Annotated in this window: 49 protein-coding genes and 1 tRNA gene (1 of these 50 running past the window's edge); 26 read left to right on the forward strand and 24 right to left on the reverse strand. The window is 45.3% G+C overall.

The features are described 5' to 3' along the window. The first annotated feature begins 25 nt into the window (after window positions 1–25). Window positions 26–1969: an ATP-binding protein gene (locus H6F44_RS07365; RefSeq protein ID WP_190350312.1), complete on the forward strand. Its 1944-nt coding sequence runs from the start codon at window positions 26–28 to the stop codon at window positions 1967–1969. On the opposite strand, the gene H6F44_RS07370 is transcribed toward H6F44_RS07365, so the two are convergent. Then, window positions 1934–3580 (reverse strand): Hsp70 family protein, encoded by a 1647-nt coding sequence (locus H6F44_RS07370; protein ID WP_190350313.1) that lies wholly within the window; start codon window positions 3578–3580, stop codon window positions 1934–1936. The genes H6F44_RS07365 and H6F44_RS07370 overlap by 36 nt on opposite strands. Window positions 3581–3789: 209 nt before the next feature. On the opposite strand from H6F44_RS07370, the gene H6F44_RS07375 reads away from it, so the two are divergent. Then, window positions 3790–5367: a hypothetical protein gene (locus H6F44_RS07375; protein WP_190350314.1), complete on the forward strand. Its 1578-nt coding sequence runs from the start codon at window positions 3790–3792 to the stop codon at window positions 5365–5367. 112 nt (window positions 5368–5479) lie between these two features. Here the strand turns inward: H6F44_RS07375 and H6F44_RS07380 are convergent, their stop codons facing one another. Then, window positions 5480–6157, reverse strand: a complete 678-nt coding sequence (locus H6F44_RS07380) for a response regulator transcription factor (RefSeq protein WP_190350315.1) — start codon at window positions 6155–6157, stop codon at window positions 5480–5482. Between the two features lie 482 nt (window positions 6158–6639). Between H6F44_RS07380 and hemL the strand changes: the two genes are divergently transcribed. Continuing rightward, a complete protein-coding gene (gene hemL, locus H6F44_RS07385; RefSeq protein WP_190350316.1) occupies window positions 6640–7950 on the forward strand; it encodes a glutamate-1-semialdehyde 2,1-aminomutase in 1311 nt (436 codons plus the stop codon). Between the two features lie 250 nt (window positions 7951–8200). Beyond that, window positions 8201–8818 carry an ATP synthase subunit B family protein gene (locus H6F44_RS07390; RefSeq protein ID WP_190350317.1) on the forward strand — a complete coding sequence of 206 codons (618 nt, stop codon included), beginning with the start codon at window positions 8201–8203 and terminating at the stop codon, window positions 8816–8818. Here H6F44_RS07390 and H6F44_RS07395 read toward each other — a convergent pair. The 5 genes from H6F44_RS07395 to H6F44_RS23515 form a co-directional block, all read right to left on the reverse strand. After that, window positions 8815–11502: an ATP-binding protein gene (locus tag H6F44_RS07395; protein WP_190350318.1), complete on the reverse strand. Its 2688-nt coding sequence runs from the start codon at window positions 11500–11502 to the stop codon at window positions 8815–8817. The genes H6F44_RS07390 and H6F44_RS07395 overlap by 4 nt on opposite strands. 6 nt (window positions 11503–11508) lie before the next feature. Then, entirely contained in the window at window positions 11509–12063 is a 555-nt protein-coding gene (locus H6F44_RS07400) for a Rab family GTPase (protein WP_190350319.1), read from the reverse strand. A gap of 8 nt (window positions 12064–12071) precedes the next feature. Beyond that, on the reverse strand, window positions 12072–14651 hold the full coding sequence (locus tag H6F44_RS07405) for an OmpA family protein (protein ID WP_190350320.1): 2580 nt from the start codon (window positions 14649–14651) through the stop codon (window positions 12072–12074). Window positions 14652–14928: 277 nt separating this feature from the next. Beyond that, window positions 14929–15612 (reverse strand): hypothetical protein, encoded by a 684-nt coding sequence (locus H6F44_RS07410; RefSeq protein ID WP_190350321.1) that lies wholly within the window; start codon window positions 15610–15612, stop codon window positions 14929–14931. Window positions 15613–15622: 10 nt separating this feature from the next. Then, the gene (locus H6F44_RS23515; RefSeq protein ID WP_277874112.1) at window positions 15623–15748 is read right to left on the reverse strand and encodes a hypothetical protein; all 126 of its coding nucleotides are present in this window, start codon (window positions 15746–15748) and stop codon (window positions 15623–15625) included. Between the two features lie 128 nt (window positions 15749–15876). Between H6F44_RS23515 and H6F44_RS07415 the strand changes: the two genes are divergently transcribed. After that, window positions 15877–17568, forward strand: coding sequence for an ABC1 kinase family protein (locus H6F44_RS07415; RefSeq protein WP_190350322.1), 1692 nt, complete (start codon window positions 15877–15879; stop codon window positions 17566–17568). Window positions 17569–17623: 55 nt separating this feature from the next. Here the strand turns inward: H6F44_RS07415 and H6F44_RS07420 are convergent. The 5 genes from H6F44_RS07420 to rpsP all read right to left on the reverse strand — a co-directional run bounded on the left by H6F44_RS07420 (window position 17624) and on the right by rpsP (window position 20043). Further along, window positions 17624–17695 (reverse strand) — tRNA-Gln (locus H6F44_RS07420). A gap of 156 nt (window positions 17696–17851) precedes the next feature. Further along, window positions 17852–17995 carry a hypothetical protein gene (locus H6F44_RS07425; RefSeq protein WP_190350323.1) on the reverse strand — a complete coding sequence of 48 codons (144 nt, stop codon included), beginning with the start codon at window positions 17993–17995 and terminating at the stop codon, window positions 17852–17854. A gap of 33 nt (window positions 17996–18028) precedes the next feature. Beyond that, entirely contained in the window at window positions 18029–19288 is a 1260-nt protein-coding gene (locus tag H6F44_RS07430) for a competence/damage-inducible protein A (protein WP_190350361.1), read from the reverse strand. Between the two features lie 155 nt (window positions 19289–19443). Beyond that, window positions 19444–19791: a KH domain-containing protein gene (locus H6F44_RS07435; protein WP_190350324.1), complete on the reverse strand. Its 348-nt coding sequence runs from the start codon at window positions 19789–19791 to the stop codon at window positions 19444–19446. A gap of 3 nt (window positions 19792–19794) precedes the next feature. Next, window positions 19795–20043 carry a 30S ribosomal protein S16 gene (gene rpsP / locus H6F44_RS07440; protein WP_190350325.1) on the reverse strand — a complete coding sequence of 83 codons (249 nt, stop codon included), beginning with the start codon at window positions 20041–20043 and terminating at the stop codon, window positions 19795–19797. A 119-nt stretch (window positions 20044–20162) separates the two neighbouring features. Here rpsP and H6F44_RS07445 point away from each other — a divergent pair, with 119 nt between their 5' ends. The 5 genes from H6F44_RS07445 (at window position 20163) to murJ (ending at window position 24123) form a co-directional block, all read left to right on the forward strand. Next, window positions 20163–20480: a hypothetical protein gene (locus tag H6F44_RS07445; RefSeq protein WP_190350326.1), complete on the forward strand. Its 318-nt coding sequence runs from the start codon at window positions 20163–20165 to the stop codon at window positions 20478–20480. Next, window positions 20440–20706: a hypothetical protein gene (locus H6F44_RS07450; RefSeq protein WP_190350327.1), complete on the forward strand. Its 267-nt coding sequence runs from the start codon at window positions 20440–20442 to the stop codon at window positions 20704–20706. Before H6F44_RS07445 ends, H6F44_RS07450 begins: the two co-directional genes overlap by 41 nt. A 536-nt stretch (window positions 20707–21242) precedes the next feature. Further along, on the forward strand, window positions 21243–21545 hold the full coding sequence (locus H6F44_RS07455; protein ID WP_190350328.1) for a 2Fe-2S iron-sulfur cluster-binding protein: 303 nt from the start codon (window positions 21243–21245) through the stop codon (window positions 21543–21545). A gap of 299 nt (window positions 21546–21844) precedes the next feature. Beyond that, window positions 21845–22144: a ferredoxin gene (locus tag H6F44_RS07460; protein WP_190350329.1), complete on the forward strand. Its 300-nt coding sequence runs from the start codon at window positions 21845–21847 to the stop codon at window positions 22142–22144. A gap of 269 nt (window positions 22145–22413) precedes the next feature. Continuing rightward, window positions 22414–24123, forward strand: a complete 1710-nt coding sequence (gene murJ / locus H6F44_RS07465; RefSeq protein ID WP_190350330.1) for a murein biosynthesis integral membrane protein MurJ — start codon at window positions 22414–22416, stop codon at window positions 24121–24123. Between the two features lie 118 nt (window positions 24124–24241). Here the strand turns inward: murJ and H6F44_RS07470 are convergent, their stop codons facing one another. Both H6F44_RS07470 and H6F44_RS07475 read right to left on the reverse strand, forming a co-directional pair. Continuing rightward, a complete protein-coding gene (locus H6F44_RS07470; protein WP_190350331.1) occupies window positions 24242–24529 on the reverse strand; it encodes a P-II family nitrogen regulator in 288 nt (95 codons plus the stop codon). Window positions 24530–24602: 73 nt separating this feature from the next. Further along, entirely contained in the window at window positions 24603–25589 is a 987-nt protein-coding gene (locus H6F44_RS07475) for a sodium-dependent bicarbonate transport family permease (protein ID WP_190350332.1), read from the reverse strand. 27 nt (window positions 25590–25616) lie between these two features. Between H6F44_RS07475 and H6F44_RS07480 the strand changes: the two genes are divergently transcribed. The 4 genes from H6F44_RS07480 (at window position 25617) to H6F44_RS07495 (ending at window position 29294) form a co-directional block, all read left to right on the forward strand. After that, window positions 25617–26033, forward strand: a complete 417-nt coding sequence (locus tag H6F44_RS07480) for an NUDIX domain-containing protein (protein ID WP_190350333.1) — start codon at window positions 25617–25619, stop codon at window positions 26031–26033. 106 nt (window positions 26034–26139) lie between these two features. Then, the gene (locus H6F44_RS07485; protein ID WP_190350334.1) at window positions 26140–26673 is read left to right on the forward strand and encodes a Uma2 family endonuclease; all 534 of its coding nucleotides are present in this window, start codon (window positions 26140–26142) and stop codon (window positions 26671–26673) included. 181 nt (window positions 26674–26854) lie between these two features. Then, on the forward strand, window positions 26855–27475 hold the full coding sequence (locus H6F44_RS07490; RefSeq protein ID WP_190350335.1) for a CPP1-like family protein: 621 nt from the start codon (window positions 26855–26857) through the stop codon (window positions 27473–27475). 52 nt (window positions 27476–27527) lie between these two features. Then, window positions 27528–29294, forward strand: coding sequence for an NAD+ synthase (locus tag H6F44_RS07495; RefSeq protein ID WP_190350336.1), 1767 nt, complete (start codon window positions 27528–27530; stop codon window positions 29292–29294). A gap of 108 nt (window positions 29295–29402) precedes the next feature. Here the strand turns inward: H6F44_RS07495 and H6F44_RS07500 are convergent, their stop codons facing one another. The 5 genes from H6F44_RS07500 to ftsH all read right to left on the reverse strand — a co-directional run bounded on the left by H6F44_RS07500 (window position 29403) and on the right by ftsH (window position 34560). Continuing rightward, window positions 29403–30689: a hypothetical protein gene (locus tag H6F44_RS07500; RefSeq protein WP_190350337.1), complete on the reverse strand. Its 1287-nt coding sequence runs from the start codon at window positions 30687–30689 to the stop codon at window positions 29403–29405. A gap of 93 nt (window positions 30690–30782) precedes the next feature. Further along, complete coding sequence (gene pheA / locus H6F44_RS07505) at window positions 30783–31619, reverse strand: prephenate dehydratase (RefSeq protein WP_190350338.1); 837 nt, start codon at window positions 31617–31619, stop codon at window positions 30783–30785. Beyond that, window positions 31616–31777, reverse strand: a complete 162-nt coding sequence (locus H6F44_RS07510; protein ID WP_190350339.1) for a hypothetical protein — start codon at window positions 31775–31777, stop codon at window positions 31616–31618. The genes pheA and H6F44_RS07510 overlap by 4 nt, the downstream gene beginning before the upstream one ends. Window positions 31778–31834: 57 nt before the next feature. Beyond that, on the reverse strand, window positions 31835–32596 hold the full coding sequence (locus H6F44_RS07515; RefSeq protein ID WP_190350340.1) for a Uma2 family endonuclease: 762 nt from the start codon (window positions 32594–32596) through the stop codon (window positions 31835–31837). A 74-nt stretch (window positions 32597–32670) separates the two neighbouring features. Then, window positions 32671–34560 carry an ATP-dependent zinc metalloprotease FtsH gene (gene ftsH, locus H6F44_RS07520; RefSeq protein ID WP_190350341.1) on the reverse strand — a complete coding sequence of 630 codons (1890 nt, stop codon included), beginning with the start codon at window positions 34558–34560 and terminating at the stop codon, window positions 32671–32673. A 158-nt stretch (window positions 34561–34718) separates the two neighbouring features. Here ftsH and H6F44_RS07525 point away from each other — a divergent pair, with 158 nt between their 5' ends. The 3 genes from H6F44_RS07525 (at window position 34719) to purB (ending at window position 37807) form a co-directional block, all read left to right on the forward strand. After that, the gene (locus H6F44_RS07525; RefSeq protein WP_190350342.1) at window positions 34719–35609 is read left to right on the forward strand and encodes a S1 RNA-binding domain-containing protein; all 891 of its coding nucleotides are present in this window, start codon (window positions 34719–34721) and stop codon (window positions 35607–35609) included. 116 nt (window positions 35610–35725) lie between these two features. Continuing rightward, window positions 35726–35845 (forward strand): photosystem II reaction center protein PsbM, encoded by a 120-nt coding sequence (gene psbM / locus H6F44_RS07530; RefSeq protein ID WP_190350343.1) that lies wholly within the window; start codon window positions 35726–35728, stop codon window positions 35843–35845. Between the two features lie 666 nt (window positions 35846–36511). After that, window positions 36512–37807: an adenylosuccinate lyase gene (purB, locus tag H6F44_RS07535; protein WP_190350344.1), complete on the forward strand. Its 1296-nt coding sequence runs from the start codon at window positions 36512–36514 to the stop codon at window positions 37805–37807. A gap of 50 nt (window positions 37808–37857) precedes the next feature. Here purB and yidD read toward each other — a convergent pair whose 3' ends face one another. Beyond that, window positions 37858–38592: a membrane protein insertion efficiency factor YidD gene (gene yidD / locus H6F44_RS07540; RefSeq protein ID WP_190350345.1), complete on the reverse strand. Its 735-nt coding sequence runs from the start codon at window positions 38590–38592 to the stop codon at window positions 37858–37860. A gap of 4 nt (window positions 38593–38596) precedes the next feature. Next, a complete protein-coding gene (locus H6F44_RS23745; RefSeq protein ID WP_190350346.1) occupies window positions 38597–43711 on the reverse strand; it encodes a WD40 domain-containing protein in 5115 nt (1704 codons plus the stop codon). A 134-nt stretch (window positions 43712–43845) separates the two neighbouring features. On the opposite strand from H6F44_RS23745, the gene argS reads away from it, so the two are divergent. Continuing rightward, window positions 43846–45606 carry an arginine--tRNA ligase gene (argS, locus tag H6F44_RS07550; protein ID WP_190350347.1) on the forward strand — a complete coding sequence of 587 codons (1761 nt, stop codon included), beginning with the start codon at window positions 43846–43848 and terminating at the stop codon, window positions 45604–45606. Between the two features lie 21 nt (window positions 45607–45627). Here the strand turns inward: argS and H6F44_RS07555 are convergent, their stop codons facing one another. Next, window positions 45628–46407, reverse strand: a complete 780-nt coding sequence (locus tag H6F44_RS07555) for an ABC transporter ATP-binding protein (RefSeq protein WP_190350348.1) — start codon at window positions 46405–46407, stop codon at window positions 45628–45630. Between the two features lie 103 nt (window positions 46408–46510). On the opposite strand from H6F44_RS07555, the gene H6F44_RS07560 reads away from it, so the two are divergent. The 5 genes from H6F44_RS07560 to H6F44_RS07580 all read left to right on the forward strand — a co-directional run bounded on the left by H6F44_RS07560 (window position 46511) and on the right by H6F44_RS07580 (window position 49871). Beyond that, on the forward strand, window positions 46511–47233 hold the full coding sequence (locus tag H6F44_RS07560; protein ID WP_190350349.1) for an aldehyde oxygenase (deformylating): 723 nt from the start codon (window positions 46511–46513) through the stop codon (window positions 47231–47233). Between the two features lie 297 nt (window positions 47234–47530). Further along, window positions 47531–48550: a long-chain acyl-[acyl-carrier-protein] reductase gene (locus tag H6F44_RS07565; protein WP_190350350.1), complete on the forward strand. Its 1020-nt coding sequence runs from the start codon at window positions 47531–47533 to the stop codon at window positions 48548–48550. Window positions 48551–48563: 13 nt separating this feature from the next. Further along, a complete protein-coding gene (locus tag H6F44_RS07570; protein ID WP_190350351.1) occupies window positions 48564–48719 on the forward strand; it encodes a hypothetical protein in 156 nt (51 codons plus the stop codon). After that, entirely contained in the window at window positions 48710–49489 is a 780-nt protein-coding gene (locus H6F44_RS07575; protein WP_190350352.1) for an MBL fold metallo-hydrolase, read from the forward strand. The genes H6F44_RS07570 and H6F44_RS07575 overlap by 10 nt, the downstream gene beginning before the upstream one ends. 16 nt (window positions 49490–49505) lie before the next feature. Beyond that, entirely contained in the window at window positions 49506–49871 is a 366-nt protein-coding gene (locus H6F44_RS07580; RefSeq protein ID WP_190350353.1) for a hypothetical protein, read from the forward strand. A gap of 73 nt (window positions 49872–49944) precedes the next feature. Here H6F44_RS07580 and H6F44_RS07585 read toward each other — a convergent pair whose 3' ends face one another. Both H6F44_RS07585 and H6F44_RS07590 read right to left on the reverse strand, forming a co-directional pair. Then, a complete protein-coding gene (locus tag H6F44_RS07585) occupies window positions 49945–52995 on the reverse strand; it encodes a transporter substrate-binding protein (RefSeq protein WP_190350354.1) in 3051 nt (1016 codons plus the stop codon). Between the two features lie 157 nt (window positions 52996–53152). Then, complete coding sequence (locus tag H6F44_RS07590; RefSeq protein ID WP_190350355.1) at window positions 53153–55540, reverse strand: ATP-binding response regulator; 2388 nt, start codon at window positions 55538–55540, stop codon at window positions 53153–53155. 162 nt (window positions 55541–55702) lie between these two features. Between H6F44_RS07590 and H6F44_RS07595 the strand changes: the two genes are divergently transcribed. The 3 genes from H6F44_RS07595 to kaiC form a co-directional block, all read left to right on the forward strand. Beyond that, window positions 55703–56575 carry a circadian clock protein KaiA gene (locus H6F44_RS07595; protein ID WP_190350356.1) on the forward strand — a complete coding sequence of 291 codons (873 nt, stop codon included), beginning with the start codon at window positions 55703–55705 and terminating at the stop codon, window positions 56573–56575. 61 nt (window positions 56576–56636) lie between these two features. Further along, the gene (kaiB, locus tag H6F44_RS07600) at window positions 56637–56936 is read left to right on the forward strand and encodes a circadian clock protein KaiB (RefSeq protein ID WP_009626105.1); all 300 of its coding nucleotides are present in this window, start codon (window positions 56637–56639) and stop codon (window positions 56934–56936) included. Next, window positions 56929–57671, forward strand: partial view of a circadian clock protein KaiC gene (kaiC, locus tag H6F44_RS07605; protein ID WP_190350357.1) — the 5' portion only. The gene runs 829 nt beyond the window's last position; 743 of the gene's 1572 nt are visible here — the first part of the coding sequence; the start codon lies at window positions 56929–56931; its stop codon lies off the right edge, out of view. Before kaiB ends, kaiC begins: the two co-directional genes overlap by 8 nt.

A 57671-nucleotide genomic window follows, 5' to 3' on the forward strand; every position in this document is an offset into this window, starting at 1 on the left:
CTAGATAGGTCATACTTACTATGACTTGACCTATCTTTTTTATCTTAAATCCTCAAATCCCCATCTACTCATACTTCCCATATCTTTTGTCGCCCCGTCAGGTTTAGAATATCGGTACTTACGCGAGAATAAAGGCGATTTAAAGTTACTGAGTACTCCAGATTTAGAGGTTTTGCCTCCGCAATTTGAGGCAATTATTTTTGTATCTGCAAAAGAAAGTAATCTATTGCCCACAGGCATTACCGCCAAGCTCAAACGCCAGGTTAGTTTGCTCGATATATTCCAAGCGATCGCGACCACCCTTGATGCACCAGCCATTACCCAAGCGATTAATCCTGATGAACAGTTTCAGAAAGTGAGAGAAGCTTTGAGCGCCCAATCTACACTTTTGATCATTGACAACCTAGAGACTATTGAAGACAAAGAGAAGATTATTAGCTTTCTCAATGACTTGCCAAATACAACCAAAGCAGTGATCACTAGTCGCGAACTGCAAGTTATTTATGCGCCATTACGTTTGGGGGCATTATCAGAAATGGATAGTTTGGAACTAATTGTCCAACAAGCTGATGAAAAGGGACTCGATCTTAGTGATGCCGAAATATTGCAACTTTATCAACGTTTTGGTGGTGTACCTGTGGCATTGATTTATGCGATCGGGCAGTTGGCTAATGGTTTCCCCCTTGCTAATCTGATTGATCCAGCCATCCAATTATTTGCCGATATTGGTAGATTTTGTTTTGAAAATTCTATTCAATCTATTTCCCATAGACCTGCCTATCAGTTGCTATTGGCGATCGCGTTATTTCATCAAAGTCCCAGACGTGAGGCATTAATTTCTGTGGCAGGGCTAGAAGCAAATGATGTCATCGCCAGCGAAAGTTTAACAAAATTGGAGAGGCTTTCTTTGGTCTTTCAAGAAGGAGAGCGCTATGGAATGTCCGCGCTGACCCGTGAATATGCGCTTCAAGAATTGCAAAGGCAAAGTGAAAAGGAAGCAGAAATGCGCGATCGCTGGATAAATTGGCATTTGGAATTCTCTCAGAAATATGGTGGCAAGGATTGGGGCGACTGGCATTCACAGTACGACTATCTTGAAGCCGAATGGGAAAATCTGGCTTCAGTTCTCGATTGGTGCGCGATCCGAGATCGCTATATCGATGGGCGCGACATTGGCGTTAGCCTTGCCTATTACCTCTATCTATATGGACACTGGGATCGCGGCATGGCAATTTTAGGCTGGGTGATCGAGGCGGGTGAACGTCGTGAAGATTGGCTGACGGTTGTCCAGTTAAAGTCGATGGGTGGTTGGATTATGCTAATGATGGGACAACTTGACTATGCTGAACATCATTTGTCCTATGGATGGCAACTTAGCAATGACTATGGCTCAATGTTTACGCGCTGTGAGATTGCCGATAATCTGGCAATTCTGTATATTCGCAAAGGCGATTACCCAACAGCACGTCAATGGAGTGAAACCTGCGATCGCCTCACCTTAGAACTTGAAGATCCTGATCGCACACGTTTCCAGATTTATGGACTATGTACCGCAGCCGATCTATTCTATCAAGAGCAAAATTATGTCAAAGCAAAGGAACTCTATCAAGCGGCTCTAGATTTAGCTCTAAAAATTCAATGGCAGCGCTACACTAATTACACTAGAGGCTGGCTCGCCGATATTGCCATCATTGAAGGTGATTTCCCGAAAGCCGAAAAATTGTTAATGACAGGCTTTATCGCCGCCGAACGCAATCATGATCGCCAGAGAATCGCCTTTTTTGAGCGGTGTTATGCCAGACTCGAATTTGCTAAAGGTAATTTTGAGCGATCACAGGAATGGGGAATTAAGGCAAAAGAAAGTTTCTATCGATTAGGCATGAAATCAGAAATGGCACAAATGGAAGAATTTAATGCGTTACAATTTAATGCGTTAAATAAGCTGAACTACGGGCATATCCTCCAATAGATTTTGCTTAGTTAGCAAGTCCAAAACAGTGATGATTAATTGCCGATCGCGATCTACTTGAAAGAATACCATTATGCGATCACTGCCAATTTCTCCTAAAGGGTCAAGCTTGGCAATTACTCGACCTTGATCGCTATCATTGAGAACCTGCACTGCTACTTGCTTTTTATCTAAAAGCCGCGTAATCAAGCGATCGTCCTCAAAATAGACTTCCACATCCGTTTCGCCCAACTCACCAATCACCAATTCGATGCTTGGTTGCTTTGCCACCGAAGCGCCCAGAGTCAATTCCACAGGCTTTTCTAAGGGATAGGTTTGCCCAGCTTTGATGATCGGATGCCAATTTTGGCGTTTATAGCGCTTATCCCAATAGCGAATGCCGTAACTATGGTATAGCAGATCTTGCAGTTGCCAATTTTGCACAATCGCACCATGGGCGATCGCCTCAAAGGGTTTATCGAACTTCAGTTTTGATGATGCAAAACGTCCTAAAGCCCAATCTTGCACAGCGCTAATTTGTGATGTGCCGCCCACAAACAGCACCGCATCAATAGATTCCCAATCAAAATTCTGACGCATTGCCTGTTGTTGAATTTGCGATAATGCCTTATCCAAACTGACAAAAAATTTATGCTGTTCAAGAATTTCGCGTAACTGCGATCGCGTTAAGGTTAACTCATAGGATGCAAAATTTTGATCATCAAAATATACTTCTGTAAATGATTCCCCATTCGACAAAGCAATTTTAATACGTTCCACTAATCTCATTACTAAGGAATTTTTGAATATATCTTTGGGCAATCCTAGCGATCGCTGAAAGTAATCAAAAATCCAATTGTCAATATCAATACCCCCCAGATTCTGACCCGTTTTGGCAATCACCCTTGCCACTGAAGAATTGATTGCATTGCTTGATGAGTTCGCTGCATCGTTACTTTGATTGAACAATCGATCGCCCCATTTTAAAAGAACTCCCAAAGGCGATCGGCGCTGAGATGTCGATTCAGACTGCATCTGCCCCTGTCCAAATGTCAACTGCACCAAAGATAAATCTAAAGTGCCGCCGCCGAAGTCCACCACCAAAACCCGCTCATCACCACCACTAATTCCATAGCCCAAAGCTGCCGCCGTTGGCTCATCGATCATGCGTACTTGAGCAATTTGCAGTTCTGCACATACATTTCCTAGCCATTGGCGATAGGGTTCAAAACTATCTACAGGAACCGTAAAGATCAGAGAATCCACATCAGGCAATTGCTGGATCAATTTCCGTAAAAACCATTTCCCCACCAACTCAAAGCCCACCTCACAGCCATCTAGCTCAGGCACAAACGCCACTTGAGCGCCAATGCCTCTTTTAAAAGCTTTAAAAAATCTTGGCTCCTGTATTTGTCGACCAGTCTGTCTGTCCAAACCGCGATCGCTTACCTGCTGACCAATCAACACATCCTCAGTTACCGCATTCTGCACATAGACGTAGCTCGGTATCAAAGGCGGATTATTTGCCACCAAATCACTATAGCCATCAAGACTCACCGTCTCAACTACGCCTTGTTCATTGATCCGTGCCACCACCGTGTTACTTGTACCAAAATCGATCGCATATTGCATAGACAGTTATTACCATCACCAGAAAACTAATTTTGACAGCACTCAGCCTCAAGGCGTGATCATCCCTGATACAGTGAGACAACAGTGATGGGAGTCGCCACCTTGGTATAGTCAGATTTGCCTAGAAATTCATATACACCCAATTTATAGTAAAGCGCTCCTCCTTTCTTGTATATTTGCTTGTGTAATGTGAGTTGAGCATAGTTTTTATGAGCGCGATCGCAAACTCTAACCATCCCGAAGACAAAAACAAAATTCCAAGAACACAAACTGTTTGGCGTAACCTCTCTTGGCAAAAGTTAACCAGTGTTATGGTGGCGATCGCCCTGTGCTTTACACTCACAGCCTGCGGTGGCTCCAACAAATCTACAGCGAAGAATGAGGTCGTTAGCAAACAGCCCGAAATTGTTAAATTTACAGAAGTTTCGCCACCAAGTGAAATTCAACGCTTAAGCCGCCTACTAGATCGTTACACACCACAAATCAGTATTCTTAGCCCAGCCCCCAATCAGGTGCTTACTGAAACTGAGGTTGCCGTCAAGTTTGACGTTAAAGACCTGCCAATTTTCAAAAATGCTGAATTTGGGCTAGGACCACATATCCATGTCACTTTGGACAATCAAGAATATAAGGCAGTCTACGATTTGAGCCAAGCTGCAACATTTACCAACCTTAGCCCTGGTACACACACAATCCGCGCCTTTGCCTCCCGCCCTTGGCACGAAAGCTTCAAAAATCAGGGGGCTTACGCACAGGTATCTTTTAATGTCTTGACTAAGACCGATGAGAATAATCCCGATCCCAAAACCCCCTTACTTACCTACAGCCGCCCTGTGGGAACCTATGGCGCTGAGCCAATTATGCTGGACTTTTATATCCAGAATGCTCCTTTACACTTGTTAGCCCAAGAAGATCCTGAGATCGATGATTGGCAAATTCGCGCCACCATTGATGGTCAGAGCTTTACCTTAGACCGTTGGGAGCCAATTTATCTTAAGGGCTTCAAAAACGGCAAAAACTGGGTCAAGCTGGAGTTGATCGAAGAGGATGGTGATGCGATCGCCAATGTATTCAACAGCACGGCGCACCTGATTAATTACCAACCCAATGGCACAGATACATTATCGCGCCTAGTCAGTGGTGAAAAGATTGCCAATATTGATGCGATCGTTGATCCTAACTATGTCCCCCCTGCCCCCGTGGAAACCCCTGCCCCAGCGATCGATATTCCCGAATCTGCTCCTGCGGTCACTGCAACTCCAGAAGCCGTAAAAGCATCTGCCCCTGAAGTCATAAAAGAATCTGCTCCTGAAGTCGCCAAAGAAGCTAAACCAGAAATCATTAAGGACACCCCTAAACCTGAGGCAGCGATCGCCAAGCCCCAAACCACCACAGCCCCCTCCGCTATACCCGCCGTACCGACAAAGCCTCTAGATCAGCCCAAAGTCATCAGCCCACCTCCAATCAAAATCGCGCCCGTAAGCCCTGCGGCAATTAAAACAGCCCCTGAGCCTGTGGTTAAACCAGCAACTGCCCCAGCCAACCCACCAATCACGACCAAGGCTGTGGAGAAGTCTCCTGAGAAAGCTTTAGAAAAAATGCCAACCCCTTCTCAGAATATAGCTCTGCCGCAAAGTAAACCCAAAGCCCAAACTGAAACCCAAATTAAGGGAGATGGTAATGGCGAAGTCAAAGTCGATGCAAAAACAAGCCCCACCGAAACCATTGCCCCACTCACAGATTTGTCAGCATCAACAACCACACCCGTCAAGATCATCGCTAAGTAACAAGCAACAAGGGAATATGCCATTCCTTTGACACAACAAAGACAAGAGGCAGTGCTAAGCACCGCCTCTTGTCTTCGTTTTATGCCCTAGCAGGGCTAGCAACAGCTATAACCTATGAAAGTTGGCTCAAGCGATAACCAACACCATGAATGGTCTCAATCAAATTATGAGGAGCGCCAGCGCCCTTCAGCTTATTGCGTAAGCTCTTGATTGTGGCATTGATAGTATCTTCCCTAGGTGGATCATTCAGTGACCAAACATGTTCCACGATCGTGATCCGTTTTAGCACTTGGCGACCATGGTGGAGTAACAACTCTAAAATGTTGTATTCCTTAGGAGTTAAATGCACTGATTGACCAGTGTAAGAAACTTCATGCATCCCTGGGTCTAATTGCAGTTCGCCCCATCGCAGGACAGTGGGTTCTGCAACCTTCGCACGGCGAGACAATGCACGGATACGAGCCATCAGCTCAGGCGGATCAATGGGCTTAACGAGATAATCGTCAGCCCCTGCATCCAAGCCCTGAACCTTGTCAGAGCTCATATCCAGAGCCGTCACCATCAAAATAGGGATATTGTTGCTATGCGCCCTTAGACGACGGCATAAATTAATGCCATCGAGTTTAGGTAGCATCACATCTAGCAAGATCAGGTTGTAATCATCAGATTGAGATTTTTCCCAACCCTCTTCCCCGTCTCGCGCAATATCCACAACGCAATGCTGACCAGTTAGCACTTCTGCTAATGTGTCAGCCAAATTGGCATCATCTTCTACAAGTAGAATTCTCATTGTCGTCGAGCAAAATCTTAGTTTGTTATGCTGCAATAGGTTTTTGATCATAAGTTAGCTGGTAATAAGCCACTGGTTTATTCAGAGTATAAACTTTATAAACTTTATAAACTATAAACTTCGCTAACAGAATCGTAACCTACACCATTGCATCATATCCGAGATCTATAAGATTTTTTCACGTATGCAAAAATTTAAGTATTATTGCGAAATTGTAACATTTCTTAGTATATCAAAAGTCAAAAACAAGATTCGCTGAAAAGCTCTCTGTGAGAGCATCTTGGCGATCTAGGATCAAATTGGCTATTTGAGTTAATGGTGTTTCTAGGATTTTTGATCGTAGGGGCGCTGAAAACCTCAAAAATGATTCGATAATGAGAATTAAGGCACAACTGATATGCCAAGCAGCGATTACCCCTGTTGAAGCCGCTATAAAAGCTAAATTACAACCTCAATTAAAAAATTATTAACATTTATTAACAATGATTGCGAACTTATCTGCTTTTAAAACCACCGCATCCCAAGACATTTTTGCCAAGGCTAAGCATTTGATGCCTGGTGGGGTGAGTTCACCAGTCCGCGCCTTTAAGTCTGTTGGTGGTGAGCCGATTGTGTTCGATCGCGTCAATGGTGCTTATGCTTGGGACATCGATGGCAATAAATATATTGATTACATCGGCTCATGGGGACCAGCGATCGTGGGGCATTCCCATCCTGAAGTCATCGAAGCATTACACAAAGCCCTCGAAAAAGGGACTAGCTTTGGTGCGCCTTGTGTACTCGAGAACCAACTAGCAGAAATGGTGATCGAAGCAGTACCTAGTGTGGAGATGGTGCGCTTTGTTAACTCAGGTACAGAGGCTTGTATGTCCGTATTACGGCTGATGCGAGCTTTTACAGGTCGAGACAAGATCATCAAGTTTGAGGGCTGCTATCACGGTCATGCGGATATGTTTCTCGTTAAGGCAGGCTCTGGGGTGGCCACCCTTGGGCTGCCCGACTCTCCTGGTGTACCTAAATCGACAACTGCCAATACCCTCACTGCGCCCTATAACGATCTTGATGCGGTCAAAGCCTTATTTGCCGAAAATCCTGATCAAATTTCGGGCGTAATTATTGAGCCAGTGGTGGGTAATGCGGGTTGCATTGTGCCTAAGGAAGGATTTTTGCAAGGGCTTAAGGATCTCTGCCATCAGTATGGTGCTTTGCTAGTATTTGATGAAGTCATGACAGGATTCCGTCTGTCCTATGGTGGCGCACAGGCGAGATTTGGGATCACACCTGACCTAACGACCATGGGCAAGGTGATCGGTGGCGGCTTGCCCGTAGGAGCCTATGGTGGGCGCAAGGACATCATGGCAATGGTTGCCCCCGCAGGTCCCATGTATCAGGCAGGTACTTTGTCGGGCAATCCCTTGGCGATGACCGCAGGGATTAAGACCCTAGAAATTCTCAAGCGTGCGGGTTCCTATGAATATCTAGAGCAAATTACCAAGAAGTTAGCTGATGGGATGCTGGCGATCGCCCATGAGACAGGACATAAGGCTACAGGCAATTTGATTGGTGCCATGTTTGGAATGTTTTTTACCGAGCAGCAGGTTTATGACTACGAAGATGCAAAAACCAGTGACACCAGCAAATTTGCCAAATTTCATCGTGGAATGCTAGAGCATGGGGTTTATCTTGCCCCATCACAGTTTGAAGCAGGATTTACCTCTCTTGCCCATACTGATGCCGATGTTGCCGCCACCCTAGAGGCAGCAAGAGCCGTTCTAGCTCAAATCCCCGCCTAGGCTTAGATGAGAGAAGGGCTTAACTCTTCTCTCTCCTAGAGGTGAGTACAGCAAAAAGCACCACTACTCACCTCTAGCTTTGTCAATTGATGACAGATGCAAATTAACAGATGCAAATTTGAATAAATTTAGTTAAAGTTGTTTAATATTATTTCAGGTGTTACTTGGATGGCTTTTTCAGTCATATTCCAAGTCTGGCAAAACAGCACCCAAATCCCCAAGCATTGAAATTTCTTATACACAAACCCTGATGCTGACAGAAAACTCAACTGCTGGTAATAAATTTAATGGTAGTCAAAATGGCGCTCCCTTGACTCGTGCTGACTATTATATGAGTCTGCACAGAGAGCTAGACCAACTAGAGGAAATGGTGCTGGAGAGTGGTCCAAGGGTTATGGGGCATACTGTTGTTGACGAGGAAAAGCTTTGTCAACAAATTGATCGGGTGCGGCTGTCAGTGCCTGAGTCGATCGCTAAGGCTGAAGAAATCTTGATGTATAAGCAAGAGTTGCTAGATGATGCACAACAATATGCAGACAAGCTGATGAAGTCCGCAGAATTGAGAGCGGGGCAACTGCTAGAAGAGTCCGTAATTATCCGTCAGGCTGAGCAAGAGGCAAGCCAAATTCGCCGTCAGTTGCAAGAAGAGTGCGAGCAGATGCGATCGCAAGCTCTCAATGAGGTCAACCAAATGCGCCGCCAAGCGCAAAAGGATCTCGATCTACTACATCAACGTGTCACGGGTGAGGTGCAGGATATGCAGCGCGGGGCTGATGAATATAGCGATCGCGTCCTAGGTAATCTCGAATCTCAATTGCTTGACATGATCAAAATTGTTCAAAATGGGCGTAAAGAGCTAAGGCTTTAGATCTCTAACTTTTTCCTTTGTGCCATCCAATACTCAAGGGTTTCCTGCAATTGCTTTTTACGAATGGGCTTACTCAGATAGTCATTCATACCCGACTCCAAACAGCGATCGCGGTCTTCCTTAAAAGCATTAGCAGTCATTGCAATAATCATGATGCGGTTGCCACTTGACGACTGTGCTTCAGCCTGACGAATGGCACGGGTGGTGGCATAGCCATCTAATAGCGGCATCTGACAATCCATCAAGATGATGTCGTAATTTTTAGTTGGCAATAGCTGTAATACCTGTTCTCCATTTTCGGCAAGGTCGGCTTGGCATCCTATTTGGGAGAGATAAGACAGGGTAATTTTTTGATTAACTACATTGTCTTCGGCTAGTAAGACCTGTAGATTTTTCAGCTCGTCATTTTGGGTGCTACTCAAACTGTGGATATTTGACGATGATTCACGCACTGGCACATGAATTGGCTTGCAAAATGCTGTATGAGTTAATTCATGGGTTGCTTTGTTGGAGCTTTTACTGGCATCTAAGGCAGTTAATATTGCTTTTAAAATTCGCTGCCCCTTCAAAGGCTTGACAATATGGGCTTTAAAGCCAGATGCGATCGCCTGATGGGCTAATTGCTGATGGTCAGATCGCAAAACGATGACAAAGGGTAATGTTGCAAACCTCACTTGCTGGCGAATTTGCGATACTAAATTTTTATGTGAGTCATTTTTATGCGAGTCAATGGATGACTTGTGGTTCAGATCGCCAAAACTAGTTAGTTGCCAATCGATCAACACCAGATTGATGGGATGCCCATCACTATTGCAACTATCTAGACAAGTGATCGCCTCTAGATAGTTGCTAGCCCTATAGACCGTGGCATTAAACTTAGACAAATAATATTGCATCGCCAAATGACTATTAGTATTAGTATCTATTACTAAAATATGTTTATCTGTTAATAATTTTGTTGGCTCAACTTGTTTAGCAGAACTGTTAACTAGATAATTAGTTGAATATTGCTGACTTTGATGGTCATTTTGATGATCACTTTGATGCTTATGCTCAGGATTAGGAAAACTATTAAGATTAGAATCAACTGTAAATGGTAATTGAAACCAGAAATTAGTACCTTTACCATCATCGGTTATAGGACTAGATACCCCAATTTCGCCATCCATTAGCTGCACCAGTTGTTTACTAATGGCTAATCCTAGACCAGTGCCACCAAAACGGCGGTTGGTAGAAGCCTCTACCTGCGAGAAGGGCTGAAATAGCTTGGGTTGATCCTCAATAGGAATGCCGATACCCGTATCAATCACAGAAAACTTGAGATGGATTGGAGAATCTTGGGTAAATGTGCGATCGCGTTCAACGAGGACTAATATTTCACCACTATTAGTAAACTTAATGGCATTGCCCACCAAATTAATCAATATTTGCTTTAGTCTTACCACGTCACCAATCAGAAAACTCGGTAAATCCTCAGCGAAAATTACATTTATTTCTAAATCCTTACTATGAGCTTGTAAAGCAAAAAGTTCTGTAATGATCTCCATGCATTCTTCCAAGTTAAAACTAGTTAATTCCAACTCTAACTTTTGCTGTTCTAACTTTGATAGATCAAGAATACGATTAATTAAGCTTAGTAGGAGGTTGCCACTCAGTTGAATATTCTCAGCATATTCTGTTTGAATTTGATCAAGATTTGTACCTAAAAGCAATTCTGTCATACCTAGCACGCCATTCATAGGAGTGCGGATTTCATGGCTCATATTAGCCAAGAAATAACTTTTTGCCTGAGCCGATTTTTCAGCCTCTTGCTTCGCCTTTATTAATGCCTGTTCTTTAAGCTTGATTTCCGTGATATTTCGACCTATATAGACAAAACTATATTCCTTATCAAATATATTATCTAATTCACTGTGATAGTCAAAGATGGTTGCACAGGAAAAAGAAACTAGAATTTCCTCTGATTTCTTAGAAACGCAAAGGATTTCAATATTATTAAAATCTGGTTGATTATCTCTATTTTTATAGGAATAAGTTACTTGATTATGCAAGCTCATTCCTAAGCATTTGCAATGGACTATTTCCATTTGTACAGTATCTTTAAATAGTATTTCAATAGATTTATTAATTAATTCATGATGTTTATAACCAAACAAATTTAAAGCTGCTTTATTAACAGTTTTGATGATGCCTTGATGATTTGTAACTATTAAAGCATCTGCCATCGCTGATATTATCTTATCTATATATTCCTTAGATTGGAGGAGTGCATTGGATAAAAGCTCAGCTTCATTTGCCCTCTGCAATAAAGTTTGAGACATCATCATTATTTCGGTGGTATCTTCAATACAAATAATGATTTCTTTGTCAGCCTCATTTATTTCATTGGTTGCAATAATATAAAAGTCAAAATATAAACTGCCATAATTGTCGTTGTCTCGACAAACTCCCTTAATCTCAAAGCTAGTAAGTTGATGATCCCAAATCTTTTGAAATATATCTTCTAATCCAATTGTTTCTGGGAAAGCTTCGCGTATATCTCTATCGATAATTTTGGCATCGGGATATACCGAAAAGTTTTCTACACCAATAGAGCTATCAGTAATTGTAAGGTTACGGTTAATTATAATAAATGAGCGATCGGATGCTGTAAGTAGTTTTTTGAGAATGTGTGATTGTTTCATATGGTACTAACCTATACTCAATATTTGTTGGGTTAAGTTATAGAAAATCTCGTCTACACCTTCCCCAGTCTTTGCCGAAGTTAATTTAATAGTGTCCTTGGTAACGGATAGTTTTAGGCAAAGATAATTTAATAATTTTTCTTGTTCAGATGGTTTGATGAGGTCAACTTTATTTAAAGCAATTACTAAGACTGACTTAGGATTAACTGAATGAATTAGATGAATATGTGATTCTAGGTTTTGGATAGTCGACTGTCTAGTGACATCACCAACGATGACAGCACCCTTAGCGCCTTGTAGATAGTTGGGGGCAATACTCTTGAATTTTGTATGTCCTTCGATGTCCCATACGATTAACTGTAATTGCAGATTGTCCTCAGAGGAGAGATTGGCTTGGTTTGATAGAGATACTAGCTTACGAGAAATTTTCACGCCGACGGTTGACAAGTATTGATCGCTAAATTGTTGATCGACAAACTGACGGATTAAGCTAGTTTTACCAACACTAAAGTCACCCACAAGACATATTTTCTGAGCGATTACTTTGGAAGTGCTGTGCATTTATTTAGCTACTGATGGGGCGATCTGGGTTTTATGGCTGTCTGAAACTCTATCCATCTTGCTAACGGCTCAAAAGACTGTTGAGGAGACATACTCGGCATACTTATTATTCCAGAAATATGTAAGCGTTGAGCAGCAATACCTTTTTGGATGAGGGCATCTTTGACTGTTTGAGCGCGTTGCAAGCTGAGACGCTCGTTGATTTGCTGATCGCCAATGTTGTCACTTTTAGCCCAAATATTGACGTGGTATTCGGGATAGCGATCTAAAAATGCCTTAACCTCTACTATTTTACCTAATTCTTGCGGTGATATTGTGGTGCTAAGAAATTCAAAGTAAATGCGGGTGGTTAAGGGGGCTAACTGAATGGCGATCGCATTGCTAACGATGTTGATCCCTGCGATTTTACTAAAGGCTTGGGTGATTTTGGGGATTTGTTGGGGTTGTTCGACCTGTCCTAAAATTGTCACAGTACCAGATTGCAGTTGTGTTTGGATTTGGATGCCTTCTGTAGAGTTAAGGTTTTGGGTGAGTCGTTGGACGGCTTGGGCAACTAAGGCTGGATCGGGCGGGACATTGACGACATGGATCTTATTGTTGACGGTTAATGTAGCAGCACGCTCTCTCTTGGCGGCATTGGTGGTAACTTGCAGGGCTTGGTCGCGGAGGTATGGGCTAGGCAGTTTGCCTGATAGGGTGAGGCGATCGCCCTCGACTTGGGCATAGAGGCGATATACGCCTAATTCGGGCGTGCTGACTAGGGCTTCTATCACATGATTTTCTAGTTGGCGATCGCGGTAAGCAAAATATTGATAAAACCCGATGGGAATTGCTAACAGTCCCACCAATAGCAACCCGCCCCATAGCAAAAGGTTTAGGGATGATTTTTGATTAGTTCTTGATTTTGGACTCGCGATGAGGGGCTGTAGCCATGTCTGCACCTCTAGGGGAATCGTGGCTGTGTCTCCGTCAAAATCCTTGAAGAGATCGCCGTAAGCCTGCACAGTTTTACCAAACAGATGCCGCACCTTATCTATAAAAGCTGCATCGGGTTCGCCTTGGACAATCACGGCAAGATAGCAATAGCCTGCCACTTCGATGATGATTTTCGAGCCGCTATAGTTAATAGCATCCAGTTCCGAGTTGTCTTGGTTTTTTGAGATACATTCACTGGCAAAACTGCGGATGGCAGTGAGCATTCCCGCTAACATATCGGCATCTATTGGCTCCGTTTTTGTATCGAAATCACTTTGCTGGATGTCGATCATGATCAACCCTGACAGGTTATGGATCAAAAAAACTGCCTGTACTTCATAAGGAACTGATTCTTTAAGGATTAGTTCGGCTTCAGAAACGCCTTGCAGCTTTGCCCGCAGTTTACGTTGTATGCCTTCAGGGCTGAATGTATTTTCAATTTTTGAGTTAATTGAACGAATGGCTTCTGCAAAATATTTGGAGATCGTATTACCAATCACTGGATATAGAGCATCAACCATTGAGTCGCGCTCTAGTTCGATCTGCCGTTTGATGGCTGAACCCATCTCTGGGGCGAGGGCATTGATGATGGCATGGCGGTCAAGGCGAATTTGCTCACGGATGGCTGAACCCATTTCTGGGGCGATCGCTTTGGCAATATCATCAGGGCTGTTAATGATTTGGCTGCTGATGGCGCTGGGCAGTAAGTCGGCGATGGCGCGACTCATGGCAACGTGATCTAATTGCGATCGCTCAAAAATTACTTCCGCAATAATTGGCATAATCGCTTGACACATCTCATCCCTTGACTGACTAGCTTTTAAGCTTAATATCTCAGCTATAATCGGCAGCAGAAGCTGGACTAATGCTTGGGGATCTTGAAGTTGTTGCTCTAGCTCTGCTATGCGATCGCGTACCTTTGCTATTTCTTCAGGAATCGTATTTTGGATATTGCCTAGCTTCAGCAACTTTGAGTCAAGCTCACTAAAGCCACTGGCGGCATCAGCAATGATGTTTTCTAAGTCCTTAATTTTGTTAAACATTTCAGGGCTATTAACCTGACTCTCCACAATCCCCAACTTCTGCTCAACCGCAACTTTAAAATTGCGTAAATCCGCTAGCTCTGGAACTACCAATATCCCTTGCAGTGCGTGAATTGCATCATCATCCCCCGAATCTCCTTGCGTAGGCATCTCCATCGGTAGCTCAGCCGAACCGATCGCCAATTCTTGAATTAGATTAATTGTGCTTGTTTCAACGGTCGCCCCTTCAGCTAGCAATGCCCCTACAGGAGATGTTGTTGGCTCTGCTTTGGGTGCGATCGCTGGCGGAATGTTTTTTAGAAAGGGCAGTTCATCTATGAGATCGGGGAAATCATAAAAACTTGATGATCGGACTAAATCTGGCTCAGGTTCACTGACTAATTCCTGTTCTTGATTGGCTTGGCGATCGTCTGTAAACAGATTATCTGAGTTAGCCTCTAGGCCACCAATCTTACCTAAAGTTTGCGCCCCTTTAGCATTTGACCCAAGGCTCAAATTAGAGAGCAAACTCAGCAAGTTCTCAATATCAATGAGGTCATTATCTTGAAGATTGTCTCGGCGCTCTGACATATGACATAGCTAGGCAAAAGGTTCAGATATTGCAGTTTTCAGTCATGCTTAAGCCCCTTGTTTGTGACTTACTGTGCTTTGCGCTCAAACCTAAGCCAAGAAAAAATTTGAAAACTTTGCTTTGCAGCACCACCCAAATTTTCCCTTGATTTACTGATTGACTGACAAATACCCCTTAAAAGTGGGCAGTATGCCTGCTTTTAAGGGATTTTAAATTTGTAGGTCAGACATCTTGTCTGACAGGTGATTTTGGTTTGGGCGCTAAGTGCTGTATGACCTAGACGCGCTTGGTTCTCGCCTTGGTGGTTGTGGTCGTTGTTTCGGTGGCGGCTGTCGCACGGGTAGGTTTTACCTCAGGCTCTGGGGCAATTAATACCTGTTCATACTTTTCTTCAACCTTCTCCTCCACAACTTGGCGCAATTCAGGTACAAACTCCGAACCCTTAAGGCGCATTCCTAATTCAAAAAGCAACTCTGCCATATCGTCTTTGGAGAGTTTATCGTCACGCAAAATCGAAAAATGGCGATCTAGCTCTTCTAGTACTAGCGATCGCAATTCACGACTATCATTTTGCAAGCTATCGCGGGTTTGGGATAGCTCATCACGCAGTGCCACCCTTTGAGTCTCGATCGCTTCATCAAGGATCTCAAAGTTATTAGTAAATTTGCGACTAATGCGGTCAAACTGTTGACGTAAGTCGGCAGTTTCTTCTTGTGCTGCACTGGCAATATTACGGAGGCGTTTATCAATTGACTCTACGGCTGTGCGTAGTTCAAGGGTAAATGTGCTTTTTATGTCGGTGAGGCGATCGCGGACATCTTGCTGCATTGCGGCAATATCAGCCTCAGCCTTGTCCAAGCGACTGTTGTACTCGCGTAAATGTGCGCCGAAAATGATGTCGCGAATTTGGTCAATATTACCTAATCTCTCGCGAATCTCGTCTTTGGTGATTTCACCCATTAGATTACCTCTAGAAATAGTTAAAGCCTACTAAACCGTGACCTTGGCGACAATTACGATGCATTTGCACCGTGAATGACAATTGCGTGCCATGCGGAACTACTTGGCGCAGCGATCGCCAAACATAGATAACCATAGCAAAGTCTTGACATCAAAGCACCTATAGCGACAGTACTTTGCGCTGAATTGTTTATGTATGATTGGAATACTGTAGTAGCATTTAACAAGTGACAAGGCTAATTTACTCTTGCCATCGGTGTAAGTATGTCTGCGATCGATCAATTACCACCAAAAAAGCTACGCTGGCAACGTCTTAAAAAATCATCCCTTGCCCGCCAGCGCGAAGTATTTACCACCGCATTTATTTTTATCTTCCAACTTTGGTGGGATCGCTTTTGGCAGGACAATACATCGCGTACCCGCAACCATAGAGCCGACTGGCTAGTTCGCAATCTCCTAGAACTCGGTCCCACCTTCATCAAAATTGGGCAATCGCTCTCCACCCGTGTTGATCTACTGCCCTCCGAATATATCAGTAACCTTTCTCAACTTCAGGACAAAGTACCTGCCTTCAGTGGCAAAGAAGCGAGGGAAATTATTGAGGTAGAGTTAGGCAAATCGATCTATACCATCTATCGCGATTTTGATGAGATTCCCCTTGCGGCGGCGAGTTTAGGACAGGTGCATCGGGCAACACTGCACACGGGCGAAGAGGTGGTAGTAAAGGTGCAGCGCCCAGGACTCAAGGGATTATTCGATCTAGATTTACAGGCCGTTGGCAAATTGTTGAAATTTAGCGATCGCTTTTTGACATGGACGCGCAAATACAATCTGCAAGGGATTTATCAAGAGTTTTTCACTGTTCTTTATCAAGAAATTGACTATGCGATCGAAGGGGGCAACGCCGATCGCTTCCGTAAGAATTTTCAGGGCTATCCCCGCATTATTGTCCCCAAGGTTTATTGGGAATATTCCACATCAATGGTTTTGACCCTAGAGTATGTCCCTGGCATTAAGGTGGACGATCGCCAAGCCCTTGAAGCCTGCGGACTCGATCCTAAAGAAATCAATCAATTGGGCATTTGCTGCTATTTAAAACAACTCTTACAAGATGGCTTCTTTCACGCCGATCCCCACCCTGGTAATTTAGCCGTCAGCCCCACGGGTAGCCTTATTTTTTATGACTATGGCATGATGGCTGAAGTCAAAACCATGGCAAAGGATCAAATGGTCAAGACCTTTTTTGCAGTCCTTCGTAAGGATACCAACGAAGTCGTAGACTCTTTGATGAATATGGGCTTTATTGAACCGATCGCCGATATGAGTCCCGTCAAGCGAATGCTCAAGTTTGTACTAGATCGCTTTACTGAGCGACCTGTGAATATCTATGAATTTGAACAAATTAAGGGGGAAGTCGTTGCCATTTTTGAAAAGCAGCCCTTTCGTTTGCCACCACAAATGACCTATTTACTAAAATCTCTCACCACCCTTGATGGCATCGCCCGCATCCTTGACCCTGATTACAATTTCACCACCGCCGCCCAACCCTTTGTCAAAAGTATTGTTTTGACTAAGGGGCGCGGTAATACTTTGGGCGCGATCGCCCAACAGGCCAAAGACTTTTTGGTATATCAATTGAATAAACCTAGTCACATGGAGATTTTGCTAGAACGTTTAGAAGAACGCATCGAGCGCGGTGAATTAATGATTCAGGTCAAGTCTTCCGAAAGCGATCGCACCCTCAAACGCATTAATATTGCGGTCAAAGCCTTAATCTATGCTTGTTTGACAGGCTTCTTATTTTTAACAGGAGCCGTAATCATGATCGGTGCAACCGCCTATGCCAATTGGGCGATCGCCATTTTTATATGTGCCGCTTTGACGGGACTATCACTAGTCCGTAGTCTCATACAACTATCCATTCGCGAAAAAATTGATAATATCGCTGAAACATAGACAAAAAATAGAGGGCAGCACGTAGTGCTGCCCTCTATTTTCAATTAACATAAGACTGGGGTGCAAGGATTCGAACCTCGGAATGGCTGGACCAAAACCAGCTGCCTTACCGCTTGGCGACACCCCATTGATGCGTCCATTGCGCGATAGCTAATATAGCAGATGTATATCGGGTTTTGTCAACAATCTTGCAAAAAAACTTTTGCTACTAACAAAAATCACCTTGGCTATGCTTGGATATCGCTATTAAGGTCGGAGACCCGCAGTTGCGAGTCTTTGAACCTTAATGGCGACGGGCGCGGCGAGAGTCGTTTCTTACGGGGATGGGGATCAACTCAGGTTGTGGTTGACTTTTCCCTAAAAGGGCTTCCAAAACGCGATTGAGCATTTCGCCGATCTCTCTTAGAGCTTTTTTGATCGCTTTCACTATATTTGGCTCCCTATCATCATCTAGGTTTATTTACCCAATCATAACAAATCTTTTTCTAAACAAATCTAAAGCTGAGCTTACAGTTGCCTTTCTGATCCAATTTCTACCTCTAGAGGGACTAAATTTTAGCTCGATTGCCGCCACCTTGCCCTCAGGATCGGCGATCGCCACATAGACTAACCCCACGGGTTTAGTGGTAGTACCGCCATCAGGACCTGCGATCCCCGTGATGCTGATGCCCCAGTCAGATTTTAGTTGCTCCTTCACCCCGATCGCCATCTGTTCTGCAACGATCGCACTGACTGCCCCATGCTGTTCTAGGGTTTGGCGATCGACATTTAGCATTGCCATCTTGACCTCATTGCTATAACTAATGATCCCGCCAAGAAAATAGCGTGAACTGCCTGCCACCTCAGTAAGGACTTCGCCCAGTCCGCCCCCTGTGCAGGACTCGGCAACAGCCAAGGTTTCGCCACGTTCCTTCAATATCTGCCCCACCACACTGCTAAGGCTGTCATCATCAGTACCGTAGCAAAATTCCCCTGTGATTTCACGGATTTCTGCCTCCACTGGTGCAATCAGGGCGATCACCTCCTCTTGGGTATTTGCCCTCGCCGTAATCCTTAACCTCGCCTGTCCATAGTTGGCATAGGGAGCCACGGTCGGATTTTGCAGATCAAATAAATGGTTAACCTTAGCCGCCAATGCTGATTCGGCAATGCCCCAATAGAGCAGTACCCTAGAGTGAAATGTCCCCTGTCCATATTTCGCTTGCAAAAACGGCGAGGCAACCTGATCCCACATTTCATAAAGCTCGCTCGGTACACCTGGGAATGTCAAAATCAACAAGTCAGGCTGCGGCTCCCAGATCATGCCTGGGGCAGTCCCCACTGGATTTGTAAGGATATCGGCTCCCTTGGGCAATAGAGCCTGTTTACGGTTATTAGGGGTGAGAGTCCGCCCTGTTTGGGCATACATCTGTTGAATGCGCTGCCAAATTTCGGGACGCTCCTCTAGGGGGGTGTCAAAAAAATTCGCGATCGCCTCGGTGGTGAGGTCATCGGGGGTGGGTCCCAGCCCTCCCGTGGTGATGATCAAATTAGAGCGACTTGCCGCAATTGTCAGAGCTTGATGGATGCGATCGGGGTTATCGCCAACCACGGTTTGATAAAAATGGGGAATACCAAGGATCGCTAATTGTTGAGCAATATATTGAGAGTTGCTATTAAGGATTTCACCTAGTAATAATTCTGTGCCAATGCAAAGAATTTCTGCCCCTAACTTTTTCATCTTATATTTTTCCTCTTGGTTTGCTCCCTTTAGCTTACATTCGGAAAGCCCCGTACTCTCGTTTATAGGATGAGTGACGCTGCGGGAAAGCTCAGTTTGGTTAGCTTTTTGTGCCAATAAAAAACCTCACTATGTGAGGCTTCTGATCGGATTTGCTATTGGATTACTCCACGGCGTTTCGGTTTTTCGACTTGAATGCGAGGGCGATCGCCAATTTCCGTTGGTGGGGCTTGATGTTCATCACGATCCACATTGGGCGTAGGATCAAAAACTTCAAATCTGACATTCTGCCCTGCTTCTTGGGCGGTCGCCATCACCACTGTGCGGATTGCCTGAACCGTTCGTCCCCCCTTGCCAAACACAATCCCGCGATCCTCTGGGGCAAAGGCAACCCTTACCCAGATGCGATCGCTTTTGCTAGATTCAAAGTCCACCCTCAAAGCATCGGGATGTCTGAGAAGAGGCTTTAGCAAAAAATTGATTAAAGCGTTGTAATCAGGCACGACTTAGGCGGTCACTAATTCAAATACTTTCGCTTTTTCAAGAATGCGGCGCACGGTATCGGTAGGCTGAGCGCCTTTTTTGATGCGATCGACGATCGCAGGTACATCAAGGGTAGTTTCTTTGGTGCGAGGATTGTAGAAACCAAGCTCAGCAAGTGGGCGACCATCACGGCGGCTAGTACTGTTTACAGCAACGATGCGATAGCTGGCTTCAAATTTCTTACCAAATCGCTTTAATCTCAACTTCATCATGGGTTTATAGCTTTCTTTTGCGTTACTTTTTAGGGGGAGAAGATCTATTCAATCTATTCAGTGAATAAATAATTTTAGCAGGCTTATAATTATAGCATTTAAAATAGCACTTTAAGTCTATGCGAAACTCGATTATTCCTAGTTTTTTACTATCTATAGTTGCCTTCGGCTCAACTTTAGTGGCTCCGCTCAATGGACTTGTCGCTAATTCTACCTTGGGCGATCGCCTCCAACCTTTAGTTACAGCAACGTCGGCAGCTTTCTCGACTACCACGTTTCCACCTACACAACTAGCCAGATCCGTTGCACCCAAGTCTGTCAACATCAATACCACCCACATCTTTCAGGGCGAAATTAACCGCCGTGGGGCAGCCGTTGGCTCTCATCACCGTGCCAATGGTGGTGATTTGTCAAGAACTGCTGGCAACGATCGCTGATATCGAAAAAGGCGATCGCGCTGCCATAGAAGGCGATCGCGCTGCCATAGAATCTGAAATGCAGGGGGTAGGCAATGGCTATGGTTTGGCGATTAGTGACGATAAAGTTACGATCTGGAGTGAATTTACTAATCCACAGGTGTCCCTAGAATTACCCTTAGCAGTTTTTAAGCGATCGCTGCAAACTTACTTGATTTTTTTAGAGCAAAGTTTTTTGGGTGGGTGATTGAATATTTGTATCAAAGGCAAGACTATGATTAAGTTTGCGGATAATATTAGTAAAAGTTATTGCTAACAGATTAAATTCAGCTTAATGCTGATTATTCTCAAGAGCTTTTTAAAGCGATGGGTCACAAAGCGCTGGCTGAAAGCCCATCAAGACTTTGACAGCAATTACCCAATCAAACAGATCGCAATAATGCTTTTAAAAGTCTTCTGTACTAACTAAAGCCGCGATAAATCGAGGACTTATGCAAAGTGGGCAAAAGTGTTGGTAATTCATGAATTGCCCCTACGCTAGAATCAGGTTTTCTCGTTCTTTTGTGTAAGCCCTAAGGCTGTAACTAGATCACCTCTAACCAATGGTAGAAATAGAAAACAAGTTTATACACAAGACTATCAAGAGCGATATGATGCGAATTAATGCCCCTAGGGTATCAAAATCAAAGTCAGCGCGAACTGGCTGAAAGCCTTTATCCTAGTGCAAATTCCAGACAGCGCTTGTTCACTTAGTTGCAATCTTTTAAGAGGTTTATTTCATTTATGGCTGCTATTTACAAAGTAAGACTGATTAATGAAGCTGAAGGGCTTGATCAAACTATTGAAGTTCCTGCGGATGAATATATTCTTGACATTGCTGAAGAGCGAGGGATTGATCTTCCTTACTCCTGCCGTGCTGGTGCTTGCTCATCTTGTGCAGGCAAAGTATTGTCTGGTGAAATCGATCAAGGTGACCAGTCATTCCTTGATGCTGACCAGATGGAAAACGGCTATGCCCTTCTCTGTGTGACTTATCCACAATCTGATTGTACAATTACTACCCATCAAGAAGCTGATCTCCTCTAGTCTGAACCCATTTATTAAAATTTTGGTGGCTCAGATCTGCCCCCTAACGCAAAACCCATAAAAGCCTTTGAGCTTAGGTGCAAAGCAGCCCTAATGCTCAAGGTTTTTATGGTCAAAACAATATTGGCATACGAATTTCTTAAATTCTATCTAGCATAACACTATTTAAGAATGTGCGATCGTCATACTATTTACCAACAACATCACCCCACTAGCCCAGCGTTATTTTTCTCTTGTTTCGTGTTCAGATATCACTTATGATTGGGGCTGAAATCTTGAACAGGTTAATTCTAAAAAATATGGCTACTTACAAAGTAACGCTCATTAATGAAGCTGAAGGCATCAACAAAACAATTGATGTAGCTGACAATGAGTTCATTCTTGACATTGCTGAAGAGCAAGGGCTTGATCTTCCTTACTCCTGCCGTGCTGGTGCTTGCTCCTCTTGTGCAGGTAAAATTGCCACAGGTACAGTTAATCAAGGCGATCAGTCATTCCTCGATGATGACCAAATTGAAGCTGGCTATGTGCTGACTTGTGTTGCTAAGCCAACCTCTGATGTCACCATTGAAACTCATAAGGAAGAAGAATTGTACTAAGGAATTTCATAATTTCTCCACAATTTCCCTACAATCTCTCTGTGATTTCCTTGTCATAATTAATAGAGGAGTGTTGCCATGCAATGCTCCTCTATTGATGTTTAGAAGAGGCATTATTTTTGATTTTTCCTATAAAACTTCAACAGGCTGGGAAACAAAATTGCTTGACGATGGCATTAATCTGATGAGTTTTATATTTTCGACAGAACTTACAGTGATGTTTTGATGCTACATTTCTCAAGACAACTTGTTATGAGGCATTACCAATTTTGTCGGGCAACGAAGAGGATATCGTCACAGACACGCAAAAAGAACAATCTCCTAAGCGATCGCTCCTAAATATCGCTACGATCGTGGCGGTGGCCACCTTGGTGAGCAAAATATTTGGACTACTGCGCCAAGTGGCGATCGCGGCTGCCTTTGGCAATGGCACGGCCTATGGCGCTTACAACTTTGCCTATGTGATCCCAGGCTTTTTATTGATATTGCTAGGGGGCATTAATGGTCCTTTTCACAGTGCGATCGTCAGTGTTTTGGCAAAACGCGATCGCCGCGAAGTTGCCGCGATCATCGATAGCATCACCACCATCGTCACAGGCATTTTGCTATTGGTGAGTATCGCCCTGATTATTTTTGCTGAACCTTTGATGCACCTCGTAGCCCCTGGGCTATTTGTGCCAGAGGCGCAGTTAATTTCTAAAGGAATCGATAGCGCTACCATCGCCAACCTAAAAATCACCAAAGATATCGCCATTCAACAGTTTCAGATCATGGCTCCGATGGCGGTTTTAGCGGGGCTAGTGGGGATCGGCTTTGGAGCGCTGAATGCGGCGGATGCTTATTGGCTGCCATCAGTAAGCCCCATTTTTTCGAGCTTGACCGTCCTAATTGGCATTGGCGGACTCTTTTGGACATTGGGTAATGGCATTTTATCGCCCGAAAATGCCGTGCTGGGCGGTGCGGTCTTGGCATGGGCAACCCTTGCGGGGGCAGTTTTGCAATGGTTGGTGCAGTTGCCTGTACAGATCAAGGCTGGCATGGGCGGATTTAAACTCAGGTTTGATTGGCAACGCCCTGAAGTTAAGGAAGTATTGCGGTTAATGATTCCCGCCACCTTTTCTTCGGGAATGTTGCAGATTAATGTTTGGACAGATTTATTTTTTGCCTCATTTATTCCCAATGCCGCCGCCGCCGTCTCGGCGATGGGCTATGCAGGGCTATTAGTGCAAACGCCTTTGGGAATTTTATCGAACGTGATCCTTGTGCCATTATTTCCCATGCTGTCTAAATTAACGGCTCCCGAAAACTGGGATGAACTCAAGTACAGAATTAGGCAAGGCTTGATGCTGACAGCATTAACGATGTTGCCCCTAAGTGGGTTGATGGTGGCTTTAGCATTACCCATTTCGCAGGTGGTCTATGAGCGCTATGCCTTTGATGCGGAGGCTTCGCAGCTAACGGCGATGGTGTTAATGGCTTATTCGGTGGGGATGTTTGTCTATTTGGGGCGTGATGTGTTGGTGCGGGTGTTTTATGCCCTTGGGGATGGGGATACGCCTTTTAAAATTAGCGTGGTCAATATTTTTCTGAATGGTTTATTTGACTATTTATTGGTGGGTAAGTTTGGGGCGGCGGGGATCGTGTTGGCAACGGTGGCGGTGAATGTAATTTCGATGATCGCGATGATCCTAATTCTCGATCGCCGCCTCAATAAAATGCCCCTTAAGAGTTGGAGCGTCACGATCGCGGGTTTAACGATTGCTAGTGCGATCGCTGGGGGCGCAAGTTGGGGCATTTACCAGTTGCTCAGTCCCAGCTTTGATAGCTTGGCAAATATCTGGCGATTTGGGGCAAAACTTGGTGGTTTAGCGATTGCTGTGGCGATCGGTTTAGCCATATTCGGCGCGATCGCCCTACAGATGCGAATCCCCGAATTAAATATTGTCACCGCGCAAATCAAACGGCGATTGAAGCGATAAAAGTCAGACAAGAAAAGTCAGACAAGAAAAGTCAGACAAGATGTCTGACCTACAAATTTAAAATCCCTGTAGCGCGGGCATCCTGACCGCTTTTGGGAGAAACTTGTCATTCAAGCAACTAAATGCCTATGGCATCGGAGATATAGCAAACGCCGCCAAATTTTTTGGTGATCGGTTGCAGCTTTTCGACTAATTTCTCGGTTTTATCAGCCAAGAAAAACGCGATCACATAGTCATTTTCCAGCATACTCATATCCAAATCGCCCGAATTTGTCCCCCTAACGCCCTTGCCAATCACATTACGAATCACGGTGTAATTCAACACGCCGACACTTTCTAAAACCTTAATCAGCTTGTGGGACTCCACCGAGTCAGACACAATTTCAATCCGTTTAACTGCTTGCATAGTTTTAAACCTAATAAAAATCTAAATCCGAAATTCCAACCTGTACTAAATCCCAAATATTAAGCCCAAAATATTAAGCCCAAAACAAATTAATCACGTACAAATACAGAGGAATGCCCACAATAATATTGAAGGGGAAAGTCACCGCCAGCGCGGTCGAAACATAGAGGCTAGGATTTGCCTCTGGCACTGTCAGACGCATTGCTGCAGGTACTGCAATATAGGAGGCGCTGGCACATAGCACCGCAAATAGCAAAGCGTCACCCTGCGACATGGAAATTAACTTGGCGATCGCAATGCCCACACCCGAATTTAAGATCGGCATCAAGATGGCAAAGGCGATCAAAAATACCCCCGTTTTTTGCAAATCCTTAATCCGTTTAGCAGCAACCAAACCCATATCCATCAAGAAAAAGGTCAGCACACCATAAAACATATCTTGGGTAAAAGGGGAAAGAACGTGCCAACCGCGTTCGCCTGTCAGGCAGCCAATAATTAAACTACCCACCAATAAAAATACGGAGCTATTTAAAAAGGCTTCGCGCAAAACTTCCGACCATGCAAATTCGCTGGTTTCACCTTTTTTTGCCTTTTCCTCGGCGGTAAACACACTCACAAGGATCAAGCCCACAATGATCGCAGGAGACTCCATCAGGGCAAGGGCTGCCACCATATAACCATCAAAGGCGATGTCTAGCTGTCCCAAAAATGAACTGGCGGTGATAAAGGTGACAGCACTAATAGAGCCATAGGTGGCGGCAATCGCTGCTGCATTGTAAGAGTCCAGCTTGATCTTGAGGATGAAAAATGAATAGACGGGGACAATACAAGCCATCAGGATTGCTGCCCCCATCGTCAAGATCACCTCTTGACTGATGCCGCTCTTGACCAGTTCCACCCCACCTTTAAAGCCGATCGCTAATAATAAGTACAGTGAAAATAACTTAGGGATCGGTGGCGGAATTTCTAAATCTGATTTAATCAATACCGCCAGCATCCCCAAAAAGAAGAACAAAATCGGCGGGTTGAGTATGTTAGAAACAATTAAGTCTAAATTCATCGGGATTACCAGATTTAACTTATAAATATGACATCATCACACAAACGCCGCCGAGGCACAGCAATTGTTGAAACAGAGGCAGGGATCATTTTGGCGGAAACATCAAAAGGCTTTCTGATACTGCCTGGCGGTGGCGCTGAAATAGGTGAGTCCAGATTTGCGGCGGCTATTCGGGAGTTGCGGGAAGAAACTGGACTAAAAGCAACTAGGGCGATCGCTTTATTTGATTACGAATCATCGCGCAATTATCACAAAGTTGTCTGGATTGTGGCTGAAGGAAATCCTAAACCAATGGACGATGCGATCGCACTGCACTATTGCCAAAAAGAACAAGTTAATGACTTTAGCGATTTATTGTCTTACGCGACTTCCCATATCCTCAATCAATTTTGGGATTATCGAGCAAAAAATGCAGACCTATTCAAGATGTTGCAAAAATATTGATAAGTTAAATGTAGGGTGCGTTAGTACAACGTAACGCATCAGTTAGCTAAAGATGATGGGTTACGCTATCGCTAACCCATCCTATATTTAATTACTTTTCAGAAAAATGCAAGATAACATCGAAGCAAATCTTGTTAGCTTTGACCATGCCTATGATCATGGCACGATGGTTTTTGTAGTTATCTTGTACTGCACATTAGCAGCTATTCCTGCTAGAGGTTTAACCAATTGCAGTTATGTCAAAACAGGGTTTCAAGGCTGTCAGCCAGATATCTCCTATTACATCGGCGAAATCGCATCGCTCATCCCTCGCAGCAGTTCCATAGTCAGCCTTGACGAATACCCAGTCCCAAATTTGATCATTGAGATATCTAGCTCAACGCTGCAAGATGATTTGGGCAAGAAGCGCTTGCTGTATGAGCAGTTGGGGACTCAAGAATATTGGATTGTTGATGTGCAGGAGGTCAAGATTATTGCTCTAGAAATGTTAGAGAATGGTGGTAGTCGGCAGATTACCGAATCAAAATTATTAGGTGGCTTAGCGATCGCCGATCTTGAGGCAGCACTAAAACTCAGCCGTGAAAAGTCTCAAACTGAGGTTGGCGCATGGATTTTACAAAAATATGGCGATCGGGCGTAATAATTTCGCTCTATGGCTATATTTTTGTTACCGATTCAAAAGCAAGCGTTATACTAATCTTAGTCATTAGTTTAATTACTTAAGATTGGTTTCTAAGCACAGCAGTATTTTCTAAATTAGTTGCCTAGCCACTTTCTCAGTTTACCTATCCAGATCTCTACAAATATTCATAGTTGGAAAAATGAGTGAACCAACTCCCTACGACAAACTAGGAGTCAATGATGATGCCTCCTTTGAAGAAGTACGCGATGCCCGTGATCGCTTGCTACGTGAATATGAAGGAGACGAATCTCAACAGGAAGCGATCGAAGTTGCGTATGACGCAATCTTGATGGATCGGCTCCGCGCTCGCAAAGAGGGCAAAATTGCCGTACCCGATCGCATTCGTTATCCTGAGCGACTGGCAGCCCCCGCACCCACAGCCCCTCAAAGCAACAATCAGCGCCGTACACCCTCTTGGCTCACTAAGGTTCTTGATGATCCTAACCAAAAAGACATTTATACATCCCTTGGCATCTATGCAGGATTGGGGGCAATTAGTTTCTTGGTATCTGGCGCGGCGACCACTTGGCTATCCATTGGGTTAGTGGTAAGTGTGTATTGGCTAACCCGTAAGGAAAATCGATTTGGCAGAGCTTTGCTATTTTCCCTGTCGGGGATCACGATTGGCGTGATATTGGCAACTTTGACCAACCAAGTTTTAGTGCTGTCGCGGTTAGTTGGGACTGTTGCGTTTCCAAGCCCGATCCAAATGCTAATTATCTTGTTGGTGATGTGGCTACACGCCTGCTTCTTAAGGTAAATCAATAGGTGAAGGTTGACCCTAGGGTCAACCTTTATAACAAGCTAATTTAATGAGTTCTTTTAATAGCGATCTTAATAGAAACCTTGATAGTGATCCTGCTAGCAAATTCAAGATTGCGATCGCCCAGCTTAATCCCACCATCGGCGATATTGCAGGTAATAGCGATCGCATTTTGGCGGCAGTAAATCATTTCGCGGCGCAGGATGTGCAACTGGTGCTGACCCCTGAGCTATCCCTTTGCGGCTATCCGCCCCGTGACCTGTTGATGAGCAGTCAATTTGTACGAGATATGCAGCAGGCGATCGCCGAGTTGGCGAATAAATTGCCGCCGCAGATTGCGGTACTGGTGGGGACGGTTTGCAGTAACAATCAAGCAACCCAGTCGGGCGGCAAAAACCTATTTAATAGTGCGGTGTTGTTATTGGGCGGTAAGGTACAGCAAACCTTTTATAAACGCCTACTGCCCACCTATGATGTCTTTGATGAGGATCGCTATTTTGAAGCGGGGCATGGGAGCCAAGTTTTTAATCTGCATTTAGCTGATGGTAGCTACTTGCGGATTGGCGTAACTATTTGTGAGGATATTTGGAATGATGAGGATTTTTGGGGAAGGCGGAGCTATGCCCATGATCCAGTGACGGAGTTAGTTGAAAATCACAATTTAGATTTACTGCTCAATTTATCAGCATCTCCCTATGCTGTTGGCAAGCAAAGTTTGCGGGAGGCAATGCTCAAGCATCGGGCGATCGCCCATAATTTACCCTTGATCTATGTCAATCAAGTTGGCGCAAATGATGACTTGATCTTTGATGGGCGCAGTATGGCTTTTAATCGGCATGGGGAGATCGTGGCGCAGGCTAAAGGCTTTGAGGAAGATCTCTTGAGCGTTGATTCGACCCAGCTATTCGAGGACTTAGGAAACCTAGCCTTACCTGAGGCGTATGACAGTGATGAGGCAGAAATTTTTGCGGCGCTGGTGTTGGGTGTGCGTGACTATGTAAGGAAGTGCCGCTTTAAGCAGGTGGTAATTGGGTTGAGTGGCGGCATTGATTCGGCCTTGGTAGCGGCGATCGCCACCGAAGCGATCGGGAAGGAAAATGTTTTAGGGATATTGATGCCTTCACCCTACAGTTCCGAGCATTCCATTACCGATGCGATCGCCCTAGCGCAAAATTTAGGAATTAATACCCACACCATCGCGATCGCGCCAATGATGGTGACTTTTGATCAGAGCCTAGCCGATCTTTTTGGCGATCGCCCCAATGATGTCACCGAAGAAAATTTGCAATCACGGATTCGCGGCAGTCTACTGATGGCAATTTCTAACAAATTGGGGCATCTCCTCATTTCCACAGGCAACAAGTCCGAACTAGCCGTGGGCTACTGCACCCTCTATGGTGATATGAATGGGGGCTTAGCGGCGATCGCCGATGTGCCGAAAACGCGAGTATTTCACCTTTGCCAATGGCTAAATCAAACTAGTCATAATTTGGCAATCAAGCAAAATCATCACGAAGTGATCCCCCCTAACATCATCACCAAGCCCCCCAGTGCCGAACTAAAGCCAGATCAGATCGATCAAGATTCCCTACCGCCCTACGATATCCTTGATGATATTTTGCATAAATTCACGCAACTGCATTTATCGGCGGCAGAAATTATGGCAACGGGTCATGAGGCAGCGATCGTGCATCGGGTATTACGACTGGTCAAAATTGCCGAATTCAAACGTCGCCAAGCCGCCCCAGGTTTAAAAATTACCGATCGCGCCTTTGGTTCAGGTTGGCGAATGCCCATCGCTAGTAATTATTATTAGATACAGCGCTTTACGCTCAAATCCCAATCAAGAAAGCTCTGGGAAATATCACTTTTTGACACTTCCCAGAATTTTCTGGTGGTTTGTTTGCTCGGCAATGGCTGCGCGTTAGTTAAACCAAACCACAAAGTTAAAGAGATTGCCACCGAAGGCGCGAACCATTTCGTCCCACACTCTCATGTCTGTCACCTTGCCCTTTTCAAGGTAAGGAGTGGCGGCTGTGCCTTGCGCCCAGCCCATGAGGTCAAAGCCCCTTGGCTCTGTAAAGATTCTGGCAAAATTAATACTCAACTGGGGATCGCGCCAAAAGGGGAGATTTTTCTTGCCTGCTAAAATTGCATCGATCTCATTTAGAGACTTTTGCCAAGAGCTAACCATCTCGCCCGTTACCCGCACATTGGGAATGACAGACAACTGCTTCGGATTGGGAATCCATTCGCGATCGCTGTCAGTTTCTGCCAAAATTGATTGCCAAGACTGGCGACTAAGGCTGATCACTGACTTCATATGATTGAGGATCGTGGTCATCCGTTGCGGCTCCACTAACGGGAACTTGGCAAGGTGGACTGCGGCAACTAGGTCGAGAATTTCATCAAAATTGGGACTATAGTCATCGGGCTTAGATGGCTTGGTAAATAGCCATGCTTTGTGGGGCGTATCCACTTTTTGGAAAAAGAGATGGGCGCAGGAGGCAAATAGCTCTTGGCTATCATAGGCCCGTAAAAATTCGGCGATCGCCCCTAACACATGGGTATAGCCCTCTAGCCACAGGGTATCACCGCGATCGAAGGCGATCAAAAATTGCTGGGCATCTTTTTCGGTGACATTGGCTCCTGTAACCGCATTGAAAACCCGCCAGAGGGTATCAGTATTTTCTAGTTTGCCATTGCCATCAAGATCGAGGCGGACTAGCCCTAGCCGTAATGCCAGTTTAAGATTTTGATCTTTAATGGGGGCGATCGTGGTGCGAACAGTGGCAAGATCATCAATCCATGTCTGAAAAACCTGTTGCAAGCCTGAATAGGTCAAGACTTCAGGTTTGGGATTTTTGGGAATGGGCAGACGCACAAAGGGGATCGCGCTAGTCAATGGGCTTTGAATTGTGCCATAGCGATAGAGGGACTGTGAAAGCCTTTCGATGCCCCGCATAAATTGAATTACACCCAACCCAAAGCGGGTTTTGTCATCTTGGGCGTTATTTTTGAGGTAATCGCTAAAGACTTTTTCGCCCTCTGCCAATTTGCCCGTGGTGAGGTAGAGGTCGGGTAAGGGCGCGATCGCGGCATTGGTAGGCTGAGCGATGATCGCAATTGTCACGATCAGGGCGGTGATCGCCATTGCCAACAGCGATCGCCACAGCCAAGACAGATGCTTGAGCGGGTTCTGGTTAAACATAGAGAGTCACCATCAATTAATTTTTTTGACCACCAAGACAAGTTTAGATCAGTGGGTGCTTGCAATCACTCTTCAGTCATTTGGCTGCTCAATTTAGGTGATCGCATAGCTACCCAATATTTTTAGATTCTCGGTTACGGTTTTTAGTTCCTCCAAAGCCTCACAACAGTTAGCATCTGGAAGCGCCGCCTCGATATCAATAAAAAAGATATATTCCCCTAGCGATCGCTTGGTGGGGCGTGACTCAATTCGACTTAAATTAATATGGCGATCGGCAAATACTAGCAATGGTTTAACTAGCGCCCCTGGCATATTGCGCTTGAGGCTAAATGCTAAAGAAGAATGTGTGCCTTGACGATGGCTGGTATTGCGCCCCAGCACCAAAAAGCGGGTGAAGTTATCGGGCTGATCGTTAATGGGAAATTGCAAAATCGGCAGATTATATAATTCAGCAGCCCGTTGGGAAGCGATCGCCGCCGATGTCCCATCCTCGGCAACTCGCTGTAATCCGTCAGTGGTGGAGTCAGTGGCAATTTGCTGCACTGTTGGCAAATGGCAATCTAGCCATAGTTGGCACTGTGCCAAGCCTTGCGGGTGAGAATAGACAGTTTTAATATCTGTGAGTATGGCGGCGCGGGTAATCAGAGCATGGGCGATCGGTAAGACGATCGCCTGTTGGATTTGCAAGGCTTCCGATTGCCAAAGACTATCAAGGGTCATCGTCACGCCGCCTTGGATCGAGTTTTCCACAGGTACGATCGCAATTTCCACATTGCCATTTTCGGCGGCATTAATCGCTTGGGGGATCGTGGGATAAGGACACATTATTGATGGATCATGCTCCAAGTCGGGATGACTAAGCTGCAAATAGCGCAAAGCCGCCATTTCTGAATATGTACCTGCGGGGCCAAGATAAGCGATCTTTGTCATGATGAATGGGGCAATAAGCTAACCTGAGACAAAATTTTTAACTGCCTAGTTAAAGCCTGTAACAAGATTGTTTCAGGTGATTGATTTAGGCGTACTGCTTGAGCTGTTAACTCTTCATCCAAATTATCTGGAAGGGTAATTTTCAAAGTTTGAGCCATAGCTTTTGACAGGTTAAATTGTAATCATTTTAGGTCACAAATCTAAAATCAATAATCTTATGGTTCGACACCCAAGGCAGCCAAGCGATCGCGCAATTTTTGCAACTCTTGCTCAGCCAGTCTTGCCCTTTCCTCTGCTAATTCAGCACGCTGAATTTCTTCTTGCCAAGCTGCGGCTAACTCACTAGGAATTAACAATTTTTCGCCATTATCTTGGCGATAGAAATTGATGAGAGAACCTGCGACTTCGAGGCGTAACTCTAAAACTTGACTCAATCCATCAGCGATCGCCTCATAGACCAATAAATCTTCCGCCTTGGCTGGTAGATTTGCTTGACGACGATAGCCGCGTAATTTTTCAGGAATCCATTCGCCTTTAGGATCAAACAACCAATATTCCAAAACCCCAATGCTTTCGTAAAGCTCCTGCTTTTTGGTTTGGTCGTGCGCCTGTGTACTTTCTGAAGTCATCTCAAAAATAACACTGGGTATTTTGTCTGTTTCCCAAATTTTGTAGTTGTCATAAGGCTTTTGGGCAATATCAAAAATCACCATCACATCAGGCGCAACCCGTAATCTCGGAAAGCCCTGTGCATAATATAAAAATTGATCAGCAAGGACAACAGGCGATCGCGCAGCAAACTTTTCGGCTAAATAATTGCGTAAAACAGCGACCGTTGCCATAATCGCATCGGCATGAACTGAAGTCTCTGCCAAGGGTTCACCATCCTCAGAAGGGTAAAATATTTCTGTATCGATGCTTTGAGTTTCTTGAATTGGTTGAATTGACTCAAGAACAGGGGCAGTAATAGGTGTCATAGCTTATGCAATGCGATCGCACTGGTATTTTTAGAATCAGAAAAGGCGGCGCAATGCGCCGCCTTTTCTCATGGTTAAAACTTGACTGAAGCCGTTTTCTTTTCAGGTAGCTGTGTATATTCCGCCACGATTTTGCGGAACTCTTCACCATCGAGGGTTTCCACATCAAGGAGAATATCCACTAGGCGATCGCAAAGATCACGGTTTTCTTCGATGACTTTTTTAGCAGTTTCGTAGCAGGTTTGGGCAATTTGGCGGATCTGGCGATCAATGCGATCTCCTAACTTAACGGAATAATCGCTCTGGGGCATCATATTCCGCCCTAAAAATACTTCGCCACTTTCCGATTCCAAAGCACCCAAGCCCAAGTCTGACATTCCAAACTGCGTCACCATCATCCGTGCCAGCCTTGCCACCTGCTGAAAGTCACCCGAAGCGCCTGTCGTAATCTCCGCATCGCCAAAGACCACATCCTCAGCCGCCCGACCACCGAGCATCATCGTAATTGTATCTAGCAGTTGAGATCGCGACTCTAAACCATATTCTTCATCGGGCAGTCCCTTGGCAAAACCGCCAATACCACCAGAGCGCGGCACAATCGTAATTTTGTCGAGCAGTGATGTATTTTTGAGCATTGTCATCACGAGGGCATGACCAACTTCGTGGTAAGCAATCAGGCGTTTTTTAGCGCCATCGAGCATCGGCTTCATGCTTAAGCCAATGGTGATCCGATCAATGGCATCGGCAATTTCCAACTCACCGATCGCCTCTTTGTGCCGTCTAGCCGTCAGGATCGCCGCCTCATTTAATAAGTTGGCTAAGTCTGCCCCCGCAAACCCAGGGGTAAGTCTTGCCACCGATTCAATCGAAACATTTTCCTCCAGCTTCTTATTCCGCGCATGAACCTTGAGGATTTCTTGGCGACCTTTGTAATCGGGATAATCGACCGTAATTTGGCGATCGAATCTACCAGGGCGCAGCAAAGCACTATCCAAAACATCGGGGCGGTTAGTTGCTGCCACCACGATCACCCCTGAGTTACCCTGAAAACCATCCATTTCCGTCAACATTTGGTTGAGGGTCTGCTCACGCTCATCGTTGCCGCCGCCAATACCCGCACCCCTCTGACGACCCACCGCATCAATCTCATCAATGAAAATGATGCAGGGGGCATTGTCTTTGGCTTTTTGAAATAAATCGCGCACACGGGAAGCCCCTACCCCCACAAACATTTCCACAAACTCAGAGCCAGACAGCGAGAAAAAGGGTACACCTGCCTCACCCGCGATCGCCTTCGCCAATAGAGTCTTACCAGTACCAGGGGGACCAATCAGCAATACACCTTTGGGGATCTTTGCGCCAACCGCCGTAAAGCGATCGGGCTGCTTTAAAAACGTGACCACCTCTTGCAGTTCTTCTTTGGCTGTCTCAATGCCTGCCACATCTTCAAACTTGATCCCCGTCTTCGCTTCGGGCGAAAATCTTGCCCTAGTCTTACCAAAACTAAGGGTTTGTCCAGGACCACCTGGGGCATTGCTAAGACGGCGCAACACCATCAACAATACAAAAATTAACAGCATCGGCACAAAGAAAGTACTCACCAGTTGCCAGAGCATGGTGGGCTGGGGCTGAGCCTTTACCGCAATATCGACTTCATTGTCCCGCAATGCCTTCATTAGCTCGGCATTACCATCACGGGCAATCAGATCCACCCGTACCTTCCGCCCATCACTCAAAATTGCTTCTGCCGCCAAGCCATTGCTTTCGAGGTCAATTTTCTTGACCCGATTTTCCTTGACATTGGAGAGCAGCTCCGTATAACTCATGTTTACGGCATTTTCAGCATTGGCTTTAGCGGCGCTAGGTGTGGCGATCGCCACACTTTGAATAATGGCAATGCTCAAGACCGTCATTTTGACGCGCTGCCAGAAGGTCGATTTCCAAACTCTGTTTACAGAAGACATCACTGCCTCTCGCTCCTTGTAACCCCGTCGATGCGGTAATTATTGTTGATTGTTATAGTCTAGTCCATCCATTATAACTTTTGATTTATCGCAGTCAGAGAGTTAGACTAAAATACACTCAATAATATTAAAGCTACGCATTCCTAGCATATCTATCCATGAACCCCACACAAAACATCCAGCCCTTCTCCTCCGATGAATTTGCGAATGCTCTTGCGGAGCATAATTATGAGTTTTCCGTGGGGCAAGTTGTCAAAGGAAAGATCATATCTGTGGAAAGCAGTGGCATTTATGTCGATATTGGCGCGAAGTCCCTTGGCTTTATGCCCATTGATGAGGCAACCATCAGTGGGTCTTCCCGTGCTACCGATGCTTTTCCCATTGGTAATGAATATGAATTTCTGATTATTAGTAACCAAAATGCTGATGGTGAGGTCAAGCTATCGGTGCGCCGCCTTCTCTTCAAACAGGCATGGCAAACCCTGCGCGACTATCAAACTGATTCTAAAGTGTTTGAAACAAAGGTGATCGGTACTAACAGTGGTGGTTTGATCGTTGATGCTGTGGGGCTGCGCGGTTTTGTGCCGCGATCACATTTATCTAACCCATCCGATCTTGCCACCCTCGTTGGCAAAACGATCCCTGTGATGGTACTGGATGCCGATGAAACCCGCAAAAAGCTAGTTTTATCCAACCGTCAAGCGGCTAAACAATCGGCGATGAGCCAAATTGCTAAGGGGCAGTTGATTACTGGCAAAGTCACAAATATTCGTCCCTTTGGCGCTTTTGTCGAGTTTGCTGGGGTATCGGGGCTACTGCACAATAAAGAAATTAGCCAAAAACCTGTTAACGATCCCACCCATGTTTTCCAGATCAATGATGTGATTAAGGTTGTGGTTGTCGATGTGGACGAGTCTCGCGATCGCATTGCCCTTTCCACCAAAATCCTCGAACTGCACCCAGGCGAAATGCTCGATAATTCGGCACAGGTCTTTGCTGAGGCAGAAGAGCGTCTTGAAAAAAATATTAGCAAGCTTTGGGATGCCTAGCGATCGTTAGTGAAAACCATGGAATACGCTATATAATTGTTTTGATAAGCAACGTAAAGCCCTATATCATTTTCATATATTCTCAGTAAACAAAATTAATAAACAGAGTTGACATCATGGAAGTTAATTTTCTCGGTCTCTTAGCCACTGTCCTAGCCATATTTGTACCTACTGTCTTCTTGCTAATCCTGTATATCCAAACAGCTAGCCGTGAAGAAGGACAGCAAAGTAAATAGTCCCCAAGTACATAGTGGCTTCGCCATTCTGCACTTACAAAATTCTTACGCCTAAAGTACTGTCTACTTTTGTAAGTTATTTATGATACAAAATAAAATGATGAATGGCTATGCTTAGCATAGCCATTCATCATTTTTTTTCGCTCATATAGGGATTTGGGTGAAAGCCCTGCTTCATCAAAAAGTCACACTTTGTCGCCGCAACAGTTTAAGTCAGATCGTTTAATTGGCTTCACCTACTTACCCATATGAGCGAAACATTTATCATCAATACTTCTATCTCTTAATTTGCTAGCTTTTCTATTTCACACGGTTTTGCAATTGATAGATTCCAGTTATTAAGAGACTCGTCGTAAGCGTGGAACTCGGAGAGCTTTTTTCAAGATATTCTCTTTCTTACCAAGTACTTTCTGTGTAAGAGTTGGCAGCATTTAATCGAATTTATGCTTGGGGATGCTCCTGTGTTTCCAGATTCGCGTTAATCTCATCGCTACTATGTAGCTACTATGTATTTTTTATTACTATTTTGAATTTAGAATTGCTGGCGATTTTGTCGTGGGATTAGGGGCGAAAGGATGGTCATATATATTTTCCTATGTGCATAGCGGTAACCGACCAATAAACTTGCTATAATTAAAAATTGTGATTATTTTAAGAGATTAAATTTTGATAGAGCGTTATACATTACCCGAAATGGGGCGGTTGTGGACAGATCAGCACAAGTATCAAACTTGGTTGCAAGTTGAAATAGCCGTTTGTGAGGCACAGGCGGAATTAGGATATATCCCTGCTGAGGCTGTCGCAGAGATCAAGGAAAAAGCGAATTTTGACACCGATCGCGTCAATGAGATTGAGTTAACTGTCAAGCACGACATGATCGCGTTTTTGACGAATGTAAATGAATATGTGGGCGATGCAGGGCGATATATTCACCTTGGATTGACTAGCTCCGATGTATTGGACACGGGCTTAGCTGTGCAATTAGTAAATAGCTTAGAAATCATTCAGTCGCAATTAGAAGAGGCAATTCAAGCCATTCGTTATCAAGCGCAACAACATCGCTATACGATTATGGCGGGACGCACCCATGGTATCCATGCTGAGCCAATTACCTTTGGCTTTAAATTGGCGGGTTGGTTGGCAGAAATGTTGCGCCATCGCGATCGCCTATCCAACTTGAGCAAAACGATCGCCGTGGGCAAAATTTCGGGAGCCGTGGGAACCTATGCGAATGTCGATCCACGCATTGAGGCGATCGCCTGCCAAAATCTAGGGTTGCAGCCCGACTGTGCCTCGACACAGGTGATTTCCCGCGATCGCCATGCCGAATTTTCACAGGTGCTTGCCCTGATTGGCGCATCGATCGAACGCTTTGCCGTAGAGATTCGCAACCTGCAACGTACTGACGTTCTAGAGGTTGAAGAGTATTTCTCAAAGGGGCAGAAGGGATCATCAGCGATGCCCCATAAGCGTAATCCGATCCGTTCCGAGCGATTAACGGGCATGGCAAGGCTATTGCGTGGCTATGCCACCACTGCCCTAGAAAACGTGGCACTTTGGCATGAACGGGATATTTCCCACAGCGCCGCCGAAAGGGTCTTACTACCCGATGGCTGCATTCTCACCCATTTCATGTTGGTGGAAATCACGGATCTAGTCAAAAATCTGTTGGTGCATACCCACAATATGGAACGCAATCTCTATTGCTATGGTGGTGTGGTTTTTAGTCAGCAGGTGCTACTCGGTTTGGTCAGCAAAGGGCTTAGCCGCGAAGATAGCTATGCGATCGTGCAGAAGGCGGCGCACTTGGCATGGAATCAACCCAGTGGCGATTTTCGTAAGCTCATCAGTGAAGATGAAACGGTGCGATCAACTTTCTCTGATGAGGAGTTAGCCGCCTGTTTTGACCCAAATAAGCATCTCAAAAATCTTGACCAAATCTATCAAAGATTAGGGATTTAGGACTTACGCAAGAAGCAACTTGATCTTAGGGCTTGGATTGATGCATAGTTTTAGCCACAGCCTCCGCAATCTAGCGCACCACAATCTAGTCCTGAGAGACAGTCAGCATCGCCACAGCTTAATTCGGGACAGCTTAATTCGGGACATTCGGCTCCTTCTAAGGGATTGCCGCAGCGATCGCCATAGTTACTTCCATGACAAACATCCGCAATAATATCGGCGCAATTGCCACAATCGGCAAGGTCATTGCAGTAATTGCAATTATTGTTAGGGTTGCTTTGATCGATTTGATTATTGGGCGATCGCCTATTCCTATTGTTATTCCATTGAGCGCCACCAATGCTTTGTTTTCCTTCTGGATTCCCTTCTGGATTCCCTTCTGGATTGGTTGGATTGTCCTGATCTTCTTGATCTTCTTGATCACTGTGATCACCATTGGCATTAATTGACAGAACATGATCGCGTAGTTTATAGCCCGTTCCTAAACTGCCTGATTCTAGGCGAATGGATTGATATTGCTTCTGCCTTTGGCACTTTTGCCGCCGTTGTTTAAGGATTTCACTCGCATCTCGACATTCTTGAAATCGCCCCTTAGCATTGGCGATCGCTGTGAAAACCCCCTCTTCAGCAATCACCCGCTTGAAATATTGGGAGCAGGACTCACAGCCATACAAAACTCGATGGGCACAGACAAATCCCTTATGGGGTGAAATAAATTTTTGATAGCCTGTAATCGCGGTAACGGCTAAGCTGCGAGAAGTATTGTCAGCAAAATTAGTGAACATGGCTTTAGCGACAGATCTTGTCACGATCTGGATGGGGGGAGTTAGCTGTGTGGGCTTTGAGCATTTGGCAACCTCTCGCAACTAATTCACTAAAATTGAGGGTTTCCGCATTCCATATTTTAATACTGTTGTCGCGACTTACAGAAACCAGATTTTGACTGTCGGGGCTAAAGGCGATCGCATGGACTTCGGCATTATGCCCTGTGAGAGTTTTAAGAATTTGTCCATTATTAATGTCATAGATTTTGATACTTTTGTCGGCATTCCCCGCCGCGATCGCCGCACCATCAGGACTAAAGGCAATGCCATAGATCCACATGGCTTCACTATTTACCATAATTTCTTGACGTATTGTACCTGTGGCTGCATCCCAGATCTTAATCCATCCATCCTTGCCCGATGAGGCGATCAATTTACCATCGGGGCTGTAGGCAACGGCTAAGCCCCCATTTTTATGGGCTTTGGTAATGGTGCGCCCTTTACCTGTGGCAACATCCCAAATTTGCAAGGTTTCATCATTACCTGTTGAGACCAAAAATCGGCTGTCAGGGCTGAAAGCGATCGACCATACCGATTTCCTATGGGCGCTTAACTCATGGATTAGCGGTGGATTATTGGTTTGATTCCAGCGCCAGAGTTTGATTTTATTATCTGTGCCGAGGGTGGCTAAAATTTGGCGATCGGGGCTGAGCATAGCATTCACCAAGCCTGATCCATGAATATCTAAGGTATGCAACAGCTCTCCCTTGTTACTATCCCAAACCTTCGCTGTGCGATCTTCACTAGCGGAAATTAGATATTTGCCATCACTGCTAAAGTTCACGCCATAAACCGTATCCCTATGACCGAGTAATGACATTCGGCGCGTACCATCAATATTCCAAATGAAGACATTTTTATCCACACTGCCCGAAGCGAACATTTTGCCGTTGGGGGCAAAGCTAACTGCCCAGACGGGGTTTTGATGGGCATAGATGGTCTTGAGCATTGCTGTTTCTCCATACCAGAGTCGGGCGGTGCGGTCTTTGCTGGCGGATAGGAGATATTGATCATCGGGGCTGAAGGTGACATCAAATACGGCATCGGTGTGAGCGCCTATCATCGTGTCAATTGTGCCATTGAGATTGAAGATGCCGATCGCATTGTCCTGTGTGCCGAAAGCAATTCTGTTCCCTTCACGACTGAAGTTAACGCTCAAGACATCGGCGGTATTGCCCTCAAATATTTGTATTTGTTCTAATTGGGGGATTGGGGATTGGGGATTGGGGATTGGGGATTGGGAAATTTCTGTCAAGATTTGATTGGGGATTTGCCAGAGCTTGACGCTTTTATCGCCGCCTGTGGAGACTAGTTGATTGCCTTGGGGGTTAAAGCGCACCATGTAGATGATTGATTGGTGGGCGATCGCCGCCGCTAATTGATTGCCCTGCAAATCCCAGAGGGCGATCATATTATTCTTGGCAGTAACGATCATTTTTCCATCGGGGCTGAAACTAGTATCTTGGATTGCTGCTGCTTGTCTTGCCACAAAGCTAGTAGGTTTTACAGGAACTTGATTATCTTGAAGATTATCTTGGGGGTTAATCGTTAAGAGTTCTACAGCGCGATCGCTATCCCACACTTTTACTAAGCCATCCTTGCTACCCGTTAACAAGCGCTTGCCATCGGGATGGAAATCAACCCGAAAAATATCGCTGGTATGGGCTTGAATCTCCCTGATTAATTTACCATTGTCCACATTCCAAATGCGAACAATGCCACCCTGCCCCGAAGAGGCAATGCGTTTACCATCAGCACTAAAACTTAGACCGCGTATTTCCTTCGCCTGAAATCCTGTCATCGTTCTCAATAACTTGCCATTGCTATCAAGGAGATAGACACTGCCATCAAATCCCCCCAATGCCATCATTTTGCCATCGGGACTAAATTTGGCGGTATAAAATGGTGAATCACGATTGATGCCACTAAAGCGATAGCGTTCCCGAATGTTGTAAACGATGAGTTGCAGAGCTTCGTAGGTGTTGCGGAAGGTTTGAGCTTTATCAATTTCTTGATTTTGCATTGGCTCAATGTCCAAAGCTGCTAACTTTTGGGCGGATTTGAGAATTGTTGTGAGGGCTTGAAGTTGTTGGTTGAGTAGGAAACTAGAAGTTGCTGAAGATACGAGCGCATTGATTTCGCCAATTTCGGCTATTTGGCGTTGGCGAATTGCCTGAAATGCTAAGCTTGCCATTAGGATCAGCCCCAAAACAGTGCCGAACAGCGCAAACTTAGTCAGGCGGGCAAGGCGGGCGCGACTAGTTTCCGCAACCGATCGCACTTTTTGCAGTTCCCCTAGCAGTTCTGATTCTTGATTGGCACGAATAAAGGGAACTAGGTAATCATGAACTAATTGATAGCGGTTGCTGAGGGATTCTGGTAATTGGAATATTAGTCCTGAACCAACTAAAATCTCTAGAACTAGATCCAGATCAAGGCTATTGCTAGTGTAGGGCAGAATGAAGTTTCGCAGTTCGTTGTAATTACGCAAGGGGCGTTTGCCCCGCTCATCGGTGAGCGCAAGTAATACTTGTTGGGCCACAAAAGCCGCATCACCACAGGCTTGGATCACTTCTTGAACGGACTGTTCCACTAGTTTCTGTTTGCCCCCTGCGGCTTGATAGGCGGCAAGGGTGGTAATGTTGCGATCTTGCAGTTGAGAGCCAACTAGCTGTAGTTCGATGGGGCGCACTGAGCCGCGATCGCCTGCGAGATCCTGCACCAAACATTCGATCAGTGCTGATTCGAGGGGGAAGTTTGCCTGTTGGGTCAGATTTTCGATGAGGGCAGTGGTATCGGCGGGGGAGAGATTGGCAAGGACATAGCGCAGGTCACGGCTGAGAATATCGATTTCGGCATTGGCAGTTTCTAATTCTAGGAGTAAATGCAGATAATCTTCACGGATAGAAATTACTAACTTGAGATAGGGTTTATTTAGGCAGTTTTGCCAAAATTGCCGAAAGATTTGCCGATCGCGGGTTTGGGCATAGGTAAAGAAAAATTCTTCAAATTGATCAAAAATTAAAACTATTTGTGTGCTTTGATCTGCTAGTTGCTTAAACTTAGTCATGATCTGTTCTATGCTGGCGGCGGAAGATTGCAGAGTGTTCGCGATCACTTGCAGCCAATTGGTATAAATGCTGATCTTGATTGGCAATATGGCAAAGCCCGTCAGCGATCGTTGCCACAATGCAGGTATCAGCCCCGCATTTACCAAAGAACTCTTGCCAACTCCCGATTCTCCATGAATAACCGTTAGCTGTTGAGCCGTGGGGTCGCAAATGCGATGGATTAGATATTCCACATCTTTGGTACGCCCTGAAGCCGCAATTTCTGTCTTTTGCTGTGCTAATTTACTTGGCTCAATATTTATGTCTGGAACTGAGACTAATTGCTTTGGTTGCAAAGATCCAGCACCAATAAACGCCCTGAGTCCATATTGCTGTTCTAGCGATCGCTGCTGTTGGCGCGTGTGGAATGCTTGTAGATATAGCCCTTTGGCAAAGGCAAGATCATGAAAAGTATCCAGCATCCTGATATAAAGATGGGGTTCGTCCTGACAATTAAAATTAGCGATCGTCAATTCCATAATGGCGATCGCAACATCGATTTCGCCCAGGCGATATTGACTTTGAGCAATGAGTAACTGACATTGCCCTATTTGAATTTGTTGCAATCTTTGGCAATGTTGTTCAAAATTCGGTTCATGGGAATTGTTATGAGAACCATTCAAAGGACTATCAAATAATATTCTTGACTCTAAAATCGATAGTGCCTGAGATGCCTGCTCCAGCACATCTCGCCATGCCCCTCTAGAAATCGCCGCCTTCGCCAAGTAGCCATAATCTTGAGCTAGTTCTAAGGGATTTAAGCGATGCAATGGCAGTAATTGATGAATCCAATCCGTTAGTTCTTGCCATTGTTGCAATTGTTCCAAAACGCCACTATAGGCACGACCATACTTGGCAACGAGATCCTCTCGTTGGGCGCGTTGAAAACAGGCGATCGCCTCTTGGAAATATTGCTTTGCCCTCTGCCATGAATCCTGTGTAGCGCGACCTCTCACAAAAGAATTATGCCACCAGAGATTGCCTAAATAGAAGAGAACAATTCCTTCTTCCACAGGTCTTTCCACCTTTCGCCAATGGAGCAGACTACATTCATAATAAATCTGCGAAACGCTGTGAACTTCTCCCTGCGATTCGACATAGACATCGTTAGTATATTTAGTAATTAGCCTTGGCGATCGCCATAGCAATCGTCCCATTGCCAAGTCCAGCTTAGCTTGCAGTTCCGCACAGGATTTATGAAATTGACTTTGCAGAATCTCTTCAGTCAGGGAAATGTGGCGATCGTTAGACTCAACAAAACAGGCTTCGTGATGGTGAGCAATGCGAAGTTCTCGCCTTGCCACTTCTATCTCTTGATAGGACAAAATATCAGGATCATTATCTATCTGTTGATCTTGCCAAAATAAAGGTATAAGCGGATCTTGGGCAATTTGAAATAAGCGTTCAACCTGTTGATCTAGCTCTTGGATTAGCTCTAGAGTGGATAAGGTGAACTTAAGCGGTGGTGCTGCAAAACTAGCAAAATCTGGAGCCTGTTGCCATAGTTCTGACAGGTTCTCATCATTGAGCCATAGCACCAATGGACATTTAAGCTGATGTTTGAGGCGATCGCGAAACAGATTGATTTCTGCAAAAATATGAATGGAAGTATCCGTAGTTTCTGTACCAAAATGCTCTAAACCTAAGCACATCAGTGCTGGCACATGATAATGACAACCAGCGATAAAATCCTGTAATTTTTGATAGATGGGGGCATCGGATATGCGCCACCAAATTTCCCGATACAATATCCCCGTGACATTCGCTAATTCGTTTAAGATATTTTGTCTGAGGTGGCTATAGTTGCAATGGACAATAATCAGGGCAAATTCTCCTTGACTAATTTCAACTGCCCTAATTAATCGCTCTATTGAGCGTTGGTTGAGTATATTTACGGCGTTTAATGGATCATCTAGGGAATGATCATTCCTTTGCCCATTCAATTTGATCGATTGTTCGATCTGACTCACTGCCTTTGGTTTAACCCCTTTAATCGCGATTTTAGATAATTGCCCATTACAATTATCCTACCAGAAATTAAGAGTGGCGGCGCAAAGCGCCGCCTCTCCTATTTCTGGTAATTAATTAAATTATTAAAAAATCCATGACTACCTCAATTTTAGCTGACCTTAAAATTCGTTTTTCCAAGGCGATCGCTGCCGCTTTTGGGGCAGAATATGCCGATTATGATCCTGCGGTGGCGGCGGCTAAGGATACGAAATTTGGGGATTATCAATGTAATGCCGCCCTGAGTTTGACCAAAAAGCTCAAACAAAAGCCCCAAGATGTTGCCGCCCAAATCATTGCTAATCTCGAATTTGCCGATCGCTTTGAACCACCCACGATCGCTGGGGCAGGATTTATTAATCTCAAACTGCAACTTAGTTATATTGCCGCGCATCTGGCAGAAATGCAAAAGAGCGATCGCCTTGCCATTGCCCCTGTGTCAAAGCCTGAGCGGGTAATTGTCGATTTTTCTAGCCCGAATATTGCTAAGGAAATGCACGTGGGACATTTGCGCTCCACGATTATTGGCGATAGCATTGCGCGGATTTTAGAATTTCAAGGGCATGAGGTTTTGCGGCTAAACCATGTGGGGGATTGGGGAACCCAGTTTGGCATGTTGATTACCTTCCTGCGGGAGGTTTATCCCGATGCCCTCACCAAAGCCGACGCGATCGCCATTGGTGACTTGGTGGAGCTATATCGCCAAGCCAAAAAACGCTTTGATGAAGATCCTGAATTTAAGGAAATATCGCGATCGGCAGTGGTGGAATTGCAAGCGGGGGGGCAGTCGGCAAAGCAAGCATGGCAACTACTATGCGAACAGTCGCGCCGTGAATTTCAAAAAATCTATGATGCGCTGAATATTCAACTAGAAGAGCGCGGCGAGTCTTTTTATAATCCGTTTCTCAGTGATGTAATTAGCGATTTGAAAGCAACGGGCTTATTGCAAGAGGATCAAGGCGCTCTCTGTGTGTTTTTAGAAGGCTTTAATAATAAAGATGGTCAGCCCCTGCCCTTGATCGTGCAGAAATCCGATGGCGGCTATAACTATGCCACCACCGATCTCGCCGCCCTGCGCTATCGCATCCGTGAGGATCAAGCCACAAGGATTATCTATGTCACCGATATCGGTCAATCTGCCCATTTTGCTCAGGTATTTCAAGTTGCCCAACGCGCAGATTGGCTGCCTGAGTCGGTGCAGGCGATCCATGTCCCCTTCGGTTTGGTCATGGGTGACGATGGCAAAAAGTTTAAAACGCGATCGGGCGATACCGTCCCCCTCAAAAGTTTGCTAGAAGAAGCAGTCACCCGTGCCTATGCCGATATCGACAGCCGCAACCCCGATGCACCTGCGGAATTTAAAAAAGATGTCGCCAATGCGATCGGGCTAGGGGCGGTCAAATATGCCGACCTCTCCCAAAATCGCACCAGCAACTATATTTTCAGCTTTGATAAAATGCTATCCCTGCAAGGCAACACCGCCCCCTATATGCTCTATGCCTATGTGCGCGTACAGGGCATCGGGCGCAAAGGTGGCATTGATTTCGATCGCGTTGATTTCGATCGCGTTGACAGCGCCATTAGCCTCACGGAGGCTCCAGAGATCGCGTTAGCCAAGCACTTACTGCAATTTGCCGAAGCGATCGATGCGGTTGCCGAAGAATTATTTCCTAATCGCCTCTGCCAATATCTGTTTGAGTTAAGCCAAAAATTCAATCAATTTTTTGAGCAATGTCCAGTGCTGCAAGCCGAAGAAGAAACTATCAAAATCTCACGCCTAAATCTCTGTGATATCACGGCTAAGACTTTGAAGCTAGGCTTGGGTTTACTAGGTATTCGGGTTTTAGAGCGAATGTAAAAAAATGGCAAAGCCGTTTTTTTACCCTTCATCCCCCAAATATGCCTCAATCACTGCCCGATCGCTTTTGACAATTTCAGGCGCACCGATCGCAATTAGCTGCCCAAAGTCTAATACTGCAATGCGATCGCATAGCCCCATCACCAAAGGTACATGATGCTCGATTAGTAAAATTGTTAAGTTCAAGCGATCGCGCAAATCGCGAATAAATTCGCTTAACTGCCCTTTTTCATTGGGGTTCATACCTGCGGCGGGTTCGTCTAATAGTAATAGTTGTGGCTTGAGGGCAAGGGCGCGGGCAATCTCAAGGCGGCGCTGATCGCCATAGGCAAAATTCTTGGCTTTTACCTCTTGGCGATCGCTCAAACCCACCAGATCCAACAATTCCCTCGCGCCCTCATAGGTCAACTTTTCCTGCTGTGGCGTGGGCGGCAAATTGAAAATGCCCTTAAACAAACCTGTGCTAGTCTGCAAGTGCTTGGCGATCGCCACATTTTCTAAGGCTGATAGCTCCCCAAACAGGCGAATATTTTGAAAAGTCCGCGCAATGCCACATTGGGCAATTTGGTGAGGACGCAAATTTGTGATTTCGCGATCTGCATAAAAGACCTTACCACTGCTAGGCGCAATCAAACCCGTAATCGTATTAAACAAAGTCGTTTTGCCTGCGCCATTAGGACCAATCACCCCAAAAATCTCCCGTTCATTGACCACAAAGGAAACCTGATCGACCGCCACCAGTCCGCCAAATTTGCGGGTAACTTGCTCAATGGTGAGGATTGATTGCTTGATTGGATTCATGATTTTGATAATGGTTGTTTAATTTTCATAGCATTGTGCTACTTAGCATAAAATAGCTAGAGATTAACTTTTATTGAGCAAGGAATACTCAAAGAGGCAAAACATGGGGCTAACACTCGAAGCCGTAGCGATCAAAGATCCTATTGGCGATCAGCTTGATTACCAATCAGCAGAATATCGTGATGCCTATAGTCGCATCAATGCGATCGTGATTGAAGGCGAAGCAGAGGCACATAGTAATTACCTGCAACTTGCAGAACTAATGCCCGACAAATTCACTGAAGACTTAAAAAGACTGGCAAAAATGGAAGACCGCCACAAAAAAGGCTTTATCGCCTGTGGCAAAAACTTGAGCGTCACTCCCGATATGGACTTTGCCGAAAAGTTCTTTGCCGAACTCCACAACAATTTCCAAACCGCCTTTGCCATCAAAGATATCGTCACCTGTTTGCTGATCCAATCCCTCATTATCGAGTGCTTTGCGATCGCTGCTTACAACATTTATATCCCCGTTGCCGATGCTTTTGCCCGCAAGATCACTGAAGGCGTGGTTAAAGACGAATATACGCACCTCAACTTTGGCGAAGTCTGGTTGCAAAACCATTTTGCCGAATCCAAAGAGCCTCTAGAGCAGGCAAATCGCCAAAATCTGCCCATCGTCTGGCAGATGCTCAACCAAGTCGAAGCCGATGCCAAGGTCTTGGGCATGGAGAAGGAAGCTCTCGTAGAAGACTTCATGATCCAATATGGCGAAAGCCTAGGCAAAATTGGCTTTAACACTCGCGATATTATGAGAATGTCGGCAATGGGTTTGGCTGGTGCTTAATGGCTTTTAGCTTTTAGCTTTTAGCTTTTAGCTTTTAGCTTTCGGCTTTCGGCTTTTAGCTAACGGCTAACGGCTAACAGCTAACAGCTAACGGCTAACGGCTAACAGCTAACGGCTAACAGCTAATAGCTAACAGCTACCCCCCTATTCGACAAGGAAATCATAATTTCTAAAAACACCTTAGAATTTAATCCCATTAATCCATAAAGCTAACAGCAACAGCCAACAGCTACTTAAAAACAGCTAACAGCTAACAGCTAACAGCTAACAGCTAACAAAAACTGGTAACTGCAATCAATGTTTGGTCTCATAGGACATCTGACTAGTCTCGAACACGCTCAGTCCGTAGCAAGGGAGTTAGGCTATCCCGAATATGCCGATCAGGGTTTAGAGTTTTGGTGTAGCGCTCCGCCGCAAATTGTCGATCACATCAAGGTGACAAGTGCCACGGGGCAGCAGATTGAGGGGGTGTATGTGGAATCCTGTTTCTTACCTGAAATGTTGGCGGGTAGCAAAATTAAAACTGCCATTCGCAAGATTCTGAATGCTATGGCTCATGCCCAAAAGCATGATGTTGACATTACGGCTTTAGGTGGATTTTCTTCGATTATTTTTGAGAATTTTAATCTCAGTCAGATGTCCAGTGTCCGCAATGTGCAGTTAGAATTTAGCCGCTTCACCACAGGCAACACGCACACCGCATACATCATTTGTCGCCAGATCGAGGAGGCAAGCCGTAAATTTGGCATTGATCTAGCCAAAGCCACCGTGACTGTCTGCGGTGCAACTGGCGACATTGGTAGCGCCGTCTGTCGCTGGATCGATGCCCGTTTAAATATAAAAGATCTATTGCTAGTGGCAAGAAATCAAGAGCGTCTGCAAGAGTTGCAAGGACAACTCGGGCGCGGCAAGGTGCTAAGCATGGATGAAGCATTACCCCAGTCGGACATTATTGTGTGGGTGGCGAGTATGGCTAAGGGCATGGCGATCGATGCCAAAACCCTGAAGCGCCCCTGCATCCTCATTGATGGCGGCTATCCCAAAAATATGAATACATTAGTGCAGGAAGATGGCATTCATGTGATCAATGGCGGCATCGTGGAGCATAGTCTCGACATTGATTGGAAAATCATGAAAATCGTGAATATGTCGGCTCCTGCCCGTCAGCTTTTTGCTTGTTTTGCGGAGGCGATGCTATTGGAGTTTGAGGGCTGGCATACTAATTTTTCATGGGGGCGCAATCAAATCACCCTTGAAAATATGGACAAGATCGGTGCGGTATCAATCAAGCATGGGTTTAGACCTTTGATCGGTTAAAAACCAAAAAGCGATGGGACGGGCTTCGCCCGTCCCATCGCTTTTTGGTTTTATAGTCGTAAAATCTCTCTTACAGTGGTTTACAGGACAGGCGATCGCTGCCAAATTAAGAACTAGACAATCTAAAGCGATCGCCGAAAATCAACCCAGCAATCAACTATGTACCTAACTTGGCTAGACAGTAACTCTTGGCTCATTGAGATCGCAGGCAAACGCATCTTGCTAGATCCTTGGCTGGTGGGCGCATTGATGTTTGGTAAAGCCGACTGGTTTTTTAAATCTGAACGTCGCACCCAGCGCCAAATTCCCGCCAATATTGATCTAATCCTGCTATCCCAAGGGCTGCCCGATCATGCCCATCTGCCAACCCTGCAACAACTCGATCGCCAAATTCCTGTGGTGGCTTCCCCTAGCGCCGCAAAACTGGTGCAGCAATTGGGCTATGCAGAGGTGACAGCGCTCCAGCATGGCGAATTATTTAATATGCCCAATCTATTAACGATCCTAGCCGTGACAGGATCGCCCACTGGCCCTACGACCGTGGAGAATGGCTATATTATTCGGGATCTCACCAGCGATCGCTCAATCTATTACGAACCCCACGGCTATCACGACAAAAACTTAAAGGATTTTGCCCCCATTGACGTGGTGATCACTCCCACCATCGATCTAAAATTGCCTCTGATCGGCACGGTGATCAAAGGACAACAGGGGGCTGTGCAAGTCGCAAAATGCCTACAGCCACAGGTGATCATCCCCACTGCCGCAGGAGGTGATATTACCTTTAGTGGGTTATTGCTGAAGTTTTTGCAAGCGGAAGGCTCGGTGGCTACATTGCGATCGCTATTTGCCGCCAACAATATCAACACCAAAGTTCTTGAGCCTAAGCCTTGGGAGCGCTTTGAAGTGCCTTTACCGCAATTGCTGAATTTGTCCTAGTCCACTCGTACACTTGATGGAAAATTATCCCCATGCACCAAGCGGAACTCCTGCTGAAACAGTTGCCCTCGCATTTGCAAGGGCGCTGATAGATCGAGAATATTTGCAAGCGCATCACATGACTACCGATGAGTTTCAATCTCAATGTTCTTGCCCAGATATGCAGCAACATTTTGAAGCGATCGCGCCAATCGATGGGTTTGCAATTCCTCAGATCGAGATAGTTTTGGTCATGGATGATTGGTCACATAAATTACCTAATGATTTGCAGTGGATCTATGTTGCGATCGCTGGAGAATTCTATTCAGAGGCGATCGCTGTAGTCGTTGCTGATGGACAGGAAACCCTCAAGATTCGCTCAGTGGAATGGGGAAGACCTTAGAGCCATAAACATTGCTGATGACAACGCTTGCGAAGATTTCCCACACTTTTGTGGGCGAACCTCTTACAATCGGCTACTTTAGGACTAAACTGGGCAACTCTAAACTTGGGGCGATAATGGGAGAGGGTCTATTTTTGCGATCTAGGAGCATATAGGTGTCCATCTCGCCACGCCCCTTGATAAAGACTTTGCCACGATGCCAGAAATCATATTTATCCTTGAGCAGTTCGTAAGTGGCGGTAGTAACTTGGATACCCCCCGCTAAACCGTGAGATTCCATGCGGCTTGCCACATTCACCGCATCCCCCCATAGATCATAGATAAATTTGCGAATACCGATTACTCCAGCCACCACTGAACCTGTATTAATGCCAATTCGCAATCGAAAAGCATCCTGATCGTTTCTCATAAATTTAGCGATCGCCCTTTGCATAGAAATTGCCATTTCGGCGATCGCCTCCGCATGATCGTCCCTTGCAGTAGGGAGTCCACCCACCACCATATAGGAATCACCAATGGTTTTAATTTTTTCTAAGCCCAATTGATCGGCAAGCAGATCAAAGGAGGAGAAAATTTCATTGAGCATATGCACTAATAGCTGGGGAGAAACTTGGCTAGAGAGGGTGGTGAAATCGACAATATCGGCGAATAGAATCGTCACATTGTCAGAACGGGAGGCGATCGCACTGCTACCCGACTTTAATTGATGTACGATCGCCTGCGGCAAAATATTCAGCAAGAGATTCTCAGATTTTTCCTGTTCCGCCTTGAGCGCCTGTTCTGACTGCTTGCGCTCCGTAATATCCTGCACTAGTCCTTCGTAGGAGATCAAATTGCCATTGGCATCATAATTGGCTGTGGCATTAATCAGTAGCCAAATGATCGAGCGATCGCGCCTATAGGCAAGGGCTTCAAACCCTGTAACTGCACCATTGGTGATAATCTGCTGGCGAAACTCTTGCCAGCGCTCTGGCTCCACAAATAAGCGTTGGCAGTCACCCGCAATCTCCGTCAATAATGCCGCAGAAGACTCATAGCCATAGATTTTGGCGAGGGCGGGGTTGGCGTTGGTATAGCAACCATCGGGCTGCGCCTGAAATATCCCCTCGATCGCGTGTTCAAAGATACTGCGATATTTTTCTTCAGCTTCCCGCAAAGACTCCTCCGTTGCCTTTTGATGTGTAATATCGACAATGACCCCATCCCAAACCGTATCCCCTAATTCATTGAGGTGAGGCTGAGAAATAATTCGCACCCATTTTACTTTTTCAAACAGACTCGATACCCGATATTCATGCTCAAAAAAGCCCAAGGTTTCCGCCGATCGCCGCACCAATTCATTCAGCTCAGCCCGATCCTCTGGATGCGCCATATCAAACACCCATTCAAAATGCTCATAAAAATCTTCAACCGATATGCCAAAAATTTCATGGGTGCGGGGGCTAATATAGGGCATCGATACTTCGCCATTAGCTTGTAAGACAGCACGGTACACCACCCCAGGGATGTTATCGGCGATCGCCGAAAATCGCTGTTGGCTCTCCCGCAACAAGATTTCTGCCTGTTGGCGATCCGCCGCCTCATTTTGCAAGCGCTTGATCGTTTTTTGTAACTGCTGTGTGCGTTGCTCAATGCGTTGCTCCAATAGCTCATTGGTCTCCCGCAGTGCCGCCTCCATATTCAGCAAATCCGCCTGTACCTTCAGCAAGCGCTGATTGGCTTTAAACAGCTTGGACATCGCTGCACGGGTGATTTCAGGAGCGAGTTGATTGCGTCCCTTGCCACGACCGCGCATTAAAAGCTGGGTAATTGTAGACTCTAGATCCTGAGCATCGCGCTCTAGTTGCCAACCCTGCTGAATATCTTGACTAATTGCCCCCAACATCTCTATGACAATCGTGGCATTTTGGGACTCAAGATTCTCTGCGCCCAACCAAGGCTGGGGCTTGATCGGCTCAATGGTATAGATGACCTCTAGTTTGCCGAGATCGCTAATTTTTGCTAGGCGGCAAGCTGTATGCAGATGATGATTGCGATCGCCCACCACCTTACCCACAGGGGCAAAATATCTCTGTTCAGAGAAGGCTTGTTTAACAGATTCTAAATCTAGGGATTGGGCAGATTCGATCGCCTGTTTCCATAAAAACACCTGCGTATAGGCCGACTGCATTGCCGCATTCACCGCCAAATCGCTGCCATTCTGCCCCAGCCAGATCCTTACCTTTTGCAAAAAATCTAGATTTTGAGGGCTGTCAAGACTTTGAAAGTAATTGGCACTCACAAAATGTCCTGCAATTGCCTCTGGATCAATATCAATATTCTGTAATTCGGCGGGGATTGTCCTTCGCCAAAATTGCTGGATCTCGACCTCACTCAAGCAGGACGACAGCACTGGGATTTGTTGGGCATTGATCCCTGCGGCGGCATATTGAGCTAAAAAGGCGATCGCACTAGTTGGCGCTAAGGTGCTAATTACCAGGTCAGGATTGCTGCGCTTAATTTTGGCGATGGTTTCGCCATAGTTGGCTTGATTGCAAGGCAGACAGTCTTCGCGGATCAGCGTTCCCTGCTGTTGCTTAAGCTGAGCGCGAATTACTTTATTGACAATGCGTGAATAAATGCTTTCTGAGCCAACCAAATAAACGCGATCGCCACAATTTTGCAATAGCCAACTAACCGCAGGTTGCACCACCTGATTAGGGCAGGCTCCTGTGTAAAACACATTTTTAGAAAATTCTAATCCCTCATAGGCGTAGGGATACCAAAGCTGCCCCTGATATTTTTCTAGTATCGGGATAATGGCTTTACGCGATGCCGAGGCGCTTCCCCCAAACAAATACTTGATCCCTAATTCTTCAACTAGATACTTGATCTGGAGGTCATGGTTGCCATCGTATGCCGCCATGTCAAGTACCAATGGCTCAATGGATCTACCCAGCAAACCGCCCGACTGATTGATCTCGGCGATCGCCATCAGCGTAATTTCCTTAACCAGTGTCTCCGCAATATTCGCCCCACCGCGCCAAAGATTGACCACACCTACTGGGATGACTGCGCTACCATGCAACCTTGGATTCGCATCTACATTCAAGGAATCAGCCTCTAGATACATGGTCGACGACACTCCTTGTCCATTCTCTCAGTCGAATTACTATAGAGAAATTTTTTGAGAGCGCGGCAATGCCACGATCTCAGAAAATTTCTCTAGATTTTGATTTCGGAAAAATTGCTATGGCATTGGCTCGTTGATGTTATCAAATCTAGCTTGATTTATAGCATATCTAGTTCGGCGAAATGGCGGAAATTCCTGACCGAACGGCTTCGGAAATTGACTGATATAGAGTTAATAAGACCGCAGCGCGATCGCTTTCAACCCGCTCAACATTAATATTGGCGCATTCCCATAGGCTCAGTTTCCAGAAACGGCTTTGTAACCAAGCAATTTCGGCGATCGCTGAGCGCGTGATAATTAAAATTGGTAATCCCGCCAAAATATCCAAGTTGCTAATAATTTCTAAATGGCTTAACAGTAATTGACTATCCCCATCTAATACAAATAAATCAGGCTGCCAAATTTTCGAGAGAATATCCCCCTGCTCCAAGCCCTCCGCCTCTAGTAAACAATGCCCAAGATCCTGCAACAAACCAATCGTGCCATCCCCAAAATTATGTTGCAGATACATCACCTTCAAAGACTTAGGCGGCATCACATAACTGGGCAGAAATCTACCTAAATCCGTGGCATTAATTGGCTTTAACAAAATTCCATCCGCCTGATGGATCGTCATCTTCGGTTCATCTGCCCGCTTCATGATCACCACCCGAATATGTTTCGTCAAATGATCGCCCTTCAGCAAAGCCAATACATCCCAGCCAGAAAGCATTGGCATATCAGGACTCAGCAGAATCAGGCAGGGTTGTAACCTGCGGGCTTTTTCTAGCGCCTCCGTCCCTGATCGCGCAATTACCACCTGATAGTCTAACTCCGAGAGCGTATGACGCAGCCAATCTACCACCTCCGTTGCTGTCTCCACCACCAAGATCAACCGACTTTGGGGCTTAGGAGTCCAGCCTGATTTTGTCGATGATTCAGGACGCTCAGGTGGTAATAGAATTGTAAATTGACTCCCCACATCCACCTGCGACACAAAGGTAATGTCCCCACCATGCAGTCGGGCAAGATGGCGGGTCAGCAATAGACTAGAGCCAGTGCCTTCAAAACGGCGAGTCAAGACATTTTCCATCTGTTGAAATTTTTGGAAAACCAAACTCTGTTTTTCCTCAGGGATGCCAATGCCCTGATCCCATACCGTAATTGCTAGCCAGCCTTCCCACCACCGCACTTTGATCCCAATTTGTGGTGATAGTGGCGGCAAATCTTCTACTAAATCCGATGGTGAAAAACTAAATTTGAAGGCATTGGATAATAAATTGACGAGCATTTGTTGCAAGCGCACCTCATCGGCGGCGATCGTTTTGATACTCGGATCGATATCTAATGAAATGTCTAGCTCCCAGTCTTCATCAAAGTGATAGTTGCGCCCAATGGTCGAGTCTTGGTGAATTAGCCTTTGTAATTGCTGAATACTTTTTTGGCAAACCTCTTTAACTGAGATCGTCTCCACATATAGCTCCAACTGACCTGATTCCGCCTTGGCAAGATCAAAAATATTATCGATAATCGCCACCAGTTGCCGCCCGCTCTGGTGGATCATTTTTACATAGCGACTTTGGCGATCGTTTAATGCCCCAAAGGTATTGTTGCTCAGGAGGCTGGCAATGCCAATTACTGAGGTTAGGGGAGTTTTGAGTTCATGGTTAATGCAGGTCAAAAATTCATCCTTGACCCGACTTAAGCCCGATAGCTCTTGGGCAAGATTTTTTTGGGCGGTAATGTCGTAGGCGATCGCCAAGTCTAAACCCTGCAAACTACCCTGTAAAGCCACAGTAATCACCTGCCAAGTCAAGGCTTTGCCATCGGTGGTGCAAAATTGATAGGAGATCGCTTGGTTTGAGGGTAGTAAAGAAGAATCTGCTGTCTGTTGATCCGTACTTTGATCCGATCTGCCATCAAGACCTGAATGTTCTTGAGTCGTTAGAGGCTTGGGGTGTGCGGACAAACTATCATAAAGACTATTGCGCCATGCGGCGTTCATACCCACCACCTCCCCCTGCCGATCGCATACCATCACAGGTAGGGGCAGTTGATAAACCAATGGCAATAGTAATGAATCCACCGAAGGACTTTGACTATGCTCCGACTCGTATAGCGATCGCCACAACTGATGCACTTCCAACAAGGCTGTAAACCGACCTTGGCGATCGACCAAAGCCCACATTGGGGCAGAATGCCGATATTGCGTAATTCTTTCTAAAAAAGCTGCCACTGTCATCGAAAAGGCGATCGCTGGTAAAGGCTCTAGATCGATATCCTCAATCAAAACCGCAGGCGCAGCAAACTGGAGGCGATCTTCCAGAGATTGCCAATTTAATAAACATCTAGGGCTGAACAAACCACGAGGTTGTTCCTGCTCGTCCAGCACCACCACATTAGCCCAACCCTTTTTTAGCAAGTCTAATGCTGCGGTAGTGGGACTCGTCAATCGGCAAATTGCCACCAAAGACTGTCCATATATTTCTAAAGACTGATTTAAGACGAGGGAATCCATAGTCCGAAACCCTGACAAGCTAAAGTTAGTAAGTATTGCCTGTCACTAACCACTTACAAATTATTATGTATAGTGCAATCATCAATCTCACATGATTTCGCAACTTCAATGCGAAAATAAACCTTAAGATCATCCAAAAGCCATTCTAACCACCAATAGCCCATGCCAGTTTTAACCAATTTGCAAGTATGCTGTTTGGTGGCAGAAGCTGATGTCAACCAAGCTAAACTCGACCTTGCCAAGTTTTTGCCAGAGGATCGATACAGCATTACAGTCGTTGCTGATTTGGAAGTTCTTGTAAGTTTATTAACAAGAACCCACAATTCACAGGACTGTCTAGTTATATTTAAAGATGCCGAAGCGGTCGTTGACCATCTCGGTGAATTAAATATTTTCTTGCCAGCCATACTAGTTCTCGAAAATCTTAATGAGCATCCTGAATCTCCTTATGAATATAACGAATCCAGAGGCTTTTACAGAGCTAGTATCAGTATCAACCGTGACCAGCTTCAAGATCTGCCGACCATCATCGATCAGGCGATCGCCACCTTTATCAAAATCTCTCCCCAAATTCGCCACCAAGTTTATGTCAACATTCCTCACCCCACTGCATCAGAATCTTTAAGTGTCCAACAACAGAGACTAGCTGAAAAACTCAATGAGCGATTAGGATATTTGGGGGTGTATTACAAACGTGATCCAAGATTATTTCTCCGCAACCTATCTACCGAAGATAGGAAAGAGTATGTCGTCCGTCTAAAAAACTTATATCGATCCATTATCCTTGAGTATTTTTTAGACAAAAACAATGATGATCTCAACTCCAAGATCGATGAATTTGTCAACCTCTCCTTTTTCGCAGATATATCTGTTTCCCAAGTCCTAGAAATTCACATGGAACTCATGGATGAATTTGCCAAGCAATTGAGACTCGAAGGGCGCAATGATGACATCTTACTCGACTACCGCATTACCCTGATTGACATGATTGCTCATCTCTGCGAGCTTTACCGCCGTTCGATCCCCCGCTCTTAGCCCCAAATCAAAACCAGATTAATAAATCATTTAAATAACCGTAGATAGCAAAACTAATGAGATGATCCGTAAAACTTACGTCCTAAAACTCTATGTTGCAGGCAATACCCCCAACTCAGTGAGGGCGCTCAAGATGCTGAACGATATTCTTGAAAAGGAATTTCAAGGGGTTTATACCCTAAAAGTAATTGATGTACTCAAAAATCCTCAACTCGCCGAAGAGGACAAAATCTTAGCAACCCCAACATTGGCTAAGGTACTGCCGCCCCCTGTAAGAAAGATTATTGGCGATCTGTCCGATCGCGAAAAAGTATTAATTGGTTTAGATTTACTTTACGAGGAATTAATTGGCAATGACTAGTGCAGCGATCGAAAACAGTAATGAAAATAATCAGGACAGCAAAAGGCAAGAACTAGGGGTACAGAAGCTCCGCACCATGATCGAGGGGTTAGATGACATCACCCACGGTGGCTTACCCAAAGGGCGATCGACCCTTGTCAGTGGCACTTCTGGCACAGGCAAAACCTTACTGGCAATGCAGTTTTTGTATAATGGGATTACGGGACTAGATGAACATGGCGTATTTGTGACCTTTGAGGAGTCGCCATCGGACATTATTAAGAATGCCCATAGTTTTAATTGGGATCTCCAAGAATTAATCGATCAAGGCAAATTATTTATTCTTGATGCTTCACCCGATCCCGAAGGTCAGGAAGTGGTGGGGGACTTTGACCTATCGGCATTAATCGAGCGCATCCAATACGCGATCATCAAATACAAAGCTAAGCGCATCTCCATCGACTCGATGACCGCGATTTTCCAACAATATGACTCCCTTGGGCTAGTGCGCCGTGAAATATTTAGGATTGTCGCCCGCCTCAAGTCCCTTGGCGTTACTACTGTAATGACCACCGAACGCGAACTCGAGTATGGACCAGTTGCCAGATTTGGCGTGGAAGAATTTGTCTCGGACAATGTGATTATTTTGAGAAATGTCCTTGATGGTGAGCGCCGCCATCGTACTGCTGAAATCTTGAAACTGCGCGGCACAACCCACATGAAAGGCGAGTTTCCCTTCACGATGACCAGCAAGGG

The organism is Pseudanabaena cinerea FACHB-1277, from assembly GCF_014696345.1.
Classification (GTDB): Bacteria; Cyanobacteriota; Cyanobacteriia; order Pseudanabaenales; family Pseudanabaenaceae; genus Pseudanabaena; species Pseudanabaena cinerea.

What these genes read in the sequence shown, in the direction of transcription:
- argS (WP_190350347.1), top strand. Translation starts at nt 43,846, where the DNA reads ATGACTACCTCAATTTTAGCTGACCTTAAAATTCGTTTTTCCAAGGCG.
- H6F44_RS07375 (WP_190350314.1), top strand. Translation starts at nt 3,790, where the DNA reads ATGAGCGCGATCGCAAACTCTAACCATCCCGAAGACAAAAACAAAATT.
- H6F44_RS07445 (WP_190350326.1), top strand. Translation starts at nt 20,163, where the DNA reads ATGCGAAACTCGATTATTCCTAGTTTTTTACTATCTATAGTTGCCTTC.
- H6F44_RS07405 (WP_190350320.1), bottom strand. Translation starts at nt 14,651, where the DNA reads ATGTCAGAGCGCCGAGACAATCTTCAAGATAATGACCTCATTGATATT.
- H6F44_RS07390 (WP_190350317.1), top strand. Translation starts at nt 8,201, where the DNA reads ATGCTGACAGAAAACTCAACTGCTGGTAATAAATTTAATGGTAGTCAA.
- H6F44_RS07480 (WP_190350333.1), top strand. Translation starts at nt 25,617, where the DNA reads ATGACATCATCACACAAACGCCGCCGAGGCACAGCAATTGTTGAAACA.
- H6F44_RS07410 (WP_190350321.1), bottom strand. Translation starts at nt 15,612, where the DNA reads ATGGGTGAAATCACCAAAGACGAGATTCGCGAGAGATTAGGTAATATT.
- H6F44_RS07475 (WP_190350332.1), bottom strand. Translation starts at nt 25,589, where the DNA reads ATGAATTTAGACTTAATTGTTTCTAACATACTCAACCCGCCGATTTTG.
- H6F44_RS07575 (WP_190350352.1), top strand. Translation starts at nt 48,710, where the DNA reads ATGTACCTAACTTGGCTAGACAGTAACTCTTGGCTCATTGAGATCGCA.
- H6F44_RS07565 (WP_190350350.1), top strand. Translation starts at nt 47,531, where the DNA reads ATGTTTGGTCTCATAGGACATCTGACTAGTCTCGAACACGCTCAGTCC.
- H6F44_RS07560 (WP_190350349.1), top strand. Translation starts at nt 46,511, where the DNA reads ATGGGGCTAACACTCGAAGCCGTAGCGATCAAAGATCCTATTGGCGAT.
- ftsH (WP_190350341.1), bottom strand. Translation starts at nt 34,560, where the DNA reads ATGTCTTCTGTAAACAGAGTTTGGAAATCGACCTTCTGGCAGCGCGTC.
- H6F44_RS07370 (WP_190350313.1), bottom strand. Translation starts at nt 3,580, where the DNA reads ATGCAATATGCGATCGATTTTGGTACAAGTAACACGGTGGTGGCACGG.
- H6F44_RS23515 (WP_277874112.1), bottom strand. Translation starts at nt 15,748, where the DNA reads ATGGTTATCTATGTTTGGCGATCGCTGCGCCAAGTAGTTCCGCATGGC.
- H6F44_RS07460 (WP_190350329.1), top strand. Translation starts at nt 21,845, where the DNA reads ATGGCTACTTACAAAGTAACGCTCATTAATGAAGCTGAAGGCATCAAC.
- H6F44_RS07525 (WP_190350342.1), top strand. Translation starts at nt 34,719, where the DNA reads ATGAACCCCACACAAAACATCCAGCCCTTCTCCTCCGATGAATTTGCG.
- H6F44_RS07495 (WP_190350336.1), top strand. Translation starts at nt 27,528, where the DNA reads ATGAGTTCTTTTAATAGCGATCTTAATAGAAACCTTGATAGTGATCCT.
- H6F44_RS07515 (WP_190350340.1), bottom strand. Translation starts at nt 32,596, where the DNA reads ATGACACCTATTACTGCCCCTGTTCTTGAGTCAATTCAACCAATTCAA.
- hemL (WP_190350316.1), top strand. Translation starts at nt 6,640, where the DNA reads ATGATTGCGAACTTATCTGCTTTTAAAACCACCGCATCCCAAGACATT.
- H6F44_RS07380 (WP_190350315.1), bottom strand. Translation starts at nt 6,157, where the DNA reads ATGAGAATTCTACTTGTAGAAGATGATGCCAATTTGGCTGACACATTA.
- H6F44_RS07485 (WP_190350334.1), top strand. Translation starts at nt 26,140, where the DNA reads ATGCAAGATAACATCGAAGCAAATCTTGTTAGCTTTGACCATGCCTAT.
- H6F44_RS07580 (WP_190350353.1), top strand. Translation starts at nt 49,506, where the DNA reads ATGGAAAATTATCCCCATGCACCAAGCGGAACTCCTGCTGAAACAGTT.
- H6F44_RS07470 (WP_190350331.1), bottom strand. Translation starts at nt 24,529, where the DNA reads ATGCAAGCAGTTAAACGGATTGAAATTGTGTCTGACTCGGTGGAGTCC.
- H6F44_RS07590 (WP_190350355.1), bottom strand. Translation starts at nt 55,540, where the DNA reads ATGGATTCCCTCGTCTTAAATCAGTCTTTAGAAATATATGGACAGTCT.
- H6F44_RS07500 (WP_190350337.1), bottom strand. Translation starts at nt 30,689, where the DNA reads ATGTTTAACCAGAACCCGCTCAAGCATCTGTCTTGGCTGTGGCGATCG.
- H6F44_RS07395 (WP_190350318.1), bottom strand. Translation starts at nt 11,502, where the DNA reads ATGAAACAATCACACATTCTCAAAAAACTACTTACAGCATCCGATCGC.
- pheA (WP_190350338.1), bottom strand. Translation starts at nt 31,619, where the DNA reads ATGACAAAGATCGCTTATCTTGGCCCCGCAGGTACATATTCAGAAATG.
- yidD (WP_190350345.1), bottom strand. Translation starts at nt 38,592, where the DNA reads ATGTTCACTAATTTTGCTGACAATACTTCTCGCAGCTTAGCCGTTACC.
- H6F44_RS07450 (WP_190350327.1), top strand. Translation starts at nt 20,440, where the DNA reads ATGGTGGTGATTTGTCAAGAACTGCTGGCAACGATCGCTGATATCGAA.
- H6F44_RS07415 (WP_190350322.1), top strand. Translation starts at nt 15,877, where the DNA reads ATGTCTGCGATCGATCAATTACCACCAAAAAAGCTACGCTGGCAACGT.
- rpsP (WP_190350325.1), bottom strand. Translation starts at nt 20,043, where the DNA reads ATGATGAAGTTGAGATTAAAGCGATTTGGTAAGAAATTTGAAGCCAGC.
- H6F44_RS07555 (WP_190350348.1), bottom strand. Translation starts at nt 46,407, where the DNA reads ATGAATCCAATCAAGCAATCAATCCTCACCATTGAGCAAGTTACCCGC.
- H6F44_RS07595 (WP_190350356.1), top strand. Translation starts at nt 55,703, where the DNA reads ATGCCAGTTTTAACCAATTTGCAAGTATGCTGTTTGGTGGCAGAAGCT.
- H6F44_RS07430 (WP_190350361.1), bottom strand. Translation starts at nt 19,288, where the DNA reads ATGAAAAAGTTAGGGGCAGAAATTCTTTGCATTGGCACAGAATTATTA.
- H6F44_RS07570 (WP_190350351.1), top strand. Translation starts at nt 48,564, where the DNA reads ATGGGACGGGCTTCGCCCGTCCCATCGCTTTTTGGTTTTATAGTCGTA.
- H6F44_RS07510 (WP_190350339.1), bottom strand. Translation starts at nt 31,777, where the DNA reads ATGGCTCAAACTTTGAAAATTACCCTTCCAGATAATTTGGATGAAGAG.
- H6F44_RS07400 (WP_190350319.1), bottom strand. Translation starts at nt 12,063, where the DNA reads ATGCACAGCACTTCCAAAGTAATCGCTCAGAAAATATGTCTTGTGGGT.
- kaiB (WP_009626105.1), top strand. Translation starts at nt 56,637, where the DNA reads ATGATCCGTAAAACTTACGTCCTAAAACTCTATGTTGCAGGCAATACC.
- H6F44_RS07455 (WP_190350328.1), top strand. Translation starts at nt 21,243, where the DNA reads ATGGCTGCTATTTACAAAGTAAGACTGATTAATGAAGCTGAAGGGCTT.
- H6F44_RS07490 (WP_190350335.1), top strand. Translation starts at nt 26,855, where the DNA reads ATGAGTGAACCAACTCCCTACGACAAACTAGGAGTCAATGATGATGCC.
- psbM (WP_190350343.1), top strand. Translation starts at nt 35,726, where the DNA reads ATGGAAGTTAATTTTCTCGGTCTCTTAGCCACTGTCCTAGCCATATTT.